The sequence below is a fragment of the Streptomyces prunicolor NBRC 13075 genome, assembly GCF_000367365.1.
Lineage (GTDB): Bacteria > Actinomycetota > Actinomycetes > Streptomycetales > Streptomycetaceae > Streptomyces > Streptomyces prunicolor.
The window spans coordinates 1-57,395 of record NZ_BARF01000085.1; the positions used below are offsets into that span (position 1 = coordinate 1).

46 protein-coding genes, 1 pseudogene and 1 riboswitch (1 of these 48 running past the window's edge) are annotated in these 57,395 nt (G+C 70.7%); of the genes and pseudogenes, 26 read left to right on the forward strand and 21 right to left on the reverse strand.

The features are described from left to right. Together SPR02S_RS35900 and SPR02S_RS35905 are read left to right on the forward strand one after the other, a co-directional pair. On the forward strand, nt 1-1,004 hold a 1,004-nt coding region (locus SPR02S_RS35900), incomplete at its 5' end, for a protein phosphatase 2C domain-containing protein (RefSeq protein ID WP_019061849.1). Nucleotides 1,005-1,077: 73 nt separating this feature from the next. After that, nucleotides 1,078-2,820, forward strand: a complete 1,743-nt coding sequence (locus SPR02S_RS35905; protein WP_019061850.1) for a pyruvate dehydrogenase — start codon at nt 1,078-1,080, stop codon at nt 2,818-2,820. A gap of 12 nt (nt 2,821-2,832) precedes the next feature. On the opposite strand, the gene SPR02S_RS35910 is transcribed toward SPR02S_RS35905, so the two are convergent. Continuing rightward, the gene (locus SPR02S_RS35910; protein ID WP_019061851.1) at nt 2,833-4,014 is read right to left on the reverse strand and encodes a helix-turn-helix domain-containing protein; all 1,182 of its coding nucleotides are present in this window, start codon (nt 4,012-4,014) and stop codon (nt 2,833-2,835) included. A 146-nt stretch (nt 4,015-4,160) separates the two neighbouring features. On the opposite strand from SPR02S_RS35910, the gene SPR02S_RS35915 reads away from it, so the two are divergent. Together SPR02S_RS35915 and SPR02S_RS35920 are read left to right on the forward strand one after the other, a co-directional pair. Next, nucleotides 4,161-4,631 (forward strand): hypothetical protein, encoded by a 471-nt coding sequence (locus SPR02S_RS35915; RefSeq protein ID WP_026151156.1) that lies wholly within the window; start codon nt 4,161-4,163, stop codon nt 4,629-4,631. A 475-nt stretch (nt 4,632-5,106) separates the two neighbouring features. Next, entirely contained in the window at nt 5,107-5,559 is a 453-nt protein-coding gene (locus SPR02S_RS35920) for an ATP-binding protein (protein WP_019061853.1), read from the forward strand. A gap of 108 nt (nt 5,560-5,667) precedes the next feature. On the opposite strand, the gene SPR02S_RS35925 is transcribed toward SPR02S_RS35920, so the two are convergent. Beyond that, nucleotides 5,668-6,708, reverse strand: coding sequence for a DUF2637 domain-containing protein (locus tag SPR02S_RS35925; RefSeq protein WP_019061854.1), 1,041 nt, complete (start codon nt 6,706-6,708; stop codon nt 5,668-5,670). 303 nt (nt 6,709-7,011) lie between these two features. Further along, nucleotides 7,012-7,860, reverse strand: a complete 849-nt coding sequence (locus SPR02S_RS35930; protein WP_019061855.1) for a (2Fe-2S)-binding protein — start codon at nt 7,858-7,860, stop codon at nt 7,012-7,014. Between the two features lie 157 nt (nt 7,861-8,017). On the opposite strand from SPR02S_RS35930, the gene SPR02S_RS35935 reads away from it, so the two are divergent. After that, nucleotides 8,018-8,863, forward strand: coding sequence for a GntR family transcriptional regulator (locus tag SPR02S_RS35935; protein WP_026151157.1), 846 nt, complete (start codon nt 8,018-8,020; stop codon nt 8,861-8,863). Nucleotides 8,864-8,991: 128 nt separating this feature from the next. Further along, nucleotides 8,992-9,267 carry a hypothetical protein gene (locus SPR02S_RS35940; protein WP_019061857.1) on the forward strand — a complete coding sequence of 92 codons (276 nt, stop codon included), beginning with the start codon at nt 8,992-8,994 and terminating at the stop codon, nt 9,265-9,267. A 56-nt stretch (nt 9,268-9,323) separates the two neighbouring features. On the opposite strand, the gene SPR02S_RS35945 is transcribed toward SPR02S_RS35940, so the two are convergent. Continuing rightward, nucleotides 9,324-10,091 (reverse strand): hypothetical protein, encoded by a 768-nt coding sequence (locus SPR02S_RS35945; RefSeq protein ID WP_043258727.1) that lies wholly within the window; start codon nt 10,089-10,091, stop codon nt 9,324-9,326. 132 nt (nt 10,092-10,223) lie between these two features. Next, nucleotides 10,224-11,897: a PucR family transcriptional regulator gene (locus SPR02S_RS35950; RefSeq protein WP_019061859.1), complete on the reverse strand. Its 1,674-nt coding sequence runs from the start codon at nt 11,895-11,897 to the stop codon at nt 10,224-10,226. A gap of 302 nt (nt 11,898-12,199) precedes the next feature. On the opposite strand from SPR02S_RS35950, the gene SPR02S_RS35955 reads away from it, so the two are divergent. The 5 genes from SPR02S_RS35955 to SPR02S_RS35975 all read left to right on the forward strand — a co-directional run bounded on the left by SPR02S_RS35955 (nt 12,200) and on the right by SPR02S_RS35975 (nt 18,893). Beyond that, complete coding sequence (locus SPR02S_RS35955) at nt 12,200-13,090, forward strand: FAD binding domain-containing protein (RefSeq protein WP_019061860.1); 891 nt, start codon at nt 12,200-12,202, stop codon at nt 13,088-13,090. Next, nucleotides 13,090-13,674, forward strand: coding sequence for a (2Fe-2S)-binding protein (locus SPR02S_RS35960; RefSeq protein ID WP_019061861.1), 585 nt, complete (start codon nt 13,090-13,092; stop codon nt 13,672-13,674). Before SPR02S_RS35955 ends, SPR02S_RS35960 begins: the two co-directional genes overlap by 1 nt. Before the next feature lies 1 nt (nt 13,675). Then, on the forward strand, nt 13,676-16,081 hold the full coding sequence (locus tag SPR02S_RS35965; protein ID WP_019061862.1) for a xanthine dehydrogenase family protein molybdopterin-binding subunit: 2,406 nt from the start codon (nt 13,676-13,678) through the stop codon (nt 16,079-16,081). A gap of 155 nt (nt 16,082-16,236) precedes the next feature. Next, nucleotides 16,237-17,697, forward strand: coding sequence for an NCS2 family permease (locus SPR02S_RS35970; protein ID WP_019061863.1), 1,461 nt, complete (start codon nt 16,237-16,239; stop codon nt 17,695-17,697). Between the two features lie 44 nt (nt 17,698-17,741). Continuing rightward, the gene (locus tag SPR02S_RS35975; protein WP_019061864.1) at nt 17,742-18,893 is read left to right on the forward strand and encodes an XdhC family protein; all 1,152 of its coding nucleotides are present in this window, start codon (nt 17,742-17,744) and stop codon (nt 18,891-18,893) included. Between the two features lie 10 nt (nt 18,894-18,903). Here the strand turns inward: SPR02S_RS35975 and SPR02S_RS35980 are convergent, their stop codons facing one another. After that, the gene (locus SPR02S_RS35980; RefSeq protein ID WP_019061865.1) at nt 18,904-21,087 is read right to left on the reverse strand and encodes a serine/threonine-protein kinase; all 2,184 of its coding nucleotides are present in this window, start codon (nt 21,085-21,087) and stop codon (nt 18,904-18,906) included. 146 nt (nt 21,088-21,233) lie between these two features. On the opposite strand from SPR02S_RS35980, the gene SPR02S_RS35985 reads away from it, so the two are divergent. Then, nucleotides 21,234-21,875: a LysE family translocator gene (locus tag SPR02S_RS35985; RefSeq protein WP_019061866.1), complete on the forward strand. Its 642-nt coding sequence runs from the start codon at nt 21,234-21,236 to the stop codon at nt 21,873-21,875. An 82-nt stretch (nt 21,876-21,957) separates the two neighbouring features. Here the strand turns inward: SPR02S_RS35985 and SPR02S_RS35990 are convergent, their stop codons facing one another. Beyond that, a complete protein-coding gene (locus tag SPR02S_RS35990) occupies nt 21,958-22,398 on the reverse strand; it encodes an SRPBCC family protein (protein ID WP_019061867.1) in 441 nt (146 codons plus the stop codon). Nucleotides 22,399-22,600: 202 nt separating this feature from the next. Here SPR02S_RS35990 and SPR02S_RS35995 point away from each other — a divergent pair, with 202 nt between their 5' ends. Next, on the forward strand, nt 22,601-23,611 hold the full coding sequence (locus tag SPR02S_RS35995) for a DUF2278 family protein (protein WP_026151159.1): 1,011 nt from the start codon (nt 22,601-22,603) through the stop codon (nt 23,609-23,611). A gap of 110 nt (nt 23,612-23,721) precedes the next feature. Continuing rightward, the gene (locus tag SPR02S_RS36000; RefSeq protein ID WP_019061869.1) at nt 23,722-24,945 is read left to right on the forward strand and encodes a cytochrome P450; all 1,224 of its coding nucleotides are present in this window, start codon (nt 23,722-23,724) and stop codon (nt 24,943-24,945) included. Between the two features lies 1 nt (nt 24,946). Here the strand turns inward: SPR02S_RS36000 and SPR02S_RS36005 are convergent, their stop codons facing one another. From SPR02S_RS36005 to SPR02S_RS36030, 6 genes are all read right to left on the reverse strand, one after another. After that, entirely contained in the window at nt 24,947-25,681 is a 735-nt protein-coding gene (locus SPR02S_RS36005; RefSeq protein ID WP_019061870.1) for a polysaccharide deacetylase family protein, read from the reverse strand. Nucleotides 25,682-25,825: 144 nt separating this feature from the next. After that, nucleotides 25,826-26,404 (reverse strand): histidine phosphatase family protein, encoded by a 579-nt coding sequence (locus tag SPR02S_RS36010; protein WP_019061871.1) that lies wholly within the window; start codon nt 26,402-26,404, stop codon nt 25,826-25,828. Nucleotides 26,405-26,497: 93 nt separating this feature from the next. Beyond that, complete coding sequence (gene metE / locus SPR02S_RS36015) at nt 26,498-28,816, reverse strand: 5-methyltetrahydropteroyltriglutamate--homocysteine S-methyltransferase (protein WP_019061872.1); 2,319 nt, start codon at nt 28,814-28,816, stop codon at nt 26,498-26,500. A 150-nt stretch (nt 28,817-28,966) separates the two neighbouring features. Continuing rightward, nucleotides 28,967-29,164, reverse strand: a riboswitch (cobalamin riboswitch). 127 nt (nt 29,165-29,291) lie between these two features. Further along, on the reverse strand, nt 29,292-30,275 hold the full coding sequence (meaB, locus tag SPR02S_RS36020) for a methylmalonyl Co-A mutase-associated GTPase MeaB (RefSeq protein WP_019061873.1): 984 nt from the start codon (nt 30,273-30,275) through the stop codon (nt 29,292-29,294). After that, the gene (scpA, locus tag SPR02S_RS36025; protein WP_019061874.1) at nt 30,272-32,461 is read right to left on the reverse strand and encodes a methylmalonyl-CoA mutase; all 2,190 of its coding nucleotides are present in this window, start codon (nt 32,459-32,461) and stop codon (nt 30,272-30,274) included. Before scpA ends, meaB begins: the two co-directional genes overlap by 4 nt. Continuing rightward, a complete protein-coding gene (locus SPR02S_RS36030) occupies nt 32,461-34,266 on the reverse strand; it encodes a methylmalonyl-CoA mutase family protein (RefSeq protein ID WP_019061875.1) in 1,806 nt (601 codons plus the stop codon). Before SPR02S_RS36030 ends, scpA begins: the two co-directional genes overlap by 1 nt. Nucleotides 34,267-34,562: 296 nt before the next feature. Here SPR02S_RS36030 and SPR02S_RS57135 point away from each other — a divergent pair. Beyond that, nucleotides 34,563-35,767, forward strand: a pseudogene (locus tag SPR02S_RS57135) (RNA-guided endonuclease InsQ/TnpB family protein). On the opposite strand, the gene SPR02S_RS66270 reads toward SPR02S_RS57135, so the two are convergent. Together SPR02S_RS66270 and SPR02S_RS36045 are read right to left on the reverse strand one after the other, a co-directional pair. After that, nucleotides 35,753-36,052, reverse strand: coding sequence for a hypothetical protein (locus SPR02S_RS66270; RefSeq protein ID WP_019061876.1), 300 nt, complete (start codon nt 36,050-36,052; stop codon nt 35,753-35,755). The pseudogene SPR02S_RS57135 and the gene SPR02S_RS66270 overlap by 15 nt on opposite strands. Before the next feature lie 149 nt (nt 36,053-36,201). After that, nucleotides 36,202-36,738 carry a universal stress protein gene (locus SPR02S_RS36045; RefSeq protein ID WP_019061877.1) on the reverse strand — a complete coding sequence of 179 codons (537 nt, stop codon included), beginning with the start codon at nt 36,736-36,738 and terminating at the stop codon, nt 36,202-36,204. Between the two features lie 344 nt (nt 36,739-37,082). On the opposite strand from SPR02S_RS36045, the gene SPR02S_RS36050 reads away from it, so the two are divergent. Next, a complete protein-coding gene (locus SPR02S_RS36050) occupies nt 37,083-38,690 on the forward strand; it encodes a purple acid phosphatase family protein (RefSeq protein WP_019061878.1) in 1,608 nt (535 codons plus the stop codon). A gap of 3 nt (nt 38,691-38,693) precedes the next feature. Here the strand turns inward: SPR02S_RS36050 and SPR02S_RS36055 are convergent, their stop codons facing one another. Beyond that, complete coding sequence (locus SPR02S_RS36055; RefSeq protein WP_019061879.1) at nt 38,694-40,319, reverse strand: PucR family transcriptional regulator; 1,626 nt, start codon at nt 40,317-40,319, stop codon at nt 38,694-38,696. Between the two features lie 217 nt (nt 40,320-40,536). On the opposite strand from SPR02S_RS36055, the gene SPR02S_RS36060 reads away from it, so the two are divergent. Together SPR02S_RS36060 and SPR02S_RS36065 are read left to right on the forward strand one after the other, a co-directional pair. Beyond that, nucleotides 40,537-42,009: a sodium:solute symporter family protein gene (locus tag SPR02S_RS36060; RefSeq protein ID WP_019061880.1), complete on the forward strand. Its 1,473-nt coding sequence runs from the start codon at nt 40,537-40,539 to the stop codon at nt 42,007-42,009. Nucleotides 42,010-42,070: 61 nt separating this feature from the next. Further along, nucleotides 42,071-42,835 carry a class II aldolase/adducin family protein gene (locus SPR02S_RS36065; RefSeq protein WP_019061881.1) on the forward strand — a complete coding sequence of 255 codons (765 nt, stop codon included), beginning with the start codon at nt 42,071-42,073 and terminating at the stop codon, nt 42,833-42,835. 23 nt (nt 42,836-42,858) lie between these two features. On the opposite strand, the gene SPR02S_RS57145 is transcribed toward SPR02S_RS36065, so the two are convergent. Continuing rightward, nucleotides 42,859-43,407 carry a hypothetical protein gene (locus tag SPR02S_RS57145; RefSeq protein WP_019061882.1) on the reverse strand — a complete coding sequence of 183 codons (549 nt, stop codon included), beginning with the start codon at nt 43,405-43,407 and terminating at the stop codon, nt 42,859-42,861. Nucleotides 43,408-43,647: 240 nt separating this feature from the next. On the opposite strand from SPR02S_RS57145, the gene SPR02S_RS36075 reads away from it, so the two are divergent. The 4 genes from SPR02S_RS36075 (at nt 43,648) to SPR02S_RS36090 (ending at nt 47,318) form a co-directional block, all read left to right on the forward strand. After that, a complete protein-coding gene (locus tag SPR02S_RS36075; RefSeq protein ID WP_019061883.1) occupies nt 43,648-44,154 on the forward strand; it encodes a SigE family RNA polymerase sigma factor in 507 nt (168 codons plus the stop codon). Nucleotides 44,155-44,164: 10 nt separating this feature from the next. Then, nucleotides 44,165-44,719: a hypothetical protein gene (locus SPR02S_RS36080; RefSeq protein ID WP_043258726.1), complete on the forward strand. Its 555-nt coding sequence runs from the start codon at nt 44,165-44,167 to the stop codon at nt 44,717-44,719. A 107-nt stretch (nt 44,720-44,826) separates the two neighbouring features. Continuing rightward, a complete protein-coding gene (locus tag SPR02S_RS36085; RefSeq protein WP_026151163.1) occupies nt 44,827-46,065 on the forward strand; it encodes a bifunctional glycosyltransferase family 2/GtrA family protein in 1,239 nt (412 codons plus the stop codon). Further along, nucleotides 46,062-47,318: a putative hexosyltransferase gene (locus SPR02S_RS36090; RefSeq protein WP_026151164.1), complete on the forward strand. Its 1,257-nt coding sequence runs from the start codon at nt 46,062-46,064 to the stop codon at nt 47,316-47,318. Before SPR02S_RS36085 ends, SPR02S_RS36090 begins: the two co-directional genes overlap by 4 nt. A gap of 30 nt (nt 47,319-47,348) precedes the next feature. Here SPR02S_RS36090 and SPR02S_RS36095 read toward each other — a convergent pair whose 3' ends face one another. After that, entirely contained in the window at nt 47,349-48,110 is a 762-nt protein-coding gene (locus SPR02S_RS36095) for an SDR family NAD(P)-dependent oxidoreductase (protein WP_019061886.1), read from the reverse strand. A gap of 227 nt (nt 48,111-48,337) precedes the next feature. On the opposite strand from SPR02S_RS36095, the gene SPR02S_RS36100 reads away from it, so the two are divergent. After that, nucleotides 48,338-48,928 carry a TetR/AcrR family transcriptional regulator gene (locus SPR02S_RS36100; RefSeq protein WP_026151165.1) on the forward strand — a complete coding sequence of 197 codons (591 nt, stop codon included), beginning with the start codon at nt 48,338-48,340 and terminating at the stop codon, nt 48,926-48,928. A 165-nt stretch (nt 48,929-49,093) separates the two neighbouring features. Here the strand turns inward: SPR02S_RS36100 and SPR02S_RS36105 are convergent, their stop codons facing one another. The 3 genes from SPR02S_RS36105 to SPR02S_RS36115 all read right to left on the reverse strand — a co-directional run bounded on the left by SPR02S_RS36105 (nt 49,094) and on the right by SPR02S_RS36115 (nt 55,617). Further along, nucleotides 49,094-51,076, reverse strand: coding sequence for an SMI1/KNR4 family protein (locus SPR02S_RS36105; RefSeq protein ID WP_019061888.1), 1,983 nt, complete (start codon nt 51,074-51,076; stop codon nt 49,094-49,096). A gap of 138 nt (nt 51,077-51,214) precedes the next feature. After that, nucleotides 51,215-53,200: a hypothetical protein gene (locus tag SPR02S_RS36110; protein WP_158697945.1), complete on the reverse strand. Its 1,986-nt coding sequence runs from the start codon at nt 53,198-53,200 to the stop codon at nt 51,215-51,217. Between the two features lie 122 nt (nt 53,201-53,322). Then, nucleotides 53,323-55,617, reverse strand: coding sequence for an exo-beta-d-1,3/1,6-glucosidase (locus SPR02S_RS36115; RefSeq protein ID WP_019061890.1), 2,295 nt, complete (start codon nt 55,615-55,617; stop codon nt 53,323-53,325). 295 nt (nt 55,618-55,912) lie between these two features. Here SPR02S_RS36115 and SPR02S_RS36120 point away from each other — a divergent pair, with 295 nt between their 5' ends. The 3 genes from SPR02S_RS36120 to SPR02S_RS36130 all read left to right on the forward strand — a co-directional run. Further along, on the forward strand, nt 55,913-56,488 hold the full coding sequence (locus tag SPR02S_RS36120; protein ID WP_020684244.1) for a TetR/AcrR family transcriptional regulator: 576 nt from the start codon (nt 55,913-55,915) through the stop codon (nt 56,486-56,488). A gap of 197 nt (nt 56,489-56,685) precedes the next feature. Beyond that, a complete protein-coding gene (locus SPR02S_RS36125) occupies nt 56,686-57,291 on the forward strand; it encodes a (2Fe-2S)-binding protein (protein ID WP_019061892.1) in 606 nt (201 codons plus the stop codon). A 4-nt stretch (nt 57,292-57,295) separates the two neighbouring features. After that, nucleotides 57,296-57,395, forward strand: partial view of an FAD binding domain-containing protein gene (locus tag SPR02S_RS36130; protein WP_019061893.1) — the 5' portion only. The gene runs 875 nt beyond the window's last position; only the first 100 of its 975 coding nucleotides appear in the window; it begins with the start codon at nt 57,296-57,298; the stop codon falls past the right edge of the window.

Below are 57,395 nucleotides of genomic sequence, written 5' to 3' on the forward strand. Positions count from 1 at the left end.
CCGCCCTCGCACCACCGCCCCCGCCTCCACCCGCACCCCTCACCCTCGACTACGTAGGCTCCGGACCCCCCACCTACGACGCCGAGCCCACCGCTCTCCCGCTCGCCGACCCGGACGAGCTCGACGATCTGGTCGCGGACACCGTGTTGGACGGGGCGCGGTACGGGACGAGCACGATCAGGGCCGCTTCCGTGCGGGGGGACTCCGCGAGGTTCCGGGGGGAGCCGCGGCGGGACTCGTTGCTGACCGCGCGGTTCGGGGTCGGGGAGCAGGCGTTGGTGCTGGTGGCGATGGCGACCGGGGCCCGGGCCACGCCGGGGGCGCATCGGGCCGCCGCCGAGGCCTGTGACTGGATCGCGCGGGCCGTGGGCCGGAGTCACGCGCGGCTCTCCGAGGACATAAGGGCTGCTCGGCGCGGGGACCTGAAGTCCGGGCTGCACCGGCTCACCGACCGCAGCCTCGGCAAGCTCCGCGCCAGCGCCGCCGAACAGGGCATCGATCCGGAGGAGTACTCGGCCGGGCTGCGGTGTCTCCTCCTTCCCGCGCATCCGGAGTGCCGTACCCGCGTCTTCTTCGGCGTCGGGCCCGGCGGGCTCTTCCGGTTGCGGGACGGGGAGTGGCAGGACATCGAGCCCGCCGTCGGCGACCTGAGCGGCGAGGCCGTCGTCGGGTTCGGGTCGCAGCCCACCGAGACGCCCCAGGGCGACCGGCTCACCATGGACCTCGGCATCCCGACGCCCCCGAGCCCGTACGAACCCGCCCCCGAACCGCCCCGCGAACCCTTCCGCTTCCGTGCCTCCGTCGCCCGCCCGGGGGACGCGCTCCTCATGTGCACCGGCGGGCTGGCCGAGCCCCTGCGCGGCGAGCCCGAGCTGTCCGCGCATCTGGCGGGGCGGTGGTCCGGTACCACCCCGCCCGGTCTCGCCGCGTTCCTCGCCGACACCCAAGTGCGGGTCAAGGGTTATGCCGACGACCGCACGGCCGCCGCTGTTTGGGAGGCGTGAGCGCCCGGGCTGTGAATTCATGGAACCCAGAGGGATCCGCAGGACACCGGAAACCGAAGGGCACGCGAGAACCATGGCCAAGCAGAACGTTGCCGAACAGTTCGTCGACATCCTCGTCCGCGCCGGAGTCAAACGCCTCTACGGCGTCGTCGGCGACAGCCTCAACCCGGTCGTCGACGCGATCCGCCGCAACTCCGCCATCGACTGGATCCACGTACGGCACGAGGAGACCGCCGCCTTCGCCGCCGGCGCCGAAGCGCAGATAACCGGGAAGCTCGCGGCCTGCGCCGGCTCCTGCGGCCCCGGCAACCTGCATCTCATCAACGGCCTCTACGACGCCCACCGCTCCATGGCCCCGGTCCTCGCCCTCGCCTCGCAGATCCCGTCCAGCGAGATCGGTCTCGGCTACTTCCAGGAGACCCACCCCGACCGGCTCTTCCAGGAGTGCAGTCACTACAGCGAACTCATCTCCAACCCGAAGCAGATGCCCCGGCTGCTCCAGACCGCCATCCAGCACGCGGTGGGGCAGAGCGGCGTGAGTGTCGTCTCGCTCCCGGGCGACATCGCCTCCGAGCCCGCCCCGGACAAGGCCGCCGAGACCGCCCTCGTCACCTCCCGGCCCTCCGTCCGGCCCGGCGACGCCGAGATCGAGAAGCTCGTCGAGATGATCGACGCGGCGGAGAAGGTCACCCTGTTCTGCGGCAGCGGCACCGCCGGTGCGCATGCCGAGGTGATGGAGTTCGCCGAGAAGATCAAGTCCCCGATCGGACACGCCCTGCGCGGCAAGGAATGGATTCAGTACGACAACAAGTTCGATGTTGGAATGAGTGGGTTGCTCGGTTACGGCGCCGCCTACGAAGCCACCCACGAGTGCGACCTGCTGATCCTCATCGGCACCGACTTCCCGTACAACGCCTTCCTCCCCGACGACGTGAAGATCGCCCAGATCGACGTACGGCCCGAACACCTCGGCCGGCGCTCCAAGTTGGACCTCGCGGTGTGGGGCGACGCGAAGGAGACGCTGCGCTGTCTCACCCCGCGGGTGAAGCCGAAGGGGGACCGGAAGTTCCTCGACCGGATGCTCAAGAAGCACGCCGACGCGCTGGAAGGGGTCGTCAAGGCGTACACGCGGAAGGTCGAGAAGCACGTTCCGATCCATCCGGAGTACGTGGCCGCCGTGGTCGACGAACTCGCCGACGAGGACGCCGTGTTCACCGTCGACACGGGCATGTGCAATGTCTGGGCCGCCCGCTACATCACGCCCAACGGGCGCCGCCGCATCATCGGTTCGTTCTCGCACGGCTCGATGGCGAACGCGCTGCCGATGGCGATCGGCGCCCAGTTCACCGACACCGAGCGGCAGGTCGTGTCGATGTCCGGTGACGGCGGATTCTCCATGCTGATGGGTGACTTCCTCACCCTCGTCCAGTACGACCTGCCGGTGAAGGTCGTACTGTTCAACAACTCCTCCCTGGGCATGGTCGAGTTGGAGATGCTGGTCGCCGGACTCCCGTCGTACGGCACCACCAACAAGAACCCCGACTTCGCCGCCGTGGCGCGCGCCTGCGGTGCCTACGGTGTGCGGGTCGAGAAGCCCAAGGACCTCGAAGGCGCCCTGAAGGCGGCCTTCAAGCACAACGGGCCTGCTCTCGTGGACGTCGTCACCGACCCCAACGCGCTGTCCATCCCGCCGAAGATCAGCGCCGAGATGGTCACCGGGTTCGCGTTGTCGGCCTCAAAGATCGTGCTGGACGGGGGAGTTGGGCGGATGCTCCAGATGGCCCGCTCCAACATCCGCAACATGCCCCGGCCTTAGACCCGTCGGGGCCTAACTGTCGTACGGTGCCCAGCCGTTCGACGAGTACCAGAGGTGCCGCAGGCCCTTGATGCCGCTCGTGCGGAACGGCTTGCCGTGGTCGTCGATCCGGAGGGTGCCGGTGCGGCCCTGGGAGGACCAGTCGAGTTCCAGGTACCAGCGGCAGTCGCAGGTCTGGGTCCGCGCCTTGACCAGGAGCACCTCGGGGTCCTGCGCGGAGACCCGGTACGGCAGGTGCACGGCCGGGACCGGCGTCCCCAGGGTGCTCCCGGCGACCGGGCGCGCCTGCGGGTGATCGGCGTCCAGATCCACGCCGAAGTAGCGGGGGCTGACCTCGCCGCCGCAGCCCTGGTCCATGGCGTACGCGGTGCCGTGGGCCGGGGCTGCCCTGCCGACGACGTGTACGCGCAGCGCCTCCAGGACCACCGCCGTGGATGTCCGGCCCTGCACCGAGATCTCGACGTTCGTGTCCCGCCCGTGCACCGCGTGCTGTTGCGCCGCCCAGATCCCGGCGTCCTCCTGGGCCGGGGGCCGCGGAACCTGGGCGGGTGACTTGTCGACGACGTAGTCATGGCTGCAATGGAGGTCCCACACCTGGGAGTTGGCGGTCCAGGCGAGGGGAGCGGGGAGAGCGGAAGGGGTGGCCTTCGCCGTGGCGCCGGCCTTGGACTTGGACTCGGCCGTGTCGTGCGTGGACACCGCCGACAGGGTGCCCCACACCGCGAGCACCGCACACACCGCGGCGGCGGTGAGCGGGAGCCGTCGTCGGTACCAGGGCGATCGGACGGCGGGCTCAGGAGCCGCGTCCGGAACCGGGACCTGAACCGGAACCGGGACCTGAACCGGAACCGGAGCCGGAGCCGGGCTCTCCACCGGCGGCTCCGCATCCCGCCTCCGCTGTCGCGCCGCGACCGCCAGGATCCAGTACCGGTGCAGCTCCAGCCGTTCCTCCGGTGTCGCCCCGCACAGCGCAGCGAAGCGTTCGACGGGGGCGAAGTCGAGGGGGACCGCCTCGCCCACGCAGTAGCGGTGCAGGGTCGACGCGTTCATGTTCAGGCGGCGGGCCAGCTGGCTGTAGCTGCGGTCCGTGCGTGCCTTCAGGCGCCGTAGCAGCGCCGCGAACTCCTCGACGTCCTTGTCGTTGGCCTCGCCCGACACCATCGCTCCCGTGCGTGTCGCGTCCCAGGACGGCATCCCAGAGACTCCCTATATCAGGAGGTCAGGAGGGGTGGGACGGTTCCACCGTTGCGGGGTTGGTGTCGGTCATTGCGGTCGCCGCCGCCGAACGCCGAAGCTCGGTCCGACCACAGCACGGCATCGACCCGAACGGGGAAACACACGTGAACAGCAAGAAGGCCACGCGCCGCACCGCCCTCGCCGCCGGCCTCGCCCTCGCCCTCGGGCTGGGCCTGGCGGCCCAGGCCTCCGCCGGCGCCCCGCGCACCGTGAGCGGTTCGCCGGACGACAACATCACCCGCATCGCCGACTTCTACGGCGCCTACGTCGACGCCGAGAGCGACCTCGACAGCGGTGGCGGCAAGCTGGCCACGGAGCTGCGGAACTACTACCTCACCCCCGCCTACCTGAAGGAGCTGAAGGCCTGGGAGGCGAAGAACCACGCGGACGGCGTCCTCCAGGCGCAGAACACCCCGATGAGCTGGAAGGTCACCGACAACGGCACCGCCGACTACACCGAGGCCACCGTCACCCTCACCTGGGGCGGCGGGGACACCACGAAGCTGGTCGTCGACATGACCCGCACGACCCACAAGATCTTCCACATCGGTACGAAGGGAATCGGCGGCAAGTAAGCCCCGTAGAGGAGCTGTTCGCGGTTCCTGAGCGGCTGATTCCGGCCAGTTTCGCGGAGCGTGGGCTTCGAAGGAGGTCCGGGGGGACCAATCGCCCCACGCCTTCGCGGACTACGGCCGGATCGGCAGCCGCGCATCGGCAGTCGGTTCGATCGCCGGTGGTCAGGACGTCACGGGGTGTCTGGTCCCGACGCCGGGAGCCATGACACCCCGGAGGGGAACGCCCCGACCGCCCCACCCGCGCCGCATGCTCCGTACCGTGGCCGTTCGACCGTACGGACGGCAGCGCCCCCGAAACCTCCGCCCCGCCGGACCCGGCGCAACTGTGGCCGAACACCCGGTCGTTGACGATTCGACATGACTGCCCTGTTCCCGACGAGGGCATGGATCCCCGTGAACATGTTCGAGCAGGAGGGAACCGGAAACCGGCGTGCAGGCGGGGGTCATGAAAAGGCAAGCACGAGGGGGCGGTCCCATGGCGATCGGGGCCTCCTCGGCGAAAGCGGCGGAGGACAAGGCCGACAGCGCCACGGAACCGGCGCAGCCGCCTCAACTGAGGCGCAGACTCGGACGCGCGGACCTGCGGGCGGTGCCCGAGGCGCGCAGAGCGTTGCGTGAACTGCTACGGCACTGGGGGAGGCCGGGACGATCGGAGATAGCGGAGCTGCTCACGAGTGAACTCGTCACCAACGCGCTGATCCACACCGACCACGACGCCGTGCTCACGGCGACCGTGGGACCCGGTGGACTGCGCGTGGAGGTACGGGACTTCGTGGCCCGCAGGCCCCGACTGCGCGTACCGGACGCCGACGACGGTACGCACGGGCGGGGCCTGTTCCTGGTGCAGTCCCTCGCGGACGCCTGGGGAGTGTCGGCCCACGGGGTGGGCAAGTCCGTCTGGTTCGAGCTGGATTCGGACGCGGCATGAGCGAGACGACGGGCCCGGCATGAGCAACGGGACGGGGGCGGAGTCCAGTTGGACTTCGCCCCCGTCCCGATGTCGCCCGGTCCCGGATCCAGGTTCTCAGCCCTCGGCTCAGCCGAACTGCTGCTCCAGGTCCTTGAGCTTGCGCTCCAGGGAGTCGAGGCGCGGCAGGGCCATCGTGTCGTCCTCGGCGGTGAGGTCGACGGTTATCGGGTCAGATGCCCCGCGGACTGGCTGGAGTGAGGGACGCGTGCGAACCGGCAGCTGTTCCGGCGTCGATAGAGCAGGCTCCGCGGATGCTTGACCGGAGCCGCGCTCCAGGGCCTGCGGTTCCGGCGAACGGCCGCCGCCCCGGCCCATGAGGCCGCGCTGGCCCCGGCTTATGGCCTTGAGCTGGGCCCGCTCGATGCGCTGCTGGTCGCGGCGGCGCAGTCGGGTCTCCTCCTTCTTCGCCTTGTCCTCGCGCACCTCGTCGACCGCCTCGTCCAGGCTGCGCACGTTCTCCAGGAGCATCAGCGACCAGGCGCTGTAGGTCTCGCGGGGGGCCCGCAGCCAGCGGACGATACGGATCTGCGGCAGCGGACGCGGCACCAGACCCTGCTCGCGCAGCGCGGCCCGTCGGGTCTGCTTCAGCGCGCGGTCGAAGAGGACCGCGGCCGACAGCGACATGCCGGAGAAGAACTGCGGAGCGCCCGCGTGGTCGATGCCCCTGGGCGCGTGCACCCAGTTGAACCAGGCGGCCGCGGCCGCGAACGTCCACACGAGTATGCGCGAGCCGAGGGCCGCGTCACCGTGGCTGGCCTCACGCACGGCGAGGACGGAGCAGAACATGGCCGCGCCGTCGAGGCCGAACGGGACCAGGTACTCCCAGCCGTCGGTCAGGCCGAGGTTCTCCTGGCCGAAGCCGACCAGTCCGTGGAAGGAGAGTGCCGCGGCGACCGCCGCACAGCAGAACAGGAGGACGTAGGAGGCGATGCCGTATATGGCCTCCTTGCGCCTGCGGCGCTCCTCCGTGCGCTCCCACGAGTCGTCTTTCGCGTGCTCCCCGCCGGACCGCTTGCTCCGCGCGAGCACCGCAACCGCCGCCAGCATGCCCAGGAGCAGTACGGCGCCGGGAAGCAGCCAGTTAAGCGATATGTCGGTCAGTCTCATCTGGGGTCCCTTGCATTGGGATAGGGCGTAACGCCCGCCATAGTGGCCCAATCCCAACGGCCCTCAGGCGTTTTCGGGGCAAGAGGCCGCCAAGGAGGTGCAAGGGGATGCCCAGGGCGGCTTTCTGCTCGAACTGCCGCTTGAGGGGCGGGAGTTGAGTTCGAATAAGACTACCCGTACGGGTGGTTCCACGGAAAGTTCCTGCGGCAAGTGAGGAAGTTGTGAAGCACCTGTAACCGGACGGACGCCTTGTTCGCGGCTGATCCTAGCGGGCCCCGAGTGGAGCGTGTGACTGAGGGTCCCTCAACTCACGGCTGTGGCCAGCAGCTTGGTGACCCGCTCCGTCTCGCAGGTGCGCGGACAGGTCGCGCACGCGTCCTCGGCGTCCAGCGTGTAGTACATACAGCAACTGGCCCGGTCCCGGGTGGACAGCGCCTCGCCGTTCGGCCCGGTCACCTCGCGGAACGCGGCCGAACCGACGTACGGCTTGGTCGCACCCGGCAGCAGCCGCTCCAACTCCCGTACGGCGCGCGGCTGTTCGCCGAAGAGATCGGCGACGTACCAGATGCCCTCGACGACCTCGTCGGTCGCCATGCCCCACAGGGCGCGGCCCCGCCGACGCATCCGCGGGCCGAAGCCGGCCAGGACCGGCTCCATGTGCTCGGCCACCGCGGCCCGCACCTCCGCCCGCAGCGCCTCCTCGTCCGGGACCACCCGCGCGCCGGGCAGCAGCGCGGCCGGGTCGCCGGGCAGGCAGGCGAAGGCGTCGGTGCGGACGGCCAGCCGGCCCATGTCGAAGCCCGCGGCCGTGCGGTCGTAGGAGACGTGGGTCACGGGGAGGCGGGGGACGCGGCGGTGCAGGAACCACGGGACGGTGAACAGGAGGACGACCGGCCAGGCGTAGTGGTGCAGGCCGAAGGTGGCTATCACGTCCGGGCGGCCCCGGCGGCCGTGGTCGCGCAGGACCTGGGCGTCGTCCCTGGCCAGGAATGACTCCAGGCCCGCGCCGCCCTCCGCGAGCGCGGCGGCCGAGACCCAGCCGCCGCCGGTCGGGATCGGTTGCTCCGGAGTGAGTTCGGTGATCGCGAGCCCGGGGATGACCTCGGTGAGGCGGGCGTACGCGTCCGCTACGGCCGAAGAAGGCAAGGGCATGCCGGGACCACCGATTCGCCGTTGGTTTAAAGGTAAGGCTTACCTTACCCATCACTTCAGTAATTTGAACTAGTCCGATCTGCGCCTAAGGTGCTTGACGGACGAGTAACAAGACGCCGTAATGACCCCAAGTACCGACACGTCCGGAGGAGGACCCGTGAAGCAGGGCACGCAGGCTTCCGCCGGGACGGGTGTTCCGGACCCGCGTATGTCACGAGGGGCCTGGGTGCCGCCGCAGCAGCGCGCCGCCGATGTGGACCGGGACCGGTCGCTCGGGGACGGCGCCGGTGCGGTGCGCGGTGAGCACACGCACAGCGAGACGCCGTCCCCCACTCTCGGCTTCGCTCGAGCGGGGGGACCCCCATCGCGGCCCCGTGCGGTCGTCCAGCGTTCCTCCGTGCGCGGTCAGATACTCGACGCGCTGCGCACCGCGCTCGTCGGCGGCGAACTGACCCCCGGCGAGGTCTACTCCGCGCCCGCGCTCGGCGAGCGGTTCGGCGTCTCCGCCACCCCCGTCCGCGAGGCCATGCAGCAACTCGCCGCCGAGGGTGCCGTCGAGGTCGTACCGAACCGGGGTTTCCGCGTGATCGAGCGCGGCGCCCGCGAACTCGCCGAACTGGCCGAGATCCGCGCCCTGATCGAGGTGCCGGTGATGCTCCGGCTCGCCCGCACCGTGCCCGCCGCCCGCTGGGCCGACCTGCGTCCGCTGGCCGAGGGGACCGTCCGCGCCGCGTCCTCCGGGTGCCGGGCGACGTACGCCGAGTCCGACCGGGCCTTCCACTGCGCCCTCCTCTCCCTCTCCGGGAACGAGCAGCTCGTCCACATCGCCGAGGACCTGCACCGGCGCGCCCAGTGGCCGCTGGTCGGCGGCCCCGTCACCCGCGGACGGGCCGACCTCGCGGCGGACGCGGCCGAACACCTCGCGCTCCTGGAGGCCTTGGTCGCGGGGGAGTGGGACGTGGCGCAGTCACTGGTGCGGGAGCACTTCGCGGGAGCCGCGTGAATCCGAATATGTGACTCCGGTCACGAGCGGGTCCGGGTCCGGCCACCGAGAGCCTCGCCGGGAACCCTCCCGACCGGCGGTGACGTGCCCCACGGAAAGGGACGACCGTTCCGCGGGGGAGAGCGCCGATGTTTCCGAATCCGGGTCAGCAGGCCGCCCAACAGGCCGCGCGGCGGGGCGCCGAGCAGTCGGCACGACAGGCGGCACAGGACGGGATGCGCGCCGCGCAGGCGGGAGCCCGCCGCAGCCACTCACGCTCGGGCCGCGGCGGCAGCCTCCTGTCCTTCCTCCTGCTCGTCGCCGTCGGGGTGTTGGTCGCCCGCGACCCCGAACTCCGGTCATCAGTCCTGCAGTTCGTCCACCACATCGTGAACGTCGTGCAGAACCGGACCGAGGGCTCCTGACCTACGCCGTCGCCGCGAGGGAAGCGAGTGCCGGTGCCGGACCGACGGCGGGTGATCTACGCGGTGGCCGCCCCCGGCGTCGGCACCGCCAACTGCCGTGCCAGCCACGTCGGTACGCCCCCGAGCAGCCGGAAAAGGCGCCGGGCCTCCTCGCGCAACCGGGACGCCTCCGGCTCGGCCTCCGCGTCCGCGAGCGAGGCGAGAGCCGGTGCCGTGCCGACGAGGTAGCCCAACTCCTCCCGGATCCGCAGGGATTCGGCGAAGCCGTGCCGGGCCTCCGCCAACTCCCCGTCCCGCAGGGCCAGTCCGGCCAGGTGGCGATGGGTGAACGACAGCAGCAGCGGGTCGGCCTGGTCGGCGGCCCCCGCGTGCGCACGCCGGTACGCGGCCCGCGCGGCCTGCGGCGAACGGGCCAGGTTCTCCGCGACCAGCCCCCGCCGGAAGTCCAGCAGCGCCCGCCCCGCACCGTCCGGCGGGATCAGCGCCGCCGCCCGCCCGAGCGCGGCCCGCGCCTCGTCGGCCCGGTCGCGCACCGAGTGCAGGGTGGCCGCGTAGGCGAGGTACCCGCGCTCGCAGGCCGCCGCGCCCCGCTCGTCGTCACTGTGGGCCAGCGCCTCCGCCGTACGCAGCGCGTCGTCGGCGTCCTCCCAGCCCTGCTCGGTGTAGAGACACCGCTCCACGAGCAGCGCGGTCCGCTGGAGGGCCGGTGCCGCGGTGTCGGGCCGCAGCAGCGCCGCCGCGTCGACCCAGCAGGCCCGCGAGCGCAGCCGCCACACCGCGGTCTGGAGGGGATCGTCACCAGCGGTCGTTCCGTTACCGGACATGGCGGAATGCGCCACGTTGCCCTCCCCGAGCACACCATTGAGCTGTTGAGTGGTGGCCGCATCTCAGCACGGATCGGGCGGCCCGGCCAAGAGGGTGGGTGAAAGAATTCACAAAGTCGTGGGATCTTCGGGTCAGCTCATCCGCAGTGCCAGGAAGAAATCCAGCTTGTCCTCAAGGCGCGAGAGGTCCCGACTCGTCAACTGCTCGATCCTGCCGACCCGGTAGCGCAACGTGTTGACGTGCAGGTGCAGCCGGCTCGCACAGCGCGTCCAGGAACCGTCGCACTCCAGGAACGCCTCCAGCGTCGGAATCAGCTCCGCGCGGTGCCGGCGGTCGTAGTCCCGCAGCGGGTCGAGCAGCCGCGCGGTGAACGCCCGCCGCACGTCGTCCGGCACGAACGGCAGCAGCAGCACGTGCGAGGCCAGCTCCTGGTGCCCCGCCGCACACACCCGCCCGGGCCTGGCGGCGGCCACCCGTCTCGCGTGCCGCGCCTCCTCCAGCGCCCCGCGCAGCCCCTCCGCCGAGTGCACCGCCGCGCTCACCCCGAGCGTGACCCGCCCGTCGTCGTCGAGCCCGGCCGACAGCGGATCCCGTACGGCCGCCAGCAGCACGTCCGCGTGGATCCCGGACTCGGAGCCGTCGTGCTCCGCCGACACCGCGGGCAGCGGTACGAGCGCGATCGCCTCGTCGCCCGAGTGGGCCACGGCGATCCGGTCGGAAGGCTCGGGGCCGGTCGCCAGCGGGTCGACCAGGATCTCCTCCAGGAGCGATTGCGCGACCGGGCCCGCCTCGATGTCCGCGCCGTCCCACTCGACCCGGGCCACGACCACCTGCCAGTGCGGGGCCGCGCCGAGCCCGGGCAGCAGGACAGGAGCGGCGACCCGTAGCCGCGCGGCGATCTCGGACGGCGCGGCACCCGTCTGGACCAGCTCCAGGACCTCCTGCGCAAGCCGTCTGCGGACCGTGCGCGCCGCGTCCCGCCGGTCCCGCTCGACGGCGATCAGCTGCGTGACTCCCTGGAGCAGGTCGAGCCGCTCGTCCGGCCAGTCCCCGGCATCCGCTTCGACCGCGAGCAGCCAGTCCGACAGCACCGTCTCGCGCACGTCCCGCGAGCCCTGCGCGGACCGCCCGCCGCCACGGATCGGGAAGAGCGAGTACGTCGAGCCGCCCAGCGCCAGCCGGTGCGGTCCCCGGCGGCCCGTGCGGGCGGCGGCCAGCTGCTCGGCGGCCAGCTTCGCGCACACGTCGACGGGCAGCGCGGGCCCCGACACCTTCGAACCCGCGATGAGCCGCCCGGTCGGCGACAGTACCCACGCCCGCAGATCCAGGTCCGAGCCGAGCAGGTCCAGCACCACGTCCGGGCCGCCCCCTGCGGGGCCCGAGGTCATCATCCGGCGGTGCCGGTCCACCACGGCCGCGAGATCACCGGCCCGCTCACCGGACACCTGCCGTACGACATGCTCGGTGATCGTCGCGAACGCCACCGACTCGTTGACCGCGAACAGCGGCAGCCGGTGCCGGGCGCAGGCGGCTATGAGGTCGTCCGGGACGGCGCCCAGCTCGGCCTCGCCGGCGGCCAGCGCGGCCACCCCGGCGGAGACCAGGAGCCGTACGAACGGCTCGGTGTCGGAGGCGTTCCGGCGCCAGGCCAGACCGGTCAGGACCAGCTCGCCGCCCGAGAGGTAGCGGGTGGGGTCGCGCAGGTCGGTGGTCATCACCCCGCGGACCGTGCGATCCAGCTCGTCCTCGCCGCCGAGCAGCCGCAGCCCCAGCGCATCGGTGTCCAGGAGTGCGCGCAGCCGCATCGCCGTCGCCGCCGTTCTTTGTCTAGAAAACTACGATGAACCAAGAGGTGCTGTGGGTGCGGGGCTGTTTCCCACGTTTCCACAGGGAATCGGAGGGGTTACTGATGGCCTCTGTTCATATGAATCTACAAGATGCCCGCCCTGGCCAGCCAACTCCTTCATGGTTTCCGTGACTGACCCGCTCCGCGCACGGCGCTGTGTACTGACCTCACGCTGCATTAACAGCACATGAACGAGCCGGACCCGCCGCACACGAACTGGCTTGATCCGTACGACCCACGAGACGAAGAAGAGAGCCGGTCATGGACTTCCTTCGCCCCGCCAGCTGGGAGGAGGCGCTCGCCGCGAAGGCCGAGCACCCCACCGCAGTACCGATCGCGGGCGGCACCGATGTGATGGTCGAGATCAACTTCGACCACCGCCGGCCCGAGTACCTCCTCGACCTGAACCGCATCGGCGATCTCTACGAATGGGAGGTCGGCGCCGACAGCGTGCGGCTCGGGGCCTCGGTCCCGTACACCCGGATCATGGAGAACCTGCGCGGCGAGCTGCCGGGCCTCTCCCTCGCCTCGCACACGGTCGCCTCCCCGCAGATCCGCAACCGCGGCGGCGTCGGCGGCAACCTCGGCACCGCCTCCCCGGCCGGCGACGCCCACCCCGCGCTCCTCGCGGCCGGCGCCGAGGTCGAGGCCGAGTCGGTGCGCGGCACGCGGCTCATCCCGATCGACGAGTTCTACACCGGCGTGAAGCGCAACGCGCTCGCGCCCGACGAGCTGATCAGGGCCGTGCACATCAAGAAGGCGGACGGCCCGCAGCAGTACTCCAAGGTCGGCACCCGCAACGCCATGGTCATCGCCGTCTGCGCCTTCGGCCTCGCCCTCCACCCCGCCACCCGCACGGTCCGCACCGGCATCGGTTCGGCCGCGCCGACCCCCGTCCGGGCGAAGGCCGCCGAGGAATTCCTGAACGCGGCGCTCGACGAGGGCGGCTTCTGGGAGAGCGGGAAGATCATCACGCCGTCGGTCGCCAAGCAGTTCGCGGACCTGTGCGCCGCCGCCTGCAATCCGATCGACGACGTCCGGGGCACCGCCAGCTACCGCCGGCACGCGGTCGGCATCATGGCCCGCCGCACCCTGACCTGGACCTGGGAGTCCTATCGCGGCACCGCCGCCCCCACGGAGGGAGTCGCCTGATGCGCGTCAATTTCACGGTCAACGGCCGCCGGCAGGAAGCGGACGACGTGTGGGAGGGCGAGAGCCTCCTGTACGTCCTGCGCGAGCGGATGGGGCTGCCCGGCTCCAAGAACGCCTGCGAGCAAGGTGAGTGCGGCTCCTGCACGGTCCGCCTCGACGGCATCCCGGTGTGTTCCTGTCTCGTCGCCGCCGGTCAGGTCGAGGGCCGCGAGGTCGTCACGGTCGAGGGGCTCGCGGACTACGCCAAGCAGCGCGCGGAACACGGAAGTTGCGGAACGGGCGCCTGCGGTACGTCAGTTGACGAGGCCAAGGGCTGGCAGGCGAAACCGCTCGACTCGCAGACCGGCGAGGGCACCCAACTCGCCCCCATCCAGCAGGCGTTCATCGACGCCGGCGCCGTCCAGTGCGGCTTCTGCACCCCCGGGCTCCTCGTCGCCGCCGACGAGATGCTGGAGCACAACCCGACCCCGAGCGACGCGGACATCCGCGAGGCGCTCTCGGGCAACCTGTGCCGCTGCACCGGCTACGAGAAGATCATGGACGCGGTACGCCTGGCGGCCGCCCGGCAGGGAGAGGCGGTCTGACATGTCTGACATCTCCGCAAAAGGCGCCCCCATCGGCACTCCCACCAAGGTCACCCAGGGTTCGCAGACCAAGGGCGGCATCGGCGAGTCCACGCTCCGCCCGGACGGCACCCTCAAGGTCACCGGCGAGTTCGCGTACTCCTCCGACATGTGGCACGAGGACATGCTCTGGGGCCAGATCCTGCGCTCCACGGTCGCCCACGCCGAGATCGTCTCCATCGACACCGTCGAGGCGCTGAAGACCCCGGGCGTCTATGCCGTCATGACCTACGACGACCTCCCGACCGACGTGAAGAACTACGGCCTGGAGATCCAGGACACCCCGGTCCTCGCGCACGGCAAGGTCCGCCACCACGGCGAGCCGGTCGCGATCGTCGCCGCCGACCACCCGGAGACGGCCCGCCGCGCCGCCGCGAAGATCAAGGTCGAGTACCGCGAACTCCCGGTCATCACCGACGAGTTGTCCGCGACCGCGCCGGACGCGATCCTCATCCACGAGGGCCGCGACGACCACCACATCGGCCATGTCCCGCACCCGAACATCGTGCACCGTCAGCCGATCATTCGCGGCGACGTGGCGGCGGCCCGCGAGCGCGCCGACTTCATCGTCGAGGGCGAGTACACCTTCGGCATGCAGGACCAGGCGTTCCTCGGCCCCGAGTCCGGTCTCGCGGTCCCGGCCGAGGACGGCGGTGTCGACCTCTACATCGCCACTCAGTGGCTGCACTCCGACCTGCGTCAGATCGCCCCCGTGCTCGGCCTGCCCGAGGACAAGGTCCGGATGACGCTGTCCGGCGTCGGCGGCGCGTTCGGCGGTCGCGAGGACCTGTCGATGCAGATCCACGCCTGCCTGCTGGCCCTGCGCACCGGTAAGCCCGTCAAGATCGTCTACAACCGCTTCGAGTCCTTCTTCGGCCACGTCCACCGCCACCCCGCCAAGCTCTACTACGAGCACGGCGCGACGAAGGACGGCAAGCTCACCCACCTCAAGGCGAGGATCGTCCTGGACGGCGGCGCCTACGCCTCCGCCTCCCCGGCGGTCGTAGGAAACGCCTCGTCGCTCGGTGCCGGACCGTACGTCATCGACGACGTCGACATCGAGGCCATCGCCCTCTACACCAACAACCCGCCCTGCGGCGCGATGCGCGGTTTCGGCGCGGTCCAGGCGTGCTTCGCCTACGAGGCCCAGATGGACAAGCTCGCCGACAAGGTGGGCATGGACCGGGTCGCGTTCCGTCAGCTCAACGCGATGGAGCAGGGCACGATCATGCCGACCGGGCAGCCGGTCGACTCCCCGGCGCCGGTCGCCGAACTCCTGCGCCGCGTCAAGGCGATGCCCATGCCGCCCGAGCAGCAGTGGCTCGCGGCCGGAGAGGCCGCCGACGTACGGCAGTTGCCCGGCGGCCTGTCCAACACCACGCACGGCGAAGGCGTCGTGCGAGGCGTCGGCTACGCGGTCGGCATCAAGAACGTCGGCTTCTCCGAGGGCTTCGACGACTACTCAACGGCCAAGGTCCGTATGGAGGTTGTCGGCGGCGAGGCGGTGGCCACCGTGCACACCGCGATGGCGGAAGTCGGCCAGGGCGGAGTCACCGTCCACGCGCAGATCGCCCGCACCGAGCTGGGCGTCACCCAGGTGACGATCAACCCGGCGGACACGCAGGTGGGTTCGGCGGGTTCGACGTCGGCGTCGCGTCAGACGTACGTCACCGGTGGCGCCGTCAAGAACTCCTGCGAGCTGGTCCGCGAGAAGGTCCTGGAGATGGGCCGCCGCAAGCTCGGCACCTACCACCCGGCCTGGGCCACCGCCGAACTCCTCCTGGAGGGCGGCAAGGTGGTCACCGACGGCGGCGAGGTGCTCGCCGATCTGGCGGACGTCCTCGAAGGTGAGGCCGTAGAGATCGAGGCCGAGTGGCGGCACCGCCCCACCGAGGCCTTCGACCTGCGCACCGGGCAGGGCTTCGGGCACGTCCAGTACACGTTCGCCGCGCACCGCGCCGTGGTCGAGGTCGACACCGAACTCGGCCTGGTCAAGGTGATCGAGCTGGCCTGCGCGCAGGACGTCGGAAAGGCGCTCAACCCGCTGTCCGTCATCGGCCAGATCCAGGGCGGTACGACCCAGGGTCTCGGCGTGGCGGTCATGGAGGAGATCATCGTCGACCCGAAGACCGCCAAGGTCAGGAACCCGTCCTTCACGGACTACCTGATCCCCACCATCCTCGACACGCCGACCATTCCGGTCGATGTGCTCGAACTCGCCGACGAGCACGCCCCGTACGGGCTGCGCGGCATCGGCGAGGCCCCCACCCTGTCGTCAACTCCGGCCGTCCTGGCGGCCATTCGGAACGCGACAGGGCTGGAACTGAACAGGACACCGGTACGCCCGGAGCACCTCACGGGCACGTGACCTTTCGGGGTCCCAACCGGTGACGCCTTGGGGGGAGTTGATCCCCCCAGGTCCCCATTGTTCGTCTCGGGCCGTCCCCCGGGTCGTCCATCCCAAATCCCGCGCGCCGCCGAGGCGGCCGACGGGTGCCCCTGTGAACCTTGGGAGATGGCCCCATGACCCAGCAGTCAGTGGAACCCAGGACCGCCGCCGAGGACTCGGGTGAAGGAACCCGCGTCCCGGCCGGCCGGTCCTGGCTCGACCGGTACTTCCACATATCCCGGCGGGGATCGACCGTCGCGCGCGAGGTGCGCGGCGGAGTCACCACCTTCATGGCGATGGCGTACATCCTGCTGCTCAACCCCCTGATCCTGTCCGGCAAGGACGTCGCGGGTGACACCCTCGGCCAGAAAGGCCTGATCACCGCGACCGCGTTCGCCGCGGCCTTCACCACCCTCCTGATGGGCTTCGTCGGCAAGGTGCCGCTCGCCCTCGCCGCCGGACTCTCCGTCTCCGGTGTGCTCTCCTCGCAGGTCGCCCCGCAGATGACGTGGCCGCAGGCGATGGGCATGTGCGTGATGTACGGCGTGGTCATCATGCTGCTCGTCGTCACCGGCCTGCGCGAGATGATCATGAACGCGATTCCGCTCGCGCTGAAACACGGCATCACGATGGGCATCGGTCTGTTCATCGCGCTCATCGGCTTCTACAAGTCCGGCTTCGTGCACCAGGGCAAGGCGACCCCGCTCACCCTCGGCCCGGCGGGTGAACTCACGGGCTGGCCCGTCCTGTTGTTCGCCGGCACCCTGCTCCTGATCTTCATGCTCCAGGCCCGCAACATGCCCGGCGCGATCCTCATCGGCATCATCACCGGCACGGTCGTCGCCGCGATCCTGAACGCCGCCGGGGTCATCGACCCCAAGCAGTGGGCCAGCGGCGCCGCCCCCGAACTGCACGGCAGCGCGGTCTCGATGCCGGACTTCTCGCTCTTCGGCCATGTGGAGTTCGGGGGTTGGGGCAAGGTCGGCGCGATGACGGTCGGCATGATCGTGTTCACGCTCGTCCTGGCCGGCTTCTTCGACGCGATGGCCACCATCATCGGCGTCGGCACCGAGGCCCAACTCGCCGACGCCAAGGGCCGGATGCCGGGTCTGTCGAAGGCGCTGTTCATCGACGGCGCCGGCGGCGCGATCGGCGGCGTGGCGGGCGGCTCCGGCCAGACCGTCTTCATCGAGTCGGCGACGGGGGTGGGGGAGGGCGCGCGCACGGGCCTCGCCTCGGTGGTCACCGGCCTGTTCTTCGCCGCGTGCCTGTTCTTCACTCCCCTCACCGCGATCGTCCCGCAGGAGGTCGCGTCCGCGGCCCTGGTCGTCATCGGCTCGATGATGCTGATGAACGCCCGCCACGTGGACTGGGCGGACCGGGCCACCGCAATCCCTGTCTTCCTGACGGTAGTTGTGATGCCGTTCACGTACAGCATCACCGCGGGTGTCTCCGCGGGAGTCATCTCGTACGTCGCCATCAAGGCCGCCCAGGGCAAGGCGCGGGAGATCAGCCCCTTCATGTGGGGGCTGACGGTCATCTTCCTGGTGTACTTCGCCCTCAACCCGGTCGAGAGCTGGCTGGGCGTGCACTAGCCCGCATCAACTACCCTTCCCCGCAACCCCGTTAGGAGACCGAGATGCTGGACATCGCCGAAGAGCTGCACCGGTGGGTCGAGCAGGGCCGTGACTTCGCCGTCGCCACCGTGGTGGCTGTCGGCGGCAGCGCGCCCCGCCAGCCCGGCGCCGCCCTCGCGGTGGACACCGAAGGTACGGCGATCGGCTCGGTCTCCGGGGGCTGTGTGGAGGGCGCGGTCTACGAACTGTGCCAACAGGCGCTGGCGGACGGCGAAACCGTCCTGGAGCGCTTCGGCTACAGCGACGAGGACGCCTTCGCCGTCGGCCTGACCTGTGGCGGGGTCATCGACATCCTCGTCACACCGGTACGGGTCGGCGACCCCGCCCGCCCGGTGGTCACCGCCGCCCTGTCGACCGCGTCGAGCGGCGGCGCGGCGGCCCTGGCCCGGATCGTCTCGGGCCCAACTCCGTTGCGGGGCCGTGCGATCGTCGTCCACCCCGACGGTTCCTACGACGGCGGCTTCGGCGCCCACCCCGAACTGGACCGCACGGTCGCCGCCGAGGCCGGTGCCTATCTGGACGCGGGCCGCACCGGCACCGTCGAGATCGGCGAGCAGGGCTCCCGCTGCGGGGCCCCGCTCACGGTCCTGGTCGAGTCCTCGGTCCCGCCGCCCCGGATGATCGTGTTCGGCGCGATCGACTTCGCCTCCGCACTGGTCCGCGTCGGCAAGTTCCTGAACTACCACGTGACGGTGTGCGACGCCCGCCCCGTCTTCGCCACTCGGGCCCGCTTCCCCGACGCCGACGAGATCGTCGTCGAGTGGCCCCACAAGTACCTGGAGCGCACGGACGTCGACGCCCGCACGGTCCTGTGCGTCCTGACCCACGACGCCAAGTTCGACGTACCCCTGCTCCAGCTCGCGCTGCGCCTCCCGGTGGCGTACGTCGGCGCGATGGGTTCCCGGCGCACCCACCTCGACCGCAACGAGCGGCTGCGCGAAGTCGGCGTCACGGAAATGGAGTTGGCCCGCCTGCGATCCCCGATCGGGCTCGACCTCGGCGCCCGTACGCCCGAGGAGACGGCCCTGTCGATCGCCGCCGAGATCGTCGCCAACAGGCGTGGCGGCACCGGCATTTCACTCACCGGGGCGCATACGCCGATCCATCGCGACGCGACATCGCTGCCCGCCGGACGGATCGGCTCGGTGGCCTGAGCGGCGCGGTTCAGCGCCCCGCGGGCGGCCGTACCGAGAACGCCGTGTCGCCCGCCACGGCCACGAGCGCGTCCTTGACGAGTACGGCGTACGGCGTGGTGTCGTCCGTGGAGTCGCCGGCGTTCGCCAGTGCGGACGTACGCCACTCGACGGCTCCGGTGCTCCGGTCCAGGGCCAGCAGACGGCCGAACTGGTTCGAGAAATAGAGCCTGTCGAACTTCGCCGACAGTACCGGCGTCGACAGGTTCTCGGTGTCCGTCCCCCGCTGCCAGAGCCGCTTGCCGTCGGCCGCGCGGACGGCGGTGACCGTGCCGTTCGGGCGGACGAGGTAGATCACGTCCTTGACCAGGGTGGCCGTGCCGCGAGTGGCGGCGGGCAGGGCGATCCGCTGGATCGCGCCGGTGCTCGGGTTCACCCGGTCGAGGGCGGTGTACAGCTGGTCCGGGCCGCTGCCGAAGACCTCCGGCGCCAGCTTCGGCACGAGGAACAGCGCCCGGCCTTCGTCGACGCCCAACGGCAGTGCCCCCGTGGGCAGTTCGGCGATCTTTCGCTGCGCGCCGGTGGCGGGGTCGAGGCGTACCAGGACGAAGTCGCTCTGGGAGGGATCGTCCTCGACCGTGCAGACGGCGTACGGGGCGCCGCCCAGCGCCGTCGGAGTGCAGGAGTTCCCGAGGTTCGACCAGATGGGCGCGGTCCACAGCCGACGGCCCGACGCGTCGTAGGCCACGAACCTCGTCGCGTCCGTGTCCATCGCCAGGATCCCGCCGTCGAACAGGACCGGGTCCGTGTCGTCCCTGATCGGGTGGAGCCACAGCCGGGTGCCGGTCTTCGCGTCCAGGGCGACCAGGCGCCGGGTGATGAAGGTGTCGTTCGAGTCGGGCTTGTCGTAGGTGTAGACGCGCCCGTCCCGGACGCCGATGGGGAGCGAGGTCTCGGGGCTGCTGCCCGACCGCCAGCGGACCCGGCCCGAGGCGGCGTCCAGCGCGGTGACCGTGGCGCCCGTACCGGCGCAGTACACGGTGCTGCCGCCCGCCAGGCAGCCGGACTGGGTGTAGTCGAGGGGATCGCCGGTCTGGGCGGTGAGCAGGCTCGCCCGCCACGGCTTCCAGCCGGTGGGCAGGGACACGGCGGCGGGGGACGCCGAGGACGTGGACGCGGCGGGCGTGCCCGAGTCCGTGTCACGGTCCGACACCCAGTGCAGGGTCGTGAGACCGAGGGTGGTCACGGCGAGTGCGGTGGCGAGGGCGATGACCAATCGCCGGGTTCGGCGCGGGCGTTGCCCGTTGTCGGGGACGGTCGCCGGGGTGGGAGTGGCCGGGCGGGGGCGGGCGGTTCTCGGGAGGCCCGCCGCCGTGGCCGCCCCGGACCAGGACCAGGACCCGGTCTCGTTCTCGGGCAGGGTCAGCAACATGCCGTGCAGTTCCGGCAGTTGGGGGCGGGCCGTCGCCTCCTTGTCGAGGCAGCGCTCGGCGATGCTCCGCAGCGGCTCGGACACGCCCTCCAAGCGGGGCTGCTCGTGCAGGACTTGATAACCCGTCAGGTACGGGCTGGCGCCGTCGAAGGGGCGGTTGCCGGTGGCCGCGTACACGAGCAGGGAGCCCAGTGAGAAGACGTCGGAGGCGGCCGTGACGTCCCGGGGCGCGGCGAACTGCTCCGGGGACATGAAGGGCGGGGTGCCGATCAGGCGGCCGGTGACGGTGAGGGTCTGGTTGTCGGCGGCGCGGGAGATGCCGAAGTCGATGACGCGCGGGCCGTCCTCGGCGAGCAGCACGTTGCTCGGCTTCAAGTCCCGGTGCACGACGCCCGCTTGATGGATGTCCCGCAGCGCCTCGACCAGTCCCAGGGCGAGTGTGCGCAGGGCGCGGCCCTCCAACGGGCCGTCCTTCTCGACGACTTCGGCTAGGGTGCGGCCGGGCACGTAGAGCGTGGCCATCCAGGGGACTTCGGCGTCGGCGTCGGCGTCCACGACGGGCGCGGTGAAGGCGCCGCTGACGCGGCGGACGGCTGCGATCTCCTGCCGGAAGCGGGCCCGGAACTCCTCGTCCAGGGCGTACTGCGCGTGCACGACCTTGACGGCGACCTGCCGTCCCGAGGCCGACCGCCCGAGATACACGACGCCCATCCCACCACTGCCGAGCCGGTCGAGCAGCGCGTAGCCGCCTATGGTCTCCGCGTCCCCGGGGCGAAGCGACATCCGCCGGTCACCTTTCCTGATTCCGTTGCCCGGAAGGGCCGTTCAGGACCATCACACTAGAGCGTTGGCGACGGTCGCCGGACCTCGAGATCGGGCCTGCGGGAAATGAGTTGCGGGCCCGGGGCGCCCCGATCTTCCATGGGCGCATGGTGTCCACCGACCGACTCGTCGCCTTCGCGGCCCTGTCCTTCCTGCTGATCATCGTCCCCGGCCCCAGCGTGCTGTTCGTGATCGGACGGGCGCTGGCCCACGGCCGCCGGGCCGCGCTGACCACCGTGCTCGGCAACACGCTCGGCGCCTATCTGCTCGTCGTGGCGGTGGCACTGGGCATCGGTTCGCTGGTGGAACGCTCGGTGCTCGTCTTCACGGCACTGAAGCTCGCCGGCGCCGCCTACCTGGTGTACCTCGGGGTGAAGGCGTGGCGTCAACGCGGTTCGCTGCGGGCCGCGTTCGCCGGTGAGGAGGCGGCCCCGCACAGCGGTCTGCGCACCCTGTGGGAGGGGTTCGCGGTCGGGGTGGCCAACCCCAAGACGATCGTGTTCTTCGCCGCCGTACTGCCCCAGTTCGTGGACCGCGAACAGGGCCACGTCACCAGCCAGATGCTGCTGCTCGGCCTGGTCTTCAACCTCATCGCCGTGGCCTCGGACAGCGTGTGGGGGCTGGTCGCCGCCACCGCACGCGACTGGTTCGCACGCTCACCCCGCCGACTGTCCGCGGTGGGCGGCATCGGCGGCCTCACGATGATCGGCCTGGGAGTGACGGTCGCGGCGACGGGCCGTAAGGACTGAGGTTGTAAGAACTGACGCCCTAAGGACTGCCTCCGTAAGGATTGACAACCGTAAGGATTAACAACCGTAAGGATCGACTGCGCTACGACCGTCGCAGCAGCCCGTTCACCGCCCGCCCGAACATCGACCGCGCCGCCCACCGCAGCGGCCCGTCGAGGAGACGCGGCAGGAAGCGGACCTGCAGCTCCTCCTCCCACACCACGCGGCTACGGCCCCCCGGCCCCGGCCGGACCTCGATCTCCGCCCAGCCGGTGACGACCCGCCCCCGCTTTTCCAGCCGTACCAGACCCGGCTCGTCCTGCGTCGGCGGTCGCCACACGGTGACCTCCATCCGGTCGTCGAAGGCGAACGGCCCGAGACCCGAGCGGGCCACGAAGACCGTGCCCTCACCGGTCGGCGGCGGAGTGACCACGGTGACCCTGGTCAGCGGGACCACGTCGGCATGGCGTGGCCACTCCGTCAACCGGCGCCACGCCTCCTCAAGGGGAAGCGGGGCTGTGCGTTCGAGACGGAAGTTGACCATGTGTGGATCGTAGAGAACGCTTCTTGATCGACGGTACTTTCACCGGCGGCTCACACCCTTGGCCTAGCGGTTCACAGGTACGCGGACGTACACCGGACGGCCGCCCCGAGTTTCCCCGCGTCCCGGCCGGAGCGGGCGCCTCCCCCCTACGCTTTCTCCCATGGGCGGGCATCCCGCCTGCCCGCAGGGGGAGTTGGTCGTCATGCCACTGAAGGCCTACGGCGTACTGATCACGCGCGCGGTGGACACGAGGCGCGAGGGCGCCGCCGGTACACCGCACTACCAGATCCATCTCACGGACGACGCGGGCACGCATTTCCGGGCCGCGGTCAACGTCCTGTCCGCCGAGCGGCCCTCCGAGCTGCTCTACCTCGTCAGCGAGGACTTCCACCACCCGGTCACCGCCCGCCTGGAGGGCCTCCCGAGCGGCTGGAACACCCTGCTGCCCGGACCCGGCGGCCCGAACCTCGACTTCGTGCGCGGCAACCTCTTCGACCCGGCACAGCTGCGCACGCTCCCGCCGGACGCGAGCGGCCCCGACAACGACCTCGCCGACCTCCTCGACCACTACGTACGACGCGCGGTGGACGACCTGGAGGCCCGGCTGTACGTCTTCGGCGAGCGCTTCGGCCCCGAACCGACCGTCAAGGACAAGGTGTTCGGCTTCCTGCCCGGCAACGGCGTCCACGACATCCACATGAACCAGGGCAACAGCCGCCGCTTCAGCGGCGACGACGGGGTCTGGCAGGACGGCGGCCTCCTCATCCACTTCCCGGCACAGTCCCGCTGGGTCGGCATCTTCCTCGCCTTCCAGAGCCAGTCCTGGCACACCGACGACACCACCGGCCACACCCTGGAGGACACCGACGGTTCGCGCCCCGACCCCGGCAGCCGGCCCGTCCGCGTCGTAGCGGCCCTGGTCAACCCGCGCGGCCCGGCACCCGAACCGGAGAGCGTCACCCTCCTCAACGCCTCGCCCGATCCGCTGGACCCGACCGGCTGGCGCGTCCGGGACCGGCTGGGCCACTCCTGCGCGGTACCGCCCGGCCCCCTCGCCCCGGGCGCCACCCTGCTCGTCCCGCTCACCGACGGCGTCCAACTCGGCAACCAGGGCGGCGAGATCACCCTCCTAGACGCGAACGGCCTGAAGGTGCACGGCGTTTCGTACACCGCCGAGCAGGCCGCGCGGGAGGGGTGGACGGTGGTGTTCTGACCAACTGGGCCACCCTGCCCGGAAGTTCCCTACCGCACCCGCACACCCCTACGGCACGATGAGCCCGACCCGCACCGCACCGCATCACGCAACCGGCCGGAGGGTGTCCCGTGGACCGCGAACTGCACGCCAGGCTCGACGACTTGCAGTGCGACCCGTACCCGCACTACACCCGGGCACGGCAGACCGAGGGACTCACGCACCTCGCCGAACTCGACGCCTGGCTCGTGGCCCGGGACGCCGACGTACGCGAAGTCCTGCGCCGCCCCGAGGACTTCTCCTCGTCGCCGGCCCTACGGCCCGACGTACTGCCGGCGCCCGCAGCGCTCGCCGTCCTCGGCGGCGGGTTCGGCGGGCGGCCCGTCGTCGTCACCGCGGACGGCGCGCAGCACCAGCAGTTGCGCGCGCCCATCGTCCGCGGCCTCTCACCGGCCCGCGTCACCGCCGTCCTGCCCTACGCCGCCGAGCGCGCCGCCGCCCTCGTCGACACGTTCGCCAAGGACGGGCACGTCGAGTTGATGTCGGCGTACGCCAGGCGGCTCCCCGGCGAGGTCGTCGGGAGGATCGTGGGCCTCGACCCCGCCGACGTGCCCGGGGTCGTCCATGGCGGCCACCGCGCCGAGGAGTTGCTCTTCCGCCCGCTGGAGGAGGACGAGCAGATCGCCGCGGCCGAGGACGTCGTCGCGATGCAGTACACCCTCGACCGGTACGTGCTGGAGCGGCACGCACAGCCCCGCGAAGACCTCGGTACGGAACTGATCGCCTCGGTGACCGAGGAGGCGGACGGCGGCGACCTCACCCTGGAGCACCGGCACCAACTCGTCGCCCATCTCCAGAACTTGTTCATCGCCGGTCACCTCACCACCACCGCGCTCATCGGCACCACCGTCCTGCATCTCCTCCGGCACCCGGACCAGTGGGAGCTGCTGTGCGCCGAGCCCGAGCGCATCCCCGCCGCGATCGAGGAGGCGGCCCGCTACGACACCGCGCTACAGGGCTTCCGCAGGGTCACCACCCGGCCGCTCGTCCTCGCCGGCACCGAACTCCCCGCCGGAGCACCGCTGTTCATCGCCTTCGGCGCGGCCAACCGTGACGAGAGGCGCCATGCGCGCGCCGACACCTTCGACATCACCCGCACCCCGAACCGCCACCTCGCCTTCGGCTTCGGCGTGCACAGCTGCCCCGGCTCCCAACTCGCCCGCGAACAACTCCGCCTCACCCTGGTGGAGTTGACGACCCGCCTGCCCGGTCTACGGCTGGCGGAGGACCGTCCGGTCACCATGCGGCCGACGATGATCCACCGTTCCCCGTACGCCCTGCACCTGGCTTGGTGACTCAGGGGCGGTACACCTTCCCCGGCTCCGCCTTCCCGGGCGCGAGGAGCTGCGGCACGGTCACGAACACGTACCCGCGCTCCTTCAGCGCGTCGATGATGCCGGGGACGGCGGGCACGGTGCCCTGGTACAGGTCGTGCAGCAGGATGATGCCGTCCCGGGTGGCCTGGGCGAGGACGCGCTTGGTGATGAGGGCGGAGTCGGTGGTCGCGTAGTCCTTGGCGGTGACGCTCCACAGCACCTCCGCGAGGCCCAACTCCCGGCAGATCTTGTGCACTTCGTCGTCGGTGCGGCCCTGCGGCGGGCGCATCAGTGTGGGCCGCTTGCCGGTGATCCGCTCTATCGCGCTGTCCGTGCGCTCCAGTTCGTCACGTATCTGCGCGGGGGGTATTCGGGTCAGGATCTTGTGGTCCCAGGTGTGGCTGGCGACCTCGTGCCCCTCGGCGGCCATGCGCTCGACCAGCTCCGGGTACTTCTCGATGTGCCGCTTGCCGAGCAGGAAGAAGGTCGCCAGGACCTGCTTCTCCTTCAGGATGTCGAGCAGCCGCGCCGAGTTCTCGCTCGGCCCGGCGTCGAAGGTCAGCGCGATGCACTTCACCTCCCGGCAGTCGACCGCCCCGAAACCGGCCCGCGCGGTGGCCGACACGCCCTCGGCGCGAGCGGTGGCCGGCGCGGTCGTGTCGAGCTTGGTACACCCGCTCGACGCCAGACCCAGCACGCCAACGGCCACAAACATGGCGACGGCACGCAACCCGGCCCGGGGTCTTTCCCTCTTCTTACACAGAGCGTTCAGTGATGGCATGCCGGGACTATACACAGCGAGTATATACGGTGTGTATAGCCGGGTGGGGATACCCCTGAAGGTGACTTCCGTAGCGTGCTAGTGGTCCTCGGCTCCCAGCTCCCGCCCAAGCCGCAGATTCCACCGCCCGGCCCGCCCACTGAGGTCGGTCGCAGTCAGCGGGGGCACATCGAGCCGCCAGAACGCAGACCCAGGCGCATCCAGAACCGTGACCGCAACGGCCCGCACGAACTCCTGCTCAACCACCGCAAGGGTCCCGCCCTCGAACTCGGCCGCCCCATCCAGCCACCGCGCAGCCCGCTCGCAGAGCCCCCGCACCGACTCCCCGCCATGAGGCACCGCATCCGGATCCGTCAGCCAGGCCATCACCGCGTCCGGCTCCCGCGCCATCACCTCATCGAGGGTCAGCCCTCGCCAACGCCCCATGTCCAACCCCGCCAACTCCGCCTCCGCCACGCCCGAGAGGCCCAGCGCGGACGCCGTCTCCCGGCACCGCACGGTCGGTGAAACCAGCACCCGGTCGACCGAGCGGAGCGAACCCGCGACGGACTCGGCGCGAGTCGCTCCGCTCGGGTCGAGCGGACTGCCGTCGTCGAACCGGGTCTCCCGCAGGGAGCGGTTCATCGCCGGCGAGATCAAGGTGATGCGGCTGGTCACTTCGTCGCTCCAGTTCTGCGGGCTGTGCGGATCATCGTCTCAGGGCGGGGGCGGCCGGCAGGGTGTCCTCCCGGCCGCCCCACCACCATTGGGTCAGGAACCGGCCAGCTCCTCGCGGACCGTGCGGGCCGCGGCCACCAGGTTCTCCAGGGACGCGCGGGTCTCGGACCAGCCGCGGGTCTTCAGACCGCAGTCCGGGTTGACCCACAGCCGCTCCGCCGGAATGGCCTCAAGTCCCTTGCGCAGCAAGGCCGCTGCCTCGGCCGTGCTCGGCACGCGCGGGGAGTGGATGTCGTAGACACCCGGCCCCGCCTCGCGCGGATAGCCGTGCTCGGCCAGTTCCCGCGCGACCTGCATGTGCGAACGGGCCGCCTCCAGGCTGATGACGTCCGCGTCGAGATCGTCGATGGCCTGCACGATGTCACCGAACTCGGCGTAGCACATGTGGGTGTGGACCTGCGTCTCCGGCCGCACCCCGGCGGTGGTCAACCGGAACGCCTCCGTGGCCCAGGCGAGATACGCCTCCCGGTCCGCCGCGCGCAGCGGGAGGGTCTCGCGCAGGGCGGGTTCGTCGACCTGGATGACCGAAGTCCCGGCCGCCTCCAGGTCGTTGACCTCGTCACGCAGGGCGAGGGCGACCTGTCGTGCGGTGTCGCCGAGCGGCTGGTCGTCGCGGACGAAGGACCAGGCGAGCATGGTGACCGGTCCGGTGAGCATGCCCTTGACCGGGCGCGAGGTGAGCGATTGCGCGTACGTCGTCCAGCGGACCGTCATCGGTTCCGGGCGGGAGAGGTCCCCGGCCAGGATCGGCGGACGGACGTAACGGGTGCCGTAGGACTGGACCCAGCCGTGCTGCGTGGCGAGGTACCCCGTCAGTTGCTCGGCGAAGTACTGGACCATGTCGTTGCGTTCGGGCTCGCCGTGCACGAGGACATCCAGGCCGGTCTTCTCCTGGAAGGAGATGACCTCGCCGATCTCCGCCTTGATCCGCTCCTCGTAACCGGCCGTGTCGATCCGCCGCGCCCTCAAGTCGGCCCGTGCGGTACGCAGTTCGGCGGTCTGCGGGAACGAGCCGATCGTGGTCGTCGGCAGCGGGGGCAGCCCGAGGTGCGCGCGCTGCGCCGTGGTTCGTTCGTCGTACGGTCGGGAGCGGCGGGTATCGGTATCCGTGACCGCGGCCGCCCTGGCCCGTACGGCGGGGTCGCGAGTGAGCGCGGAACCCGCTCGGGAGGCCAAGTCGGCCCGGTGTGCGGCGAGTTCGGCGGCGATCGTGTCGGTGCCCTGGGTCAGGCCCTTGGCGAGGGTGACGATCTCGGCCGTCTTCTGCCGTGCGAACGCGAGCCAGCGCAGGATCTGCGGCTCGATGTCCCGCTCGGCGGCGGCGTCGAGGGGCACATGGAGCAGTGAGCAGGAGGCGGCCACGTCGACCCGGCCGGCCAGACCGAGCAACGTGCCCAGTGTGGCAAGGGACTTGGTGAGGTCGTTGACCCAGACGTTACGGCCGTTGACCACGCCTGCGATCAGCCGCTTGCCGGGCAGTCCGCCCACTGCGGCGAGGTCGTCCAGGTTGGCGGCGGCGGACTCGGTGAAGTCGAGCGCGAGGCCCTCCACGGGTGCCTTCGCGAGGACCGGGAGCGCGTCGCCGAGGCGGTCGAAGTAGGAGGCGACCAGGAGCTTCGGCCGGTCCGTGAGGGCGCCGAGGTCGCGGTAGGTGCGGGTGGTGGCGTTCAGTTCGGCCGGGGTGCGGTCCTGGACCAGGGCGGGCTCGTCGAGCTGTACCCACTCCGCGCCCGCCGCCCGTAGATCGGCGAGGACCTCGGCGTACACGGGCAGCAACCGGTCCAGCAGGGTCAGCGGGTCGAAGTCCGCGGACACGCCGGGGGCGGGCTTGGCGAGCAGGAGGTAGGTGACCGGGCCGACGAGCACAGGTCGAGCGGTCAGGCCCAGGGCGAGGGCCTCCTTCAACTCCGTGACCTGCTTGGTGGAGTTGGAGGTGAAGATGGTGTCCGGGCCCAACTCGGGGACCAGGTAGTGGTAGTTGGTGTCGAACCACTTCGTCATCTCCAGCGGCGCCACGTCCTGCGTGCCGCGGGCCATCGCGAAGTAGCCGTCCAGCGCGTCGAGTTCGACGGCGGTGCGGTGGCGTTCGGGGATCGCGCCGACCATGACGGTGGTGTCCAGGACGTGGTCGTAGTACGAGAAGTCGCCGGTCGGTACCTCGTGGATGCCGGCGTCCGTCAGGTGCTGCCAGTTCGTGCGGCGCAGTTCGGTGGCGGTGGTTCGGAGGGCGTCGGCGTCGACGCGGCCCTTCCAGTAGCCCTCGATGGCCTTCTTGAGTTCTCGGCCCTTGCCCTGGCGGGGGTAGCCGTAGACGGTTGCCCGTGCTGCCGCGGCTGCGGACTTCGGTGTCACGGAAATCTCCTTCGCGAGATATCTCCCTGGATCCCGGTGTCGGGACGTGAGCGCGAAGGTTCGTAGACCGGGGGATGGTGACCGCCCGTATGTACGCCGACCCGCCCACGAGGTCACCGGGATTCCGCGCGTGAATGCTTCGCGTGCGGGCAGTTGGCAGGTCTTCGGACTTGCGGGCACGGCCTCCGTTTGACCGGGGGTCACCTACTGGCCGTCGCTTCCCAGGTCCTGTGTGGGCCCAGTGCGTATGACGGCGGTCGTTCCTGCTTACCGCTGCGGGGCAGTCCCGGAGTTTCACCGGGTTCCCTCTTGCGACGCGTCCGTCTGGGTGACGGGGCGAACCAGCTGCGTTGGCCAGCCTACGGGGTGGGGGTTGGATGCGTCGATTTTTGTCTGCGGCCCGGTGGGGGCTGGTCGCGCCCACGCGGCGGAGCCGCAAATCGATACAGCCCCGCGCCCCTAAAAGCAGGTCGGTTCAGTTGGGCGGCGTGCCAAATGCGCGCAGGATTTGTTCTGCGGCCAGCGTTGCTGTCAACTCGCCGTCCCTGACCTGCTGTTCCAGCACTGGGCCGAGAGCACGTACTGCCGGATCGGAGCGCAGCCTCCCCAAGAGTTCGTCTCGGACCATCGTCCAGGTCCAGTCCACCTGCTGCTCGCTGCGCTTCGCAGCCAGGCGGCCGGTGGAGTCCAGCAGTGAGCGGTGTTGTTCGAGGCGTTCCCAGACCGTGTCGAGGCCGGTGCCCTCTCGGGCGCTGCAACTCAGCACCGGTGGGGTCCAGTTGGCGTCGGCGGGATGCATCAGCCTCAGCGCGCCTGCCAGTTCACGTGCCGCGCTCTTCGCGTCGCGCTCGTGCGGCCCGTCCGCCTTGTTGACCGCGATGACGTCCGCCAGTTCTAGGACGCCCTTCTTGATGCCCTGGAGTTGGTCGCCGGTGCGGGCCAGGGTCAACAGCAGGAAAGAGTCGACCATGTTCGCGACCGCCGTTTCCGACTGGCCTACGCCTACCGTCTCGACGAGGACGACGTCGTAGCCCGCCGCTTCCATCACCACGATCGACTCGCGGGTCGCCTTCGCCACGCCGCCGAGGGTGCCGGCGGTGGGGGAGGGGCGGACGAAGGCCGCCGGGTCCACGGCCAGGCGTTCCATGCGGGTCTTGTCGCCGAGGATCGAGCCGCCCGTGCGGGTCGACGACGGGTCCACGGCGAGGACCGCGACCCGGAAGCCCTGCGAGGTCAGCAGCGTGCCGAACGCGTCGATGAACGTCGACTTGCCGACGCCCGGTACGCCGCTGATGCCGATCCGGCGGGCCTGGCCGCTGTGCGGGAGGAGTGCGGTCAGCAACTCCTGGGCCATGACCCGGTGTTGGGGCTTGGTCGACTCGACGAGGGTGATGGCGCGGGCCACCAGGGCCCGCTTGCCGTCGAGTACGCCCTTCACATAGGTGTCGACCTCGATCACGGGGTGTGCCCGAGGTCGGCGGCCAGGCGTTGTACGAGGTCGTAGGCCGCGTCCGGGATCACCGTCCCGGGCGGGAACACGGCCGCCGCGCCCATCTCCAGGAGGGTGGGGACGTCCTGGGGCGGGATGACTCCGCCGACCACGATCATGATGTCCTCGCGGCCTTCCTCGGCGAGCGATTCCTTCAACGCCGGGACGAGGGTGAGGTGTCCGGCGGCGAGCGACGACACTCCGACGATGTGTACGTCCGCCTCGACGGCCTGGCGGGCCACCTCGCCGGGGGTCTGGAACAGCGGGCCGACGTCGACGTCGAAGCCGAGGTCGGCGAAGGCGGTGGCGATCACCTTCTGGCCGCGGTCGTGGCCGTCCTGGCCCATCTTGGCGACCAGGATGCGGGGGCGGCGGCCCTCGGACTCCTCGAAGTCGGCCACGAGGGTGCGGGTGCGTTCTACGGACGGGGAGTCGCCGGCTTCGGTGCGGTACACACCGGTGATCGTACGGATCTGGCTCGCGTGCCGCCCGTAGACCTTCTCCAGCGCGTCGGAGATCTCGCCGACCGTCGCCTTCGCGCGGGCCGCGTTCACCGCCAGCTCCAGGAGGTTTCCGGTGCCTTCGCCGGCCGCGCGGGTCAGCGCGTGCAGCGCGTCCTGGGTGGCCTGTTCGTCGCGCTCCGCGCGCAACCGCCGTAGTTTCTCGATCTGTTGGGTGCGTACGGAGGAGTTGTCGACCTTGAGGACGTCGATCTGCTCGTCCGTCTCCACGCGGTACTTGTTGACACCGATGACCGGCTGGCGGCCGGAGTCGATGCGGGCCTGGGTGCGGGCCGCGGCCTCCTCGATGCGCAGCTTGGGGATGCCCGCGTCGATGGCCTTGGCCATGCCGCCCGCCGCCTCGACCTCCTCGATGTGCTGCCAGGCGCGGCGGGCCAGGTCGTACGTCAGCTTCTCCACGTACGCGCTGCCTCCCCACGGGTCGATCACCCGCGTGGTGCCCGATTCCTGCTGGATGAGGAGTTGGGTGTTGCGGGCGATGCGTGCGGAGAAGTCGGTGGGGAGCGCGAGGGCCTCGTCGAGGGCGTTGGTGTGAAGTGATTGGGTGTGGCCCTGGGTGGCCGCCATGGCCTCCACGCAGGTGCGCGTGACGTTGTTGAAGACGTCCTGCGCCGTGAGCGACCAGCCCGAGGTCTGCGAATGGGTGCGCAGGGAGAGGGACTTGGCGTTCTGCGGGTCGAACTGCTTGACCAGCTTGGCCCAGAGGAGGCGGGCCGCGCGCATCTTCGCGATCTCCATGAAGAAATTCATGCCGATCGCCCAGAAGAAGGAGAGCCGGGGTGCGAACGCGTCCACGTCCATCCCCGCCGCCCGGCCCGCCCGGATGTACTCCACGCCGTCCGCGAGGGTGTACGCCAGCTCCAAGTCGGCTGTCGCGCCCGCCTCTTGGATGTGGTAGCCGGAGATGGAGATGGAGTTGTAGCGGGGCATCCGCTGCGAGGTGTACGCGAAGATGTCGGAGATGATCCGCATCGACGGCTTCGGCGGATAGATGTAGGTGTTGCGGACCATGAACTCTTTGAGGATGTCGTTCTGGATGGTCCCGGCCAACTTCTCGGGCGGTACGCCCTGTTCCTCCGCCGCCACGATGTAGAGCGCCAGCACCGGAAGTACCGCGCCGTTCATCGTCATCGACACTGTCATCCTGTCCAGCGGGATGCCGTCGAAGAGTTGGCGCATGTCGTAGATCGAGTCGATCGCCACGCCTGCCATGCCGACGTCACCGGTCACGCGCGGGTGGTCGCTGTCGTAACCCCGGTGCGTGGGCAGGTCGAAGGCGACCGACAGGCCCTTCTGGCCGGCCGCCAGGTTGCGGCGGTAGAAGGCGTTGGACTCCTCGGCCGTGGAGAAACCCGCGTACTGCCGGATCGTCCAGGGCTGGTTGACGTACATCGTCGGGTACGGGCCGCGCAGATACGGCGCGATGCCCGGGTAGGTGGCCAGGAAGTCCAGGCCCTCCAAGTCCTGCCCCGTGTAGAGGGGTTTGACCGCGATGCCCTCCGGGGTCTCCCAGAGGAGGTCGTCGCCGCCCGCCGCCTTCTTCACGGTGTCACGCCACTCGTCGGGGGCGGCCTGGGTGGCCGGGGCTCCCAGCTCGATCCCGGAGAAGTCGGGGATGTGCCCCATCGCTGCCATCAGGACACTCCCATGCGGTCGAGGGTGGCGGAGAGTACGGCTACGGCGTCACAGCCCGCGAAGACATAGGCGTCGACACCGGAGTACTGCCCGGGGCGGCCCGCGAGGAACACGTGCCCGGCACCGGCCGCCCTCAACTCCCCGGCGACCGACGCCGCTTGCTCCTCGTACAGTGCGTCGCTGGAGCACAGGCAGGCCTCGGTGGCCCCGCTGCCCGCGAACTCGCCCCCGGTGACGGGCTCGATGCCGCCCGCCTGGAAGAGGTTCGACGCGAAGGTGAGGCGGGCGGTGTGCGCGGCGGCCGGGCCGAGCGCGGCCAGGAAGATCCGGGGCCGGGAGCCGGTCGCCGCGAGATGGGCGTCGGAGCGGGCGCGGAGCTCTTCGTAGGCCTCGTCGCGGCGCACGCGCGGCAGGCCGCCGGACGGGGCCGTGGGGGCGGGGGCGCGCTCCGGGAGGCGTTCGGCGAGGTTCGGGAACTCGCTTACGCCGGTGATGGGTTCGCGGCGCTTGGCGAGCTTTGCGCTGCGGGTCGCCCAGGTCGCGGCGAGGTCCTCGCGGAGGCTGCCGGAGCGCAACGCGGCTGCCTGGCCGCCCTGTTGCTCGATGTGCTGGAAGAACTCCCAGCCCGCGTGGGCGAGTTCGTCCGTGAGCCGCTCCACGTACCAGGAGCCGCCCGCCGGGTCGATCACCCGGGACAGATGCGACTCCTCGACCAGGATCGTCGAGGTGTTGCGGGCGATCCGGCGCGCGAACGCGTCCGGCAGACCCAGCGCGTGGTCGAAGGGCAGCACGGTGACGGACTCGGCGCCGCCCACCCCGGCGGCCAGCGTCGCGACCGTCGTGCGCAGCATGTTCACCCACGGGTCGCGGCGGGACATCATCACCGGCGAGGTCACCGCGTGCTGCGTCTGCCCGCCGGGAGCCCCGCAGACCTCGGTGACCCGTGCCCAGAGCCTGCGCGCCGCGCGCAACTTGGCGATGGTGAGGAACTGGTCGGCGGTCGCCGCGTATCTGAACTCCAGCTGCCCCACGGCCTGTTCGACGCTCAGGCCCGCCTCGGTCAGCTCGCGCAGATAGGCCACACCGGTCGCCAGCGAGGCGCCCAGCTCCTGCGCCGCCGAACCGCCGGCCTCGTGATACGGCAGCGCGTCCACGGTCAGCGCGCGCAGCCCCGGGTACTCCTCGGCGCAGCGCCGGGCGAGGGCGGCGACCGGCGCGAAGGGGAAGCCCTCGTTGCCGGTGCGGGCCGCGAAGCCCAGCGGGTCGGCGCCGAGGGTGCCGCGGGCGGCTTCGGGCGCGATGCCCCGCTCCTCGTACAGCCGTAGCAACTCGGCTGCCGCGGGCTCGACTTCGCTGCCCGCGTCGAGGGCGATGGGCGCCAGGTCGAGATAGACGCCGTCGAGGGTGGCGCCGAGCGACGCGACCGGGATGCCGCGCTCGCCCGTGACCAGCCACAGCGAGGTGACGCCGTTCTCCAGGTCGCCGAGGACCGCGGCGTTGTCGCCGGTCGTGTGCTGTTGGCGTACGTCCCAGCCGCCGAGGGTGTTGCCCTCGGCGCGGCCACCCCGTACGAAGGGGGCGAAACCGGGGAGGCCGGGCTCGGGTGCGGAGTCGTCCGCGGTGTAGAGGGGACGGGCGCGGAGCCCGTCCTCCAACGAGGTGGACAGGGCGTCTTCCGCTGCCGTGCCCGAGGCTTCCTTGCCCGACTTGCGCAGTACGCCTTCCACCAGGCGTTGCCACTGCTCATGGGTCGCGTCAGGGAACTCGGCGGCCAGCGAGAGCCCGTCGTCAGGCAGGACCGTCATGCTCGGATGCTAGGGCAAAAGCGCAGGTGAGCAGCAGAGGACGCGGCTGTGACCTTGACCTCTCCGCGCGGTCTAGACCAGTTCCCCGGCGCCGTGCTGGCCTCCCTTCCGGGGGCTGCAGCCCGATGTCCCTGCGGTTCGTCGGGAACCTCCGCGGATACCCCGGCGTGCAGGCCGGGGAGGTATCGGACTCCTGCGGAGCAGGGCTGGGAGAGCCGGATCGCCCTCAGGGTGATCCGGCGTTCATCACCGACAGCCGTCAGGTAGTCACGATCCGGCACGGTAGATTGTGAGATATGGCCACTCGCGTGAAGCGGGCGTTCAAGTACCGCTTCCACCCGGACGATGCGCAGGCAACGGAGCTGTCGCGCACGTTCGGCTGCGTGCCGAAGGTCTACAACCTGGCTCTCGAAGCCCGTACCACCGCGTGGTACCAGCGGCAGGAGCGGGTCAACTACAACGCGACGTCGGCGATGCTCACCGCGTGGAAGAAGACCGAGGAACTGGCCTTCCTGGCCGAGGTGTCCTCGGTGCCCTTGCAGCAGTGCCTGCGGCACCTGCAAGGCGCGTTCACCGGCTTCTTCGAGGGACGGGCGAAGTACCCGCAGTTCAAGTCGAGGAAGAAGTCCGCCGGTCGGCGGAGTACACCAGCTCGGCGTTCCGTTACCGCGACGGTGTCCTGACGCTCGCCAAGATGCGTGAGCCCCTGGACGTCGTGTGGTCGAGGCCGCTCCCCGAAGGGGCGCAGCCCTCCACGGTGACCGTGTCCCAGGACGCGGCCGGGCGCTGGTTCGTGTCGCTGCTCTGCGACGACGCGGTCACCCCGGCCCCGGCCACCACGGCGGTCGGCATCGACGCGGGGATCACCTCTCTGGTGACCCTGTCCACCGGGGAGAAGATCACCAATCCCCGGCACGAACGCCGTGACCGGGCCCGCCTCGCGAAGGCCCAGCGGGAGGTGTCCCGCAAGGAGAAGGGCTCCGCGAACCGGGCCAGGGCCCGGCTGAAGGCAGCCAAGGTCTACGCCCGTATCACCGACCGCAGGCGTGACCACCTGCACAAGCTGACCACTCGACTCGTCCGTGAGAACCAAACGGTCGTGATCGAGGACCTCACCGTCCGCAACATGGTCAAGAACGGCAGGCTCGCCCGGGCCATCTCGGACGCGGCCTGGCGCGACATGCGGACGATGCTGGAGTACAAGTGCGCCTGGTACGGGCGCGAACTCGTGATCGTCGACCGCTGGTTCCCCAGCTCGAAGCTGTGCGGGGCCTGCGGCACGATCCGGACGAAGCTGCCGTTGAACGTCCGCGAGTGGACGTGCGAGTGCGGCGTGGTGCACGACCGCGACGTGAACGCGGCGAAGAACATTCTCGCGGCCGGGCTGGCCGTGTCTGCCTGTGGAGACGGTGTAAGACCTCAACGGGAGTCCTCCCGGACGGGGCGGTCGTCGATGAAGCAGGAACCCCAGCGGGCGACCGCTGGACTACCCCGCCTTTAGGTGGGGGAGGATGTCAAGTCGTCCAGCGACTCGCGCGCGGCGGACCAGCATGCGCGCGATGCCGTCGGCCACCGCGACGACCGGCGGGCGGCCGACGAGGTTGTAGCCGACCGCCGTACGGCCGCCCAGCGGGGTACGGAAGAACCGGGCCGTGCAGCCCGCGGGACCCGACCGGACCGGGACGTGGAGAAGTCCGGCCGGGAACCGCTCGGCGGGCTCGGAGTCCTCGGCGTCCTTGAGGCCCTCGGCATGGTCGGCGTGCTCGGCTTGGTCGCCTGGAGACATCGTGCGGCTCCTTGCGGAAGGTGATGCGCGGGGCCCGGCCGGTGCGGCCGGGCGCTCTTCGAAGCTATGCCCGTGGGGTGGGGGTAGGGGTGCCTCGCTGACGGATGCTTGACGGGGGCGATGCCCGGTCGGGGCCCCGCCCCCTCCCGTCAGCCCCCGCCCTCCGTCAACTCCCGCGTGTCGACCGCCAGCCGCAGTGAGATACGGCGGTGCAGGGAGGCCAGCTCGCTCTCCAGGGGCGACGGCGGCACCGTCAGCACCGGGCACGCGGCGTGGGTGACGCAGTCGCGGGTGACGGATGGGAACAGGGCGCGGAGCGGTCCTCGCGGGCCCGCGCCGACGATCATGAGGTCGTCGGGGCGGTCGGCGGTCTCCACCAGGGCGCGGCCCGCCGTACCCCGGACGACCAGGCCCTGGAACGGGATCCCGGGGCCCGCGTCGCCGAAGGCCGCGTCGAGTACGGCGAGGAGTCGGTTGGTGGCGGCGCGGCGGAGGTCGGCCACCGGGGGCGCCAACATCGCGCGCCCGTGGGCGAGTTCACCGTCGGGCGGCTCCCACGCGAGGACGGCCAGCAGCTCGGCGCCGGTACGACGGGCCTCCCGCACCGCCCGGTGCAGCGCCGCCAGACTGCCCGGCGAACCGCTCACCCCGACCACGGCACGTGTTCGCCCGCCGCCACTGTTCATCGCCGATCACTCCTCGCCGTACACGGACTTCCGCCTCCCATCGAAAGGCCGAAGAGAGCGGACGTATCGCCGTGTTGGCGCGCGCCTGACGCCGGAGGGTCGATTCCTGACGCGCCCGTGACGCGGCTTCGGCGGTGGCCGGAATTGAACCCCCGACTCCCGCCCGGCCGCCCGCCCGTGTCAACGAAGGGGCGGTCCCTGGCAAAGCGCGGGGCAAGAATCGGCCCCGGTGCCCGCCCCTCGGGCCGCGATGACCGTCTGGCAACGCACTGTTCACTCGGGGGCCGCCGGGAAGCGCCAATGTGCGGACGTTGTCAGCTCAACTGCTCGCCAGGGAGGGCACCATGACCACACAGACCGAGACATCGGACGGGTCCACGCAGTCGTCCGAGGGGGTCAGTCGGCGTCACGCGCTGGGAATCCTCGGTACGGCCGGCGCCGGCGCGGCCGTCACCCCCTTGCTGGGAGCAGGCACGGCGCAGGCCGCACCGCTCGCCGCCCCGGCCCTTCACCTCACCGCGGACTCCTCCGGCGCAACTCCGGTCCAGGGCCTGCACCTCACCTTCGGCGCCGACCCGCGCAGCCAGATGAACGTCTCGTGGATCACCGACAAACCGGTGACCAGACCCGTCGTGCGCTACGGCACGCTGGAGCACGGCTTCGGCTCCAGCGCCAAGGCCCGCACCGTCACCTACGTCGACGGCACCTCCAGCCGCACCGTCTACGTCCACCACGCCGCGCTGAACCGGCTCACCCCGGACACCGACTACCTCTACCTCGCCACCCACGAGGGGGCGACGCCCGACAGCGGCACGTTCCGCACCGCGCCGCATGGACGGAAGCCGCTCACCTTCACCAGTTTCGGCGACCAGTCCGCCCCGCAGGTCACCTGGGCCGCCAACGGCACGGTCGGCCTCGACGCGAACTCCACCCCCGCGACGAAGGACATCGTCACCGGCATCGAGCAGGTCGCCCCGCTCTTCCACCTCCTCAACGGCGACCTCTGCTACGCCAACCTGGACGTCGACCGGGTGCGCACCTGGAACAACTTCTTCACCAACAACACCCGTTCGGCCCGCTTCCGCCCCTGGATGCCGGCGGCCGGCAACCACGAGATCGAGAAGGCCAACGGCCCGATCGGACTCGGCGCCTACCAGGCCTACTTCTCTCTCCCGTCCACCGAGACCGACGCCGAACTCGCGGGTCTGTACTACGCGTTCACGGCCGGCTCGGTGCGGGTGATCGTGCTGCAGAACGACGACAACTGTCTCCAGGACGGCGGCGACGTCTACATCAGCGGCTACTCCGGCGGACGCCAACTCACCTTCCTGGAGAAGGAGTTGAAGGCGGCCCGGGCCTCGCGCGACACCGACTGGATCGTCGTCGCCATGCACCAGGTCATGGTCAGCTCCACCGACGCGAACGGCGCCGACCTCGGCCTGCGCCAGAAGTACGGCCCCCTCTTCGACCGGTACGGCGTCGACCTGGTGCTGTGCGGCCACGAGCACAACTACGAGCGCTCGCTGGCGGTTCGGGGAGTCGTCAGCGGCACCGAGACGCTGACCCCCAACCCGGTCTCCACGGCCACCGACAACATCGACACCGGCCTCGGCACCGTGCACATGATCCTCGGCGGCGGCGGAGTCTCGGGCACCACGAACCAGAGCTTCTTCAAGGACGGCACCGGCAAGGTGATCACGTCCGTCTCGGCGACGCCCGGCTCCAACGGCAAGCGCACCTCCACGTACACGCAGGAGGAGGCGGTCTGGATCGGCGTCCGGGACACCGAACACCCCTACGGCTTCGCGGCGTTCACCGTCGACCCCGGCCGGCACGCCGGTGACACCACCCGCATGCACGTGACCTACTACAACGTGAACAAGCCGAACGGCGACCTGTCGGTGTTCGAGAACTTCACCCTCCACCGCAAGCGTTCCGACGGCCACCGCTAGGCGCTAACCGGAGCGGTCCTGGTCCTCGTCCGGCAACCAGTGCAGGGCGAACCAGAGTTCCATCCGCACACCGGGGTCGTGCAGGTCCACATCGAGCAGTTCGGCGATCCGTGCCAGCCGGTGCCGCACGGTGTTCCGGTGGACGTGCAGGGCCGCCGCTGTGCGGTCCCAACTGCCGTGCAGCGTAAGCCAGGTTCGCAGGGTGTCGAGGAGGACGGGGGCACCCGGAGAAGTGGCTCCGTCGAGCGGGGCGAAGCGGGTGCGGGCCAACTCCCGGGCGTCGGTGGACGGGACGATCCCGTGGACGGTGAGCGGGTCCCTGGTGTGGACGACGGCGGGCACCTGCGCCGCGATCGCGCGTTGCAGGGCCCGCCCGGCCCGCACATCGGCACGCGCGAGGTCCGAGGCGGGCGCGGGTGTGCTGAACCCGAGGACCCAGCCCAAGTCCGCCGCCTGTGCGGGCACTTCGGGACGCGCGTCCGGCGCACTGGCGACCAGGGCCTTCAACTCGGAGCCGTCGATGTACAGGTAAGGCGTGCCCAACGCCGTTCCCAGCGTGGCGAGTTGGGCCGGATCGTCGCCCTGGGCGGAGCGCGGGGACGCATGCCGACCGTGGATCACGACCCAGTGTCCGGCAGCCTCCGTGGTGTCGGCGGGCGCGAGCGAGGCCGCCACGTCGGCCGGGGCGGCCCCCAGCATCAGCCGTACCAACGCGCCCGCGCTGTGCGTGTCGGTGCCCAGGGCGTGCCGTGGACTGGTGAGCAGGGCCAGCAACACCGCCGCCGTACTGGTGACTTGGCGGTGGACCAGGGTCGGGGCGGTGGCGGCGGCCTGGCCGAGGGCGAGGGCCGTCGCGGTGCCGTCCGCGCCGGGCAGGGTGTGCACGGTCAGATGGGTGCCGCCCCGGTGGTCGGCGGCCGCGGTCGGAACGGACCGGCCGGCGGCACCGGTACGGCCCCGGGCGATCGTGCGCACGGCGAGATCGCGCACCCGCTCCGGCGTCGGCGGCGCGGGCCGGGGACCGGCGCTGAACAACTCGTGGCCCCGGGCGTCGTGCAGGACCGCCCAGGCGCCGGTGTGCCCGCTGAGCTGGGTGAGCACCGCCCGGAGCGCGTCCGGCCGGGCGGCGGCACCGGCCAGCGCCGACTGGGCCCGGGAGATCTCGCGCAGCTCACGGTTGCGGACCTCGGCGATCGCCGCGTAGGTGGCCTGCCCGACCGCGACGAACGGGGTGGCCGGCGGCAGCCGTAGAAGAGGGAGCCCGTGGCGGTCGCAGGCGGCGACCAGTTCGGGCGGGACCTCGTCGTGCACGGGGACGACACCGAACCCGAGCGCGGTCACTCCGGCGCCGACGACCCGCCGTACGTACGTGTCGATGCCCGCCGCGTCGGCCGGGAGCCGTACACCCGCGGTGAGCAGCAGTTCGCCGCCCACCAGATAGGGCGAGGGGTCCTCGATCTCCGTGGTGCCTACCGTGCTGATCCGGTGGTCGCGGGCGGGCGGCCCCGCGATCTGGCGCAGGTCCAGGGCGGGGTCGGCGAGCAGCACGCTCAGCGGCACGGAGGGCTGGTCGGACTCGGTGGGTTCGGTGGGCTCGGTGGACCGGGTGGGCTTGATGGACTTGGTCATGAGGGGGGCATCTTCCCGGCCGGGGGCATCACACGCGACTGTCGGATTCATCCATTGGACACCTCCATATTGGATGGTTCCGCAACTGCGACGCCAGCGCGGGCGCCGATATCGTCATGCCACTCGCAGGGCAATGTCCCGGCCCGGCCCGCACCCGGTCGCCGACTCTCTCCGATCTCTCCGACCTCTCCGCTCCGTCCGCTTCCGGAGGACTCTGATGACCGTCGACTACTTCGTCATGGCCGCATACCTGCTGGGCATCATCGGCGTGGGCTGGTGGGGCAAGAAACGCGCCGCGTCCAAGAGCGACTTCCTCGTCGCCGGACGACGGCTGGGCCCGCTCATGTACACCGGCACGATGGCCGCCGTCGTCCTCGGCGGCGCCTCCACCATCGGCGGCGTACGCCTCGGCTACACCTACGGCATCTCCGGCGCCGCCATGGTCTTCGCCATCGGCCTCGGACTGCTGGCCCTGTCCGTCTTCTTCTCCGCCCGCATCGCCCGCCTCAAGGTCTACACCGTCGCCGAGATGCTCTCCCTGCGCTACGGCGACACCGCCGCCGTGATCTCCGGCATCGTGATGTGGATCTACACGCTGATGCTGGTGGTGACCTCGACGATCGCGTACGCCAGTGTCTTCGACGTCCTCTTCGACGTGCCGCGCTGGGTCGCGGTGGTCATCGGCGGCACGATCGTCGTCGGCTACTCGGCGCTCGGCGGCATGTGGTCCATCACCCTCACCGACATGGTGCAGTTCGTGGTCAAGAGCCTCGGTGTGCTGGTCCTGCTGCTGCCCATCGCCGTGGTCAAGGCCGGCGGCTTCTCCGAGATGGCGGACAGACTGCCGGACGGCTACTTCTCCCCGACCTCCATCGGCGGCCAGACCATCGTCACCTTCGTGCTGATCTACACCTTCGGCATGCTCATCGGACAGGACATCTGGCAGCGGGTGTTCACGGCCCGTTCCGACAGGGTCGCGTCCTGGGGCGGCACGGTCGCCGGCGTCTACTGCCTGGTCTACGCCCTGGCAGGCGCCGTCATCGGCATGGCCACCAAGTCCCTCTATCCCCAACTCGCCAGCGCCGACGACGCGTTCGCGACGATCGTCCGGCATGCCCTGCCCACCGGCGTCCGGGGCCTGGTGCTGGCCGCCGCGCTCTCCGCGATGATGTCCACCGCGAGCGGCGCCCTGATCGCCTCGGCGACCGTCGCCAACAACGACATCTGGGCCCGGCTGCGCCGCCGTACGGCCACCGGTCCGAAGGACGACGAGATCGGTGCGCAGGATGACGAGATCGGCTCGAACCGGCTCGCGATCGTCGTCCTCGGCGTCGCGGCGATGGGCATCGCCTGCGCCCTCGGCGACGTCATCGAGGCCCTCACCGTCGCCTACAACCTGCTGGTCGGCGGCCTGTTGGTGCCCATCCTCGGCGGCCTCGTCTGGAAGCGCGGCAACCTCCCCGGCGCCATGGCCTCGATGATCGCGGGCGGCACCACGGTGATCGTCCTGATGGTGACAGACGGCCTCCTCGCCAACGAGCCGATCTACTACGGCCTGTTGGCGGGCCTGGTCGCCTACGTCGCCGTCAGCCTCCTCACCAAGCCGACGGAGGAAGCCGTGGTGCGGGCCTGGCGCCGCCGCCTGGCGGGCGAACAGGCCACCAGTGCACCGGAGTTGAGCGTGGTCTGACCCGCCGATCCGGAAGTTCCCACCCGCACCCGCACGTGCCGTATCTCATCGAAAGGTCCCCATGCACGCCACCACTGTCTCCACGGAAGAACTCCGGCTGCGCCGCGAACTCGCCGCGGTCTACCGGCTCGTGGCGCACTTCCGGATGACCGACCTGATCTTCACGCACATCTCGGTCCGCCTCCCGGGCCCCGAACACCACTTCCTGATCAACCCGTACGGCCTTCTCTTCGAGGAGATCACCGCGTCCAACCTCGTCAAGATCGACCTCTCCGGCCGCGCCGTCGAGGAGGCCCAACACCCGGTCAACCCGGCAGGCTTCGTCATCCACAGCGCCGTCCACGCGGCCCGCCCCGACGCCCACTGCGTCCTGCACACCCACACCAGGGCGGGCTGCGCGGTCGCCGCCCAGCAACACGGCCTGCTCCCGCTCAACCAGATCTCCATGGAGTTCTACGGCAGGCTCGGCTACCACGACTACGAGGGCGTCGCCCTCAACCTCGCCGAACAACGCCGCCTGGTCGCCGACCTGGGCCGCCACCCCGCGATGATCCTGCGCAACCACGGCCTGCTCACCGTAGGAGAGACTCCCGCGCAGGCGTTCCTGCGCATGTACTACCTGGACAAGGCCTGCGAGATCCAGACCACGGCCACTGCCGCCGGCACCCCCCTGGTCGTCCCCAGCCCCGAGACCTGCGAACTCACCGCCCGCCAACTCACCGGCGAGGACGACAGCTCGGACCTCCAGGACGACAAGGCGTACGACTTCGCGTGGTCGGCGCTGCTCCGGCTCGTGGAGCGGATCGCCCCCGACTACAAGGACTGAGGGACAGCCACAGGGACTGAGGGTCAGCCCGTCGCGGCGGCCTTTTCTCCGGTCGGGGCCACGGCGTGCCAGACGCCGTCCTTGCCCTGGCCGTTCGCCTGTCCGGCCGCCGTGTCGCCGACGTATCGGTACAACGGCCAGCCGGCGAGGGTGAGTTGAGGTTGGCTGTCGCGGTGGACCGTGCCGAGGAGGCTCTTCGCGACCCCCGAGGTCTGCACGGACTCCGGCACGATCACCGGTATCCACGTCTTCACGCACGCACCCTTGCACGTCCACTTGGAGGGGCTCGGCTCGTCCTTGTCGTAGCGGTAGAGGGTCATCCCGTTCGAGTCGGTGACCACCGTGCCCACGCCGTCGACCGCCCTGGCCGTCACGGTGTACGCCGTGGTCGTGGCGTCGGCGGCCGGCGTCGAGGCGGCCGGCGCCGAGGCCGTGGTCGTGGGAGCCGACGCGGCCGGGTCCACCGCAGCCGTGCTGTCGGAACCGGCGCTGTTCGAGGAACCGCACGCCCCCAGCAGCAGCGTGGAGGCGAGGCCTGCGACGAGGCTCAGGACAATGCGTCGCGGGATCAAGGAGGTGCCCTTCGTCGGGAATCGTGCTTACTGCCTGCTCGCTCTCCCCATACGTCCGCCGACCCCGCCCCTCTCAGCCGCGGATCTCACATGACGCACTCTTGACCACCCGCCGGACCGGCTCAGCCCCGAACGGGATGTAACCCGGATCACAGCCCCCAAGTGCAGCGCGGTACGGGGTCCACGGCCTTTCTCTCTGTGTAAGGGGCTTGCCCGAAACGGGGACGGTGGACGGTACGGATGGAACAGAGTCGGGCCGACGGGTTCGACGGGTTCGTGGCAGCGCGCTGGTCGGCGTTGTTCCATCTGGCCTGTCTGCTCGTGGGAGGCGATCGGCACCGCGCCGAGGACCTGCTCCAGGAGGCCATGGTCAAGCTGTGGTTCGCCTGGCCGAGGATCGGCGAGGAGGCACCCGAGCCGTACGTGCGCAGGATCCTGGCGCGGGCGGCGGCCCGTTCGGCGCGGCGGCGCTGGTGGGGTGAGCGCCCGGTCGAGCAACTGCCCGACCGGGCGGAGGCCGGGGACGTGTCCGCCGTAGTGGCGGAGCGCTCTCGGCTGGAGGTGGCGCTGGCCCAACTGCCGCCGGCGCAACGGGCCGCCGTGGTCCTGCGCTATTACCAGGACCTGCCCGACAGGCAGGTCGCCGAAGTGCTGGGGTGCCCGGTCGGCACCGCCAGGTCCCATGCGTCACGGGGCGTGGCGCGGCTGCGCCGGATCCTCGGCGATGTCATCGAACCGGTGGGATGAGGGGGAGTTGATGGACCACTTCGACCACGATCAGTTCGACCACTTCGAGCGGGAGCTCGCGCGGATGATGCGCGACTCCCAGGAGACCACCCCCTTCGAAGCCAAGCACCGGACCCGTCTCCGGTCCGGTGTACGGTCCGGACGCCGGGTCCGCACGGCGCGGAAGGCGGTCGGCTCGGCCTTGGCCGTCGCCGGAATCGGCCTCGGCTTCTTCCTGCTGCCCCACGACCGGGTGGACGACCGGCCGCAGGCCCCGCTGCCCCGACCGGCCCTGAGCCCGACGCTCCCGGGCCCCACCCCGACCCTGACACCGGACACGACCCCGAGCGGGACCACCAGCCCGACGCCCACCGGCTCCACCGGGCCGTCCAGCACTCCGACCGGGACCCCGGCCGGGAGTTCGACCACCTCGTCCCCGGACCCGAGCACGACCGACACATCAGCGCCGCCGTCCGGCACGGAGACGACCGGCGCGCCCACCGGACGGAGCACCTTGACGAGCCCGGCCACGTCACCGCCGGCGACGGAGTCGTCCGCGACCGTGGGCGCGGCGGACTCCGGATAACCCGGCCCGCCGGAACACCCCCCACCCGCAATCCCTGAACGCGGTACTGCCCGCAGGCGATATCGGCATGCCCCGTGACGGCCCACAGACTTGGACAGAACGTGACAATGACGACGAGCAGGTCGAGTCAACTACCGTTCCGCACACCGGTGTCGGCACACCACCGCGAGCCCGTCCTCGACGTGGTCGTCCCCGTGTTCAACGAGGAGAAGGACCTCGAACCGAGCGTACGGCGACTGCACGCACACCTCTCGGAGACGTTCCCGTACCCGTTCCGCATCACCGTCGCGGACAACGCGAGTACGGACGGCACCCCGCGCATAGCGGCCCAACTAGCCGCCGAACTCCCCGAGTTGGAGTGGCTACGGCTCGCGGAGAAGGGCCGGGGCCGGGCGCTGCACGCGGCCTGGTCCGGGTCGCCGGCGCCCGTGCTCGCCTATGTCGACGTGGACCTGTCGACCGACCTGACCGCACTTCTCCCGCTGGTAGCCCCGCTGATCTCCGGCCACTCCGACCTCGCGATCGGCACCCGCCTGGCCCACGGCTCTCAGGTCGTGCGCGGCCCCAAGCGGGAGGCCATCTCCCGTTGCTACAACGCCCTGTTGCGCTCCACCCTCGCCGTCGGCTTCTCCGACGCGCAGTGCGGTTTCAAGGCGGTACGGCGTGATGTCGCCGAGCGGCTGCTGCCCCTGGTGAAGGACACCGGCTGGTTCTTCGACACCGAGATGCTGGTGCTCGCCGAGCGGGCCGGACTGCGGATCCATGAAGTGCCGGTCGACTGGGTGGACGACCCCGACAGCCGGGTCGACCTCCTGTCCACGGCCCTGGCCGACCTGCGCGGAATCGCCCGCATAGGACGGCAGTTGGCGCGCGGCACACTCCCGACGGCGGGGCTGCGCCGGGCCACCGACGACGCGCGTGCGGCGGGCCTGCCCGGTCAACTGCTGCGCTTCGCCGCCGTGGGAGCGGTCAGCTCCGTCGGATACGTCCTGCTGTACATCGCGTTGCGCCCGGCGACGGGCGGACAACCCGCCAACGCGCTGGCGTTGCTGCTCTGCGCCCTCGCCAACACGGCCGCGAACCGCCGACTGACCTTCGGACTGCGCGGCCGGGCCGGCGCCCTGCGCCACCAGGCCCAGGGCCTCCTGGTCTTCACGGTCGGCCTCGCCCTCACCAGCGGCGCGCTGGCACTCCTGCACCGCACGACACCAACTCCCGCGCGCAGTACGGAAGTCGGGGTGCTGGTCACCGCCAACCTCGCGGCAACTCTCGTACGCTTCCTGCTCTTCCGGGCCTGGGTGTTCCGCACCGGTCGCCGCCACGCGACGGAGGCGACCACGGCATGAGCGACACGACGACCTTGATACGGCCCATCTCCGCGACCACAACTCCACTCCTCCACAAGGACGTTGGCGCACGCCTCCGCCATATGGCCCGGCACTACGGCCCGGTGCTCGCGCTGTACGGCGTGCTGAAGCTCATCGGCTTCGCCGTCTTCATGTACTTGCTGGACTCCGACGGCGGCTTCCGGACGCGGAACCCGCGCTTCGGCGGCGGCGCCCACGCCTGGGACGTACTCGCCACCTGGGACGGCTGGTGGTACCAGCAGATCGCCGCACACGGCTACGACCCCGCGCTCGTCCGGGTCCCCGGCGCCACCGGACTGATCACCCTCGAAGGCAACTCGGCGGCCTTCTTCCCGCTCTACCCGGCCACGATGCGACTCGTCTCCGACGGCACGGGCCTGGGTCTGTACGGCTCCGGGATGCTGGTCTCGGTCGTCGCGTCGTTCGCCGCCGCGCTCGGCATCTACGCCGTCACCGCCCGCTTCGGAGGCAGGCGAGCCGGGCTGGCCGCCGCCGGACTGTGGGCGGTCTGGCCCGGCTCCGGCATGGAGTGGTCGGCCTACTCGGAGTCCCTCTACATCGCCCTCGCGGTCTGGGCCTGCCACGCCGTCATGACCGACCGCTGGCTCACCGCGGGCGTCCTCACCTTCGCCGCCGGCCTCAACCGCCCCACCGCCGTGGCGCTCATCGCGGCCCTGATCGTCGCCGCGCTGCAGACACTCCACCGGCGGCGGGAGAACCTCGCGGGCCCATGGATCGCGATGGCGATCGCACCGCTCGGCCTGGTCGGCTACCTCCTCTGGGTCGGCAACCGCATGGGCAACCTGGTCGGCTACTTCGCGCTCCAGAAGGGCGCCTGGGGACACACCTTCGACTACGGCAAGCAGACCGCCGACGTCTTCAGCTCCATGGCGGTCGGTCGCTTCGACTACCTGTTCGCGTTCCCCTTCGAAGACACCATCGCCGTGCTCACCGTCCTGCTGGCCGCACTCCTGATCCCCCTCCTGATCCGCCTGCGCCCACCGGCGGTCCTCACCGTCTACACCCTGCTCACCCTCGCCCTGGTCCTGGGCAGCCAGCAGATCTTCGGCAACGTCTCCCGCTATCTGCTCCCGTGCTTCCCCCTCTTCATCCCGCTCGCCGTCAAGCTCCGGACCCTCGGCCTGCCCACGCTGTGCCTGCTGTTGGGCATCGCGGCCGTGGCGTCGGGGTCGTACGCCGGGTATGTGCTGTTTGAGGCGGGGGTGCCGTAGGCGGGAGTCCTTGGGTGGGGGGCCTGAGCGTCAATGGGCGATGACCGCGGCGGTGGTGCGGCCGCCGTCGACGTCGAGCACGATGCCGTGCACGAACGAGGAGTCGTCACCGGCCAGGTACACGGCGGCGTTCGCGATCTCGTCGGGGGTGCCCATCCGACCCGCGGGGGTGCCCTTCATCATGATCTCGGCGGTCCGGGTCTCCCTCGCCGTCGGCGCCAGCACCACCCCCGGGGAGATGGCGTTCACGCGGACGCCCTGCGGCCCGAACTCCGCGGCCCAGGCCCGGGTCAGCGTCTCTACGGCTCCCTTCGTCGAGCTGTAGAGGGGGCTGGGAATGCCCAGGCGCGCGATCCAGGAGCCGAGGTTGATGATCGCCCCGCCGCCGGCCTCCACCATCGCGGGGGCCACGGCCGCGGTCAGGAAGTACGGGGCCTTCACGTTCACGGCGTAGACTTGGTCGAAGGTCTTCTCGTCGGTGGCCGCCGTGGTGGCGTGGGGATAGATGCCGGCGTTGTTGACCAGCACGTCGATACGGCCGCCCAGGACCCGTGTCGCCTCCTGAGCGAGTGCTCGCGAGGCGGCGGCGCTGCCGTCCAGGTCGGCCCGCACGAAGTCGGCGCGGCCACCCCGGGCGCGGATCCCGTCGACGACCTCCTGGCCCCGCTCGGCGCTACGGCCGGAGACGGCGACGTACGCCCCCTCGCGGGCGAAGGCCTCCGCGATCGCCCGCCCGATGTTGCTGGTCGCCCCGGTCACGAGGGCGGTCCTGCCCTCAAGGCGCATCGACATGATCCACTCCGTTGCTCGGCGCTCCGTCATGCCCTGGAGGTCAGGGGTCAGGGCGCGGGTGCCACCGTAAGGCGGAAAGATTGGACCCGCAAGTCCAGAATCAGGGTGGGGGATCGGAATGGGGTGGAGGTCGCGCCGCAGACCCTCGTGGCGATCCCTTGCTTCCCCGGCCGCTTCCCTGGTCGATGGCTGGACCTCCCGGGCCATCAGGGTGGGACGATGGACGCATGAACCGAGGGATGACCGCCAAAGGCCTGGCCACGCGGCAGCGCATCGTGGTTGCGGCTGCCCTGCTGATCCGGGAGAAGGGTGCGGCGGAGACGACCCTGGACGACGTGCGGGCCGCGACGTCGACGAGCAAGAGCCAGCTCTTCCACTACTTCCCGGACGGCCGGATCGACATGCTCGTGGCTGTGGCCCGGCATGAGGCCGACCAGGTCCTTGAGGCGCAGCGACCCTACTTGGACGAGCTGACGACCTGGGAGTCCTGGCAGGCGTGGCGCAAGGCGGTGCTTCGGCACTACGGCGAGCTCGGGCGCCGCTGTCCGCTGGGGAGTCTCATCTCCGAGCTGGGCAAGTCCTCTCCCGAGGCGCGCACGATCGTCTCGGACCTGTTCGCGACGTGGGAAGCGGCGTTGCTGCGCGGTACGGGGACGCTGCTTTCCGATCGCGGGGCGGCGGTCGGTTGTGCGAGGAGTGTGCTGGCGGCTGTTCAGGGTGGCGTGGTGCTCCTGCAGATGACGGACCGCGTCGACTATCTGGAGGCGGCCCTCACGTCTGCGATCGAGCCGATGAGGTCTGGGGCGGCGGCCCGCTAGTCCGATAGCTTGCCAGCTCAAGAGTGGACTTTACGGTCCCCTTTTTGGTGCGTACTGTTGGACTCTGTGGTCCATTCAAGGTTTTCCTGCCTACGTCGGCGACGTCCGCGAGACGTTCCGCAGGGTGCGCTGACCGCGCGAGACCCACAGGTGGCTCCCCGTGTCCTACCCCTCCGCCGGGCGCGTGCCCGGCGGATGCATCCGGATCACCAGGTACCCCTCGCCGTCCTTCGGTGGCCGGGTCCAGGAACGGGTGGTGAAGGTGTGCAGCCGGCCCTTCATGAGGGCGTGACGCGGCAGGGACGCACCGAACTCCTCGGACACCGCTTCCAGCAGCGGCCGTTCGGCCTCGGCCGCGTCCTCCAGGTCACCGAAGAACCGGCTCGGGGTCAGCGCCTGCGGTATCTCCCCGCTCTGCTGGATCTCTCCGTCCGTGTACGTGAACGCGTACTGCTCGGCACCGTCTCGTGCCACCGAGAGGTGGAAGAACGGCTTCCCGTGCTGTGACCTCAGGCCGCTCCACACCACCACCGCGCGGGCGCCCGCACTGGCGGACGCGGCCGGGGAGACGAAGCGCAGCCGGTCGAACGGGGCGGGATCGCCGTCGAAGGCGAAACTCCAGCCGGTGCCGGCCCGGCCGACCGCCATGAGAGCCCGGTCGTCGTAGGACGAGAACTCCCTTCGGCTGTGCGCCGATCTGCGGCGTGCTTCCCAGAAGGTCATGGGCTCGTTCAGCACGGTGCTGTGCGCAATCTCGTCTGTATCTGTATCTGTATCTGTATCTGTGTCCGCGTCCGCCTCGTCCGCGTTCCCGTCCGTGAGGCGTGCGGGCAACTCCTGCGGCTCCGCGCCTTCCACCAGGACGAACCGGTAGGACGTGCGGTTGTTGCCCGGGTCCGGGTCCGCGAGCCACGCGAGGTCGTCCGGGTCGAGCCCGGCCGTCGGCCTCGGTGTCTCGCCGGCCTGCCCGCCTCTCGGAGTGGACAGCAGCTCGCGGCCACGCTCGGGAGTCAGCAGCGGCCCGAGTGCCGGGTCGGCCACCCACCCCAGCGGCGCCAAATGGTCCGGCCCCAGCGGTTCCCACAGGGGCAGGGCAGCCATCAGTGTCCGCCACGCCCCGTCGGTGTCTCCCCACCGCGTCAACTCCCGCGCCCGCTCGACCGCTTCCCCGAACGGTCCGGCCGCCGTGTACCGGTACGTGCCGTCCCGCACCTGACCCAGCGTCGCGTACGCCAGTGACACCAGGTCGTCGTCGGCGCCCCGCAGCTGGAACACCAGCGTGGAGTCGTCCCGGTACGAGTGCGCCGCGTGCTCGGCGACCAGTAGCGGCAACAGCTCGGATGCGTACCGCGGGTCCGTCACCAGGCCGTCGAAGTACACCATGTAGGTCCGTCCGAGCAGTCGGCGTATCTGGTCACCCAGCCCCGCCGACCGCGCCCTGCCGTACCCCTTGGCCTCGTCCAGGTCCTTCGCGGCCCGCTCCCAGCCGCCGCGCAGCGCCTCCAGCCGGGCCTCTTCCATCAAGGCGTCGAGCCTTCGCGTCGTGTCGTTGGCGAACACCGGCTCCCCGTCGCTCCGGTGTGCCCGCAGTCTGTGGAACTCGCGGTGCATGGCCCGCATGAACTCACGGAAGTTCGCGTGCCGTTCGGGCGGCTCGGCCCGCCAGCTCGCCCATGTGTACACGGCCCACTCACCGTCCTCGTCCACGTCCTCGGGATCCATGAGGATGTAGGTGACGTCGGACTCGACGTCGAGCTGCAGCGCGCGCCGCCAGAGGTCCGCCGCCCGCCGCTCCTCGGGCGAGGAGTCCTCGTCCAGGTACTCCTCGAACTCGTCCGCGAGTCCTGACTCGTTGGTGTGCCAGCGCGCGTCCCCGGTCCCCGCCAGCAGCGTCACGAACCCGCCCGCGTGCCGCCACCCGTCGCTGACCTCCAGGAACTCCCGGTACGACGGGGGTATCCGGCGGCCGAGACGCTCCTCCATGGCGGCGATCCGCTCCGCGGAGGCGGGCGGGAAGCCCAGCCGGCGCGTCCGCCGCGCGGCCTCGTCGGCCTCGCCCCGCGCCTCGTCGTCGGGCAGGGAATCCGCCCACTCCTCGCTCCACCTGAGGAGAAAGGTCCGCCAGTCGAATGCCGTGGAATCCGTCATACGCCCGATGCTGCCACCCACCACTGACAACGCCCCGCTGCTTCACCCCGGCCGACGGGACTCTCCTGACCACACGTCAGGAAGGGCTGAACGGGAGGCACTCGGTGCACCGACCGGGTGCCTCCCGCCCTACGGCCCTCAGCGCACGACGACCGCGTGCGTCGTCGCCGAACCGTTCGTCCAGGCGGACCGCTTGGCCGTCACCTTCACGGTGATCTTGTGCCCCTTGTCGGCCTTCACCAGTACGTACGTCGACTTGGTGGCTCGACTGATGGTCTTGCCGTCGCGCTTCCAGACGTACGTGTACGAGGTGGCCGTCGGCGACCAGGTGCCGTGGGCGGCGGTGAGCCTGTGGCCGACCTTGGCCGTGCCGGTGATCGCGACCGCCTTGGTGACCTTCAGGGCGGCGCCGACCGTGACCGTGACGGCGGGGGAGGTCGAGGGTGTCGACCCGGCGATGTTGGTGACCGTGGCCCGGCAGGACAGCTTGTGCTTGTAGTCGGAGGCGGTCAGGGTGCGGGTCTTGCCGGTGGCACCGGAGATGACCTTGCCGTCGCGCAGCCAGGACCAGGCGACCTTGGCGCCGGTGCCGGTCCAGGCCGCGTTGCAGGTCACCGTGGAGCCGGTACGGACGGTCCCGCTCAGCGTGGCCTTCGAGGTGATCGCCGGCTTGGTCAGCAGGGTCTGCCACTGGGCCGAGACCTGGGACGTGAAGTCGCCGTTGCCCACGGCCTTGCGCGACAGGACGGTGGCCCGGCCGTCGGGACCGGCGGCGACCTCGCCGTACAGCGCATCCGTGCCGGAGACGGCGGGCGCGCTGCTGAGGGCGGTCGCCTTGCTCCAGGTGCCGTCGGCGCGGAACGCCCACTCGAGGGAGTAGACGTCGCCGTTGTCGACGCTCGGCACCTGCGGCCAGACGACCTGGACGGTGCCGTCGGCGCCGATGGAGGCGTCCACGTCGAAGGGGACGAAACCGGTCGACAGCGTCTGCGGGGCGGACCAGGCGCCGGTGCTCGCGGAGCGGGTGACCGATTTGACGACCGTCTCACGGTCGGCGCTGCTCCAGCCCGCCCATACATAGGTGAGGTCGCCATTGGGCGCGACGAGCGGGTCGCTGCCGTCGCTGTAGTTGAAGGTCGACGCGACCGCGGTCTGTACGTCGCCCCAGCTCGCGGAGGCGGACGTCCGGGTGACCGAGCTCAGGTCGTATCCGTCGTCGGCGGCGTCCGCGCCGTGCCACAGCACCGTGGTGGCGCCGTTGGCGTCCGACACCACCTGGACGTCACCGTCCGTGTAGCCCACACCGGGCAGCACGGCCGCCTCGCTCCAACTTCCGTCCGCCGTAGGACGGGTGGCGGTGAGGACGGAGTTCCGGTTGCCCGCGGCGTCCTGGTCGTAGACGTCCCACACCGCGGTGGCCGAGCCGTCGGGAGCGACGGCGAGCGCGAAGTCGTAGACGGAACCGGTGGTGACCGAGGCGAGCGGCTGGGCCGTGGACCAAGTGGTGGCGCCCGGGGCGCGGGTGGCCGTCATGACCTTGTAGTCGTTGAACGAGCCCTGGACCCATACGGCGGTGAGGGTGCCGTCGGCCGCCGAGGCGAGCCGGGGCAGGCCGAGGTAGGCGTCGTCCGGGTCCGCGGTGATGATCGGCGTCGGATCCGACCAACCGCCCTGCGCCGGGGTCCAGGTGGCGGCGACGGCGGCGAGGTCGTCGTCCACGTACCTGCCCTCCACCCAGGTCACGACGGCCTGCCCGCCGGGCGTCACGGTCAGGACCGCCGGGGAGGTGCTCTCGAGGCCGGTGGCCAGGGTGTGGGCGGCGCTCCAAGTGCTGCTCTTGGCGGTCTTGACGGCGACGTCGAAGGTCCAGTGCGTGCCGTCGGCCGCCCGGTCGCGCCACAGCGCGAATGTGCTGCCGTCGTCGGCCGTCTTGACGTCGATCAGGGTCTGCTGCCCGTCGGCACCGGTCAGCGCGGTCGCGGCGCTCCAGGGACCGGCCACCGTCGGGTATCCGGCGGCGGTCGCGGGGCTCGCGGGGACCAGAGCGGTGACGGCGGCCACCGCGGCGGTGAGCGCCAGGGCGGTGGCTCTCGGTCTACGTATGCGAGATGTGCTCGTTGCCACGACGGCTCCTGTACGCGATGGGGTGGTGTGGTGGAACTCGACGTGGGGGGAAATTCCGTCGCGAGAGTACCGGGCCTGGTGGAACGGCTGACTGTGGGAATGGTCTAGAGATGATCAAGGTTTCAGCCCTGTACCCGGAAGCGTGCCGTCAGGTGGTGCCGGTGTCGTGAACTGGGGCCGACGCGCAGTTCGAACTCGCCCGGTTCGACGACTCGTCGGTTGTCGGCGCCGACGAGGGAGCAGCGGGCGGCGGGGATCTCGATGGCGATGTCGGCGCTCTCGCCCGGGGCGATCTCGGCCTGGACGAACGCCTTCAGTTCCTGTTCGGCCCAGGTGACGCTGGTGGTCAGGTCGCTGACGTACGCCTGGACGGTCTCCCGGGCGGGACGGTCGCCGGTGTTGGTGAGGCGTACGGTCGCGTGGACCGTGCCGTCGACCGGCACATCCTGCTCCCGCAGGGTGAGCGCGGAGTAGGTGACCGTGGTGTAGCTGAGGCCCTCGCCGAACGCGAACAGCGGATCCTGGGTGAGGTCGGCATAGCGGGTGCCGTGCTGGCCGCGTACCTGGTTGTAGTAGACGGGTTGCTGTCCGACGTGGCGGGCGAAGGAGATCGGCAGCCGGCCGCTGGGTTCGACGAGTCCGAGGAGGAGTTCGGCGATGGCGCGGCCCCCGCGCATGCCCGGGTTGAACGCCTCGATGAGCGCCGCCGCGTTGAGCGCGGAGTCGGGGAGAGTGCTGGGCTTGGACTGGACGAGGACGACGGTCATGGGCGTGCCGGTGGCGGCGATCGCGTCGAGGAGGGCGATCTGGCCGCCGTACAGGTCCAGGGTCGCGGTCGAACAGCCCTCGCCGGTGAGGGCGAGGGTGTCGCCGACCACGACCACCGCGTGGTCGGCCGCCCGGGCGGTGGCCACGGCTTCCCGCAGCTGGGTCTCATCGACCGGTGCGGAGCTGAAGACGGGCGGCTTCGGCTGACCGTCGGGCCAGTTGGGGCCGGTGGGGTCGGGGACGAGGACCTCGATGTCGGCTCCCCGGGCGTGGGTGACCGTCCAGTCGGCGGGGGCGACGGCACGCACCCCGTCGAGCACGGTCTCCACCAGCTCGCGGGGATGTCCGTCCGGCATCCAGTCGACCTGGCCGGAAGCCCCGGCCCAGTCGCCCAACATGGCGTGCGGGTCATGGGAGTTGGGGCCGATGACGGCGATGGTGCGGGGCGGGCCCGCACTGACGGCGCAGCCGTGTCCGTCGTCGGTCAGCCCGCCCTCGAAGGGAAGGGTTCCGTCGTTGCGCAGCAGGACCAGCGAGCGGCGCGCGGTCTCCAGGTTGAGGTCGGCGTGCTCGCGGCAGCCGATGACCGCGCTCTGCCGTTCGGGGTCGGGGGCGCGGGGGTCCTCGAAGAGGCCGAGCTCAAACTTGAGGCGCAGGACCCGTCGTACGGTCTCGTCGATCAGCTTCTCGTCGGTCAGGCCGCGGGCGACCGCCGTCTGGGCCGCATCGAAGAACTCCGGGGTGGTCATGACGAGGTCGTTGCCGGCGTCGACGGCGCGGACGGCCGCCTCGACGTCGTCGGCGCACACCTTCTGCTCCCAGACCATCCGGCCGACGTTGTCCCAGTCGGTCACCAGGGTTCCGGTGAAGCCCCATTCACCCTTGAGAACGTCCTTGAGCAGCCACTTGCCGGCGGTGATCGGCACGCCGTCGATGGACTGGTAGCCGAGCATGAAGGTGCGGCAGCCGGCCCGGGCCGCTCGTTCGAAGGGCGGCAGGAACCAGGACCGGAGCTTGCGCGGGGTCAGGTCGGCCTCGCTCGCGTCCCGTCCGCCCTGGGTCTCGGAGTAACCGGCGAAGTGCTTGGCGCAGGCGAGGACCGCCGTGGGGTCGGCCAAGCCGTCGCCCTGGTAGCCGGCCACCATCGCGGCCCCCAACTCGCCGATGAGGTACGGGTCTTCGCCGAAGGTCTCGTTCACCCTGCCCCAGCGCAGGTCGCGGGTGACGCACAGCACCGGGGAGAACGTCCAGTGGATGCCGGTCGCGGAGACCTCGGTCGCGGTGGCCCGGGCGGCTCGCTCAAGCAGCGCGGGGTCCCAGGTGCAGGCCATGGCGAGCTGGGTGGGGAAGATCGTGGCGCCGGGCCAGAAGGAGTGGCCGTGGATGCAGTCGTCGGCGGTGAGCAGCGGGATGCCGAGGCGGGTTTGCCGGGCCAGCGCGATGGCCTCGTGCATCCGCTGGGGCGAGGCGTGCAGGATCGACCCGGCCAGCTTGGCCGAGACGATGTCCAACAGATCGCCGCGGGCGTCGAGTTGCAGCAACTGCCCGACCTTCTCCGGCAGGGTCATCCGGGCCAGCAGGTCATCGACCCTGACGTCCAGGGACCCCTTCGGATCCAGGTAGGCCGCCGTACGAACCGAGTGCTCCAAAACGAACTCCAAGGAAAGTCGATGCCGGTGAGGGTCTGCCAGGTGGACGGCCGTTCGAGCCCGACCACCACTCTGGACCACTACGCCCACTTCGTGCCGGGGGCCAGAAGACGCGGGCCCCCACCCGCAGGTGGTGCGGCTCAACCCCGGGAGACGGGCTTGTCACCCACCCGCACGGCTCACTGCGCCGACCTGCACGGCTTTCTGCGCCCACCTGTACGGCTGGCCGCGCCGGCAGGCCCCCGCACACGCCGTATATCCGATGACATTGAGTGTCATCACTAGGATGAGCGGCATGGGTCGATGGATGCCGGACGCAGCGGGCCGACTGTCGCGGGCCGCGCTCGAGCTGTACGAGGAGCGCGGCTTCGAGGACACCATGGTCGCCGAGATCGCCGAGCGGGCCGGTCTGACCAAGCGGACGTTCTTCCGTCACTTCCCCGACAAGCGCGAGGTGCTGTTCCCGCTCTCGGCCCGGATTCACGAGGTGATCGTCGACGCCATGGCCGCCGCGCCGGCCGATCGCTCGCCGCTCGCCGTCGTCATGGAGGGGTACGACGCCGCCGTGGACATGGTGAACAAGGGCCACGCGCAGGCCCGGCGTCGCCGAGCCGTCATCATGGCCAACCCGGAGCTTCTGGAACGACAGCTGACCAAGTTCGCCGCGACCAGTGCGGCCGTGACCGAGGCGTTGTGCGAGCGCGGGGTCGCGCGGCGGGTCGCCTTCCTGACCGCCGCCGCGGGTGCCGCCGCGTGGAGGGACGCGCGCGAATGCTGGATCGAGGGTCCGGAGACACAGGACCTGCACGCCCTGCTGCGTGAATCCGTGGCGGAGCTCAGGTCCGCGGTGGCGGCCCCGCTCGCGCGGTAAGCCGCAGCCACAGCAACAGTCGCAGCCGTCAGCCACAGCAACAGCCGCAGTCGTAAGCCGCAGCCACAGATGCAGGCCAGGCACAGCCAGGCCTCTGCTCACCGCTCTCGTCATCCATGACACCTGGTGTCATCACTGTTACGATGACACCGGGTGTCATCACATGCCACGGGTTCGACCGAGAGGGTGCATCGCGCATGCCGGAAACGTTCGACGAGGCAACCACGCTCAAGCGACGAACCTTCGTCGCGGCGTCGACAGCGGTGGCCGGCCTCCCTCTGCTGACCTCGGATCGCCTGCCCGCATCGGCATCCACGCCCACGCCGGCCGACCAGCTCTCCACCGTCCGTCTGACGGTCAACGGCGAGCAGCGCACCGCCCAGGTCGACAACCGCACCTCACTCCTCGACCTCCTCCGCGAGCACCTGGACCTCCCCGGCACGAAGAAGGGCTGCGACCAGGGCGCCTGCGGAGCCTGCACGGTGCTCGTGGACGACCGGAGGGTGAACTCCTGTCTCATCCTCGCCGTGATGGCACAGGACGCGAACGTCACCACGATCGAAGGGCTCGCCCGAGGCCGTGGCGAGCAACTGCACCCGCTGCAACAGGCGTTCATCGACCACGACGGTCTCCAGTGCGGCTACTGCACGCCGGGGCAGGTCATGTCGGGCGTCGCCTGTATCGCCGAGGGCCACACCGGCTCCCGGGCGGAGATCCGCGAGTGGATGAGCGGCAACCTGTGCCGGTGCGGGGCGTACACGAACATCGTCTCCGCCATCGAGCAGACGGCCAAGGAGGCGTGAGCGCGTGCACCCCTTCGCCTTCAGCCGGGTCTCCACCACCGCCGCCGCGCTCAACGCCGGTGCCGGCAACGGCCGTTACATCGCCGGCGGGACCACCCTGGTCG

Excerpts from the sequence above, each read along its gene's own strand:
- SPR02S_RS35905 (WP_019061850.1), top strand. The coding sequence starts at position 1,078 with ATGGCCAAGCAGAACGTTGCCGAACAGTTCGTCGACATCCTCGTCCGC.
- SPR02S_RS35910 (WP_019061851.1), bottom strand. The coding sequence starts at position 4,014 with ATGCCGTCCTGGGACGCGACACGCACGGGAGCGATGGTGTCGGGCGAG.
- SPR02S_RS35920 (WP_019061853.1), top strand. The coding sequence starts at position 5,107 with ATGGCGATCGGGGCCTCCTCGGCGAAAGCGGCGGAGGACAAGGCCGAC.
- SPR02S_RS35925 (WP_019061854.1), bottom strand. The coding sequence starts at position 6,708 with ATGAGACTGACCGACATATCGCTTAACTGGCTGCTTCCCGGCGCCGTA.
- SPR02S_RS35930 (WP_019061855.1), bottom strand. The coding sequence starts at position 7,860 with ATGCCCTTGCCTTCTTCGGCCGTAGCGGACGCGTACGCCCGCCTCACC.
- SPR02S_RS35940 (WP_019061857.1), top strand. The coding sequence starts at position 8,992 with ATGTTTCCGAATCCGGGTCAGCAGGCCGCCCAACAGGCCGCGCGGCGG.
- SPR02S_RS35945 (WP_043258727.1), bottom strand. The coding sequence starts at position 10,091 with ATGTCCGGTAACGGAACGACCGCTGGTGACGATCCCCTCCAGACCGCG.
- SPR02S_RS35950 (WP_019061859.1), bottom strand. The coding sequence starts at position 11,897 with ATGCGGCTGCGCGCACTCCTGGACACCGATGCGCTGGGGCTGCGGCTG.
- SPR02S_RS35955 (WP_019061860.1), top strand. The coding sequence starts at position 12,200 with ATGGACTTCCTTCGCCCCGCCAGCTGGGAGGAGGCGCTCGCCGCGAAG.
- SPR02S_RS35960 (WP_019061861.1), top strand. The coding sequence starts at position 13,090 with ATGCGCGTCAATTTCACGGTCAACGGCCGCCGGCAGGAAGCGGACGAC.
- SPR02S_RS35965 (WP_019061862.1), top strand. The coding sequence starts at position 13,676 with ATGTCTGACATCTCCGCAAAAGGCGCCCCCATCGGCACTCCCACCAAG.
- SPR02S_RS35970 (WP_019061863.1), top strand. The coding sequence starts at position 16,237 with ATGACCCAGCAGTCAGTGGAACCCAGGACCGCCGCCGAGGACTCGGGT.
- SPR02S_RS35975 (WP_019061864.1), top strand. The coding sequence starts at position 17,742 with ATGCTGGACATCGCCGAAGAGCTGCACCGGTGGGTCGAGCAGGGCCGT.
- SPR02S_RS35980 (WP_019061865.1), bottom strand. The coding sequence starts at position 21,087 with ATGTCGCTTCGCCCCGGGGACGCGGAGACCATAGGCGGCTACGCGCTG.
- SPR02S_RS35985 (WP_019061866.1), top strand. The coding sequence starts at position 21,234 with ATGGTGTCCACCGACCGACTCGTCGCCTTCGCGGCCCTGTCCTTCCTG.
- SPR02S_RS35990 (WP_019061867.1), bottom strand. The coding sequence starts at position 22,398 with ATGGTCAACTTCCGTCTCGAACGCACAGCCCCGCTTCCCCTTGAGGAG.
- SPR02S_RS35995 (WP_026151159.1), top strand. The coding sequence starts at position 22,601 with ATGCCACTGAAGGCCTACGGCGTACTGATCACGCGCGCGGTGGACACG.
- SPR02S_RS36005 (WP_019061870.1), bottom strand. The coding sequence starts at position 25,681 with ATGTTTGTGGCCGTTGGCGTGCTGGGTCTGGCGTCGAGCGGGTGTACC.
- scpA (WP_019061874.1), bottom strand. The coding sequence starts at position 32,461 with ATGGCAGCGATGGGGCACATCCCCGACTTCTCCGGGATCGAGCTGGGA.
- SPR02S_RS36030 (WP_019061875.1), bottom strand. The coding sequence starts at position 34,266 with ATGACGGTCCTGCCTGACGACGGGCTCTCGCTGGCCGCCGAGTTCCCT.
- SPR02S_RS66270 (WP_019061876.1), bottom strand. The coding sequence starts at position 36,052 with ATGTCTCCAGGCGACCAAGCCGAGCACGCCGACCATGCCGAGGGCCTC.
- SPR02S_RS36045 (WP_019061877.1), bottom strand. The coding sequence starts at position 36,738 with ATGAACAGTGGCGGCGGGCGAACACGTGCCGTGGTCGGGGTGAGCGGT.
- SPR02S_RS36050 (WP_019061878.1), top strand. The coding sequence starts at position 37,083 with ATGACCACACAGACCGAGACATCGGACGGGTCCACGCAGTCGTCCGAG.
- SPR02S_RS36055 (WP_019061879.1), bottom strand. The coding sequence starts at position 40,319 with ATGACCAAGTCCATCAAGCCCACCCGGTCCACCGAGCCCACCGAACCC.
- SPR02S_RS36060 (WP_019061880.1), top strand. The coding sequence starts at position 40,537 with ATGACCGTCGACTACTTCGTCATGGCCGCATACCTGCTGGGCATCATC.
- SPR02S_RS36065 (WP_019061881.1), top strand. The coding sequence starts at position 42,071 with ATGCACGCCACCACTGTCTCCACGGAAGAACTCCGGCTGCGCCGCGAA.
- SPR02S_RS36075 (WP_019061883.1), top strand. The coding sequence starts at position 43,648 with ATGGAACAGAGTCGGGCCGACGGGTTCGACGGGTTCGTGGCAGCGCGC.
- SPR02S_RS36080 (WP_043258726.1), top strand. The coding sequence starts at position 44,165 with ATGGACCACTTCGACCACGATCAGTTCGACCACTTCGAGCGGGAGCTC.
- SPR02S_RS36085 (WP_026151163.1), top strand. The coding sequence starts at position 44,827 with ATGACGACGAGCAGGTCGAGTCAACTACCGTTCCGCACACCGGTGTCG.
- SPR02S_RS36090 (WP_026151164.1), top strand. The coding sequence starts at position 46,062 with ATGAGCGACACGACGACCTTGATACGGCCCATCTCCGCGACCACAACT.
- SPR02S_RS36095 (WP_019061886.1), bottom strand. The coding sequence starts at position 48,110 with ATGTCGATGCGCCTTGAGGGCAGGACCGCCCTCGTGACCGGGGCGACC.
- SPR02S_RS36100 (WP_026151165.1), top strand. The coding sequence starts at position 48,338 with ATGAACCGAGGGATGACCGCCAAAGGCCTGGCCACGCGGCAGCGCATC.
- SPR02S_RS36105 (WP_019061888.1), bottom strand. The coding sequence starts at position 51,076 with ATGACGGATTCCACGGCATTCGACTGGCGGACCTTTCTCCTCAGGTGG.
- SPR02S_RS36120 (WP_020684244.1), top strand. The coding sequence starts at position 55,913 with ATGGGTCGATGGATGCCGGACGCAGCGGGCCGACTGTCGCGGGCCGCG.
- SPR02S_RS36125 (WP_019061892.1), top strand. The coding sequence starts at position 56,686 with ATGCCGGAAACGTTCGACGAGGCAACCACGCTCAAGCGACGAACCTTC.